This window comes from Halioglobus maricola, from assembly GCF_009388985.1.
GTDB classification, from domain to species: Bacteria; Pseudomonadota; Gammaproteobacteria; order Pseudomonadales; family Halieaceae; genus Halioglobus; species Halioglobus maricola.
Map to the genome: position 1 here is coordinate 57,672 of NZ_CP036422.1, position 57,671 is coordinate 115,342.

Here is a 57,671-nt window from a genome sequence, read left to right on the forward strand (position 1 = left end):
CGATGGTCGCTCTGAATAGCAAGCGGCGGATACGTGAGTAGCAGCGATGAACAGGGGAATAGATAACAGGGTTTTCATGGTTTACCTCCAGGGTAGTTGATGAAACGCGGTGTTACCGCGCTGTTACCTATATTCACATAAATTCACTGCAAAGCAATAGGAAGCTGTGAATTTTTTATTACAAGCCATTGATTTTAATGGATAAAGTTAGACGTGTTACGCACTGTTTGGGTGCGCTGCACATTTTTGGTAACAATTTTGTGCTGAAGTTGGGCGAGCGCACTGTTGCTGTGCGCTAAAGAGTGCGGGGTGCTACCAGTAGACTCGCAAGGCCGTGACCACAGTCCAGCCGGCGTAGCGCCCACCGTCTGCTCCTACGTCGTCGAGTTCGGCCCATTGCAAACCCGTTTGCCATTTCAGTTTGTGACCGTAGAAAAACCAGTTTATGCCTGCGTGGATTTCCTTGTAGAGGTCACCTCGGCCGGTCACGACCTGCTTCTCGTAGTTGCCCAGGCCAATACCGTTGGGGCCGTCACTGTCGAGATACGTCGCGCGGGAAACCAGCTGCAGATTTTCGCCAAGCTGGTAGAAAGGCATCAGGGTCATGCCCCAGATATCGGGTTGATCGAAGTAACCCTCGGCAAAAGCGAGATCGGTCCACAGGCCCCACCTGCCGCCTTCCCATTTGGAGGAGATCGAAACGACGTGCGAAAGATCAGCAGTATTGGCCGCTGGATCGCGATCGTTGTAAACGTAGTCCACCCGCACGCTGGCCTGATCCATCTGAAGTTGTTGTGCCCAGTTGTAACCCAGCGAAGTCAGGGTAAAGAAGCTGGCATTGAATTCGCTGAATTCATCGTTGCCGTCGCTGGAAAAAAAACCTACCCGATAATCCCACGCGTTTCCTGCCGTTCCTTTCGCGCTGACCCCGGTAAAGTATTCCGCATTGAACCAGAAATTATTGGAAAGATTACTGCGCTCTGTGGTCAGCAGTTTCTTGGATGACGTGGCGCCATCGAGAGTAAAGCCTGCGGAGTGTTTCAGGAGGCGTACATCAGGGCCGCCCTCGGGTTGCCAGCCGACATAAGCATCAGTGAGCCGTTTGTAAAATTGGTCGCCATCGAAGTTGAGGTCGAAATCGCCCTCCAGTTGAGCCACCCAGTCGCCCGCCAATGCCGCCTTAAAGCCAAAGCGGAAGCGGCGAAAATCGACATCATCGTAGTCGCCCTCGTCAGCATGGGTGTAGCTAGCGTCCAGTTGCAGTCGGCCACTGAGGTCGAGTTGTTGGAACCATCCGTCGTCTGAGGCGTAGAGAGTCGTCCGGTCCAGCCAGTGTTCGGCGCTTTCCTCGGCCGTGACGCAGAGAGGGGCCGCAAATAACAGCAGTGCGCTCAGCGAGCCTATATTTTGGTTTATGCACAACATCCTCGCTAACGGTTGCCTCGCTACAGGTCTTTGAAAAACACCTTGGAGTTTCGCTGCAGGTTGTACAGCGCTTGCCGCTGGCCTGGCAATTCGTCTCTGGAGTGTTCCGCGAAGCCCTGCTCGAGAAACCAGTGCGCGGTCTGGGTGCTGAGAACGAAGACGCTCGTCAGGCCCTGGCTGCGCGCTTCTTTTTCCAGTTCCAGCAGCAGGCGTTGCCCGCGCTGGCCTCCGCGGTAGTCCGGGTGGGTAACAACGCAGGCAATCTCACCGCAACTATCCTCGGGGAATGGATAGAGCGCTGCACAGGCGATAATGCGCCCATCCCTGACCAGTAGCCGGAAACGTTGGATCTCTTGCTCGAGCAATTCGCGGGAACGTTTTAGCAGGATGCCCTGTTGTTCCAGTGGTTCAATGAGCTCGAGGATACCGCCGACATCTTCGATATCGGCGCGACGCGACTGTTCGTAATCGAGATTGGCAACAAGGGTGCCACTACCATCGTGGGTGAACAGTTCCTCCAGCAGGGCGCAGTCATCCTGGTAGCTGATGATCTGGCAGCGCGGCACACCCTGCTTGCAGGCGTGTTGGGCTGTGTGGAGCAGGGTGCGCTGTTCCGGCTTGTCGACTTCCAGATCTTCAATCTGACTCACCGCCAGCTGCTGTAGTAGTTCTCCTGCGGCATTGGTGACGCCGGCTTCAGCGCCGAACAGGATCAGTTTGTCAGCGCCGATAGCAGCTGCGCAGTTTACCGCGATATCTTCCAGCGCCAGGCTGAAGATCTCTCCGGTCGGCGAGTATCCCAGGGGCGACAGCAGCACGATGGAGCCATCGCGCAACTGGCTGTGAATACCGTCGACATCGACGCGTCGCACGCGGCCTGTGTGCTGAAAATCCACGCCGTCGACGACCCCCATGGGCCGTGCAGTCACGAAGTTGCCCGAACAGACCCGGATGCGCGCTCCCTGCATGGGGGAATTGGGCAGCCCCATCGACAGCAGCGCCTCGAATTGTGCTCGCAACGAGCCGGCCGCATCCTTTACATGCTCCAGCGACTCAGTATCGGTGACGCGTATGTCCTTGTGAATCACACTTTCAATGCCGGCGGATTTGAGTCGCGAAGCAATTTGCGGCCGTGCGCCGTGGATCAGTACCAGGTTGACCCCAAGGCTTTTAAGCAGGGCGATGTCGTGGATGATATTGGGGAAATTGTCGTGCAGCGCGACTTCGCCCCCCAGCATCAGCACGAAGGTCTTGCCCCGGTGCGTATTGATATAGGGTGCGGTGTTCCTGAACCAGCGGATATGGGCCCGGCCCGACGTGGTCACGTTCTATCCCAACTCTTTGATTAATAGCGAATTATCTAGATTACCGGACTCCCGCCCTATTACCCAATGGCAATAATGCACATCTGCTTACAGGCAGTAGTGACGGATAAACTGTTCGAGCAGGGCGATGCAGGGCCGGATCTGGTCCAACGGCATGAACTCGTCTGGCTGGTGGGCCTGGTCGATAGAGCCGGGGCCCATGACGATGGTTTCCATCCCAAGCTGCTGCATGAAGGGCGCCTCGGTGGCGAAAGCCACGGCGATTGCATCGTTGCCGGTAAGCTTTTGCGCGAGCTGAACCAGCTCGGACTCTGCGTCTTGTTCAAAGGGCGAAACGTCCTGGATCAAAGAGCGCATCTCGATATCGATATTCCGGCGCGTCCCGATCTCCGTTAAGCGTTCGCGAATTTCCTCGCGGACTGTGCTGTTGCAGCCGGCGGGTGTCATGCGCAGGTCGAAGTGCAGCTCGCTCTGGCCGCAGATGCGGTTCGGGCTGTCACCGCCGTGGATGTGGCCGAGGTTAAGGGTGGGGAAGGCCACTTCGAAATGTGGGTTGCTATAGCGCTCGCCGAGAGTGCTGCGAAAGCTCATCAATTCCGCCATGACCTGATGCATGCTGTCCAGGGCGTTATTGCCCAGATTGGGGTTTGACGAGTGGCCTGCCTGGCCTTTCACATGCACCGCTTCCATCATGATGCCTTTGTGCATGCGCACGGGGACCAGTGATGTCGGTTCCCCGATGATGGCGGCGCGCGCCTTGGGCTTGCCGGCCGCAGCGAGGGCGCGGGCGCCGTTCATGGAGCTCTCTTCGTCTGCGGTGGCGAGCAGGATAAGCGGCTGCTGCAGGTCCACGTCTGCGAAGCTTGCCGCGGCTGCGATGGCCATGGGGAAGAAGCCCTTCATGTCGGTGCTGCCGAGACCATAGATACGCCCGTCACGTTCGTCGAGCGCCAGCGGGTTGCTTTTCCAGCGGCCCTCGTCAAAGGGAACGGTGTCGGTGTGGCCCGCCAGAACCAGACCGCCAGGGCCGGTGCCGCGGGTTGCAATCAGGTTGGCCTTGCTTCCGTCGGCGACGATCTCCTGGATCTCGGTGGCAAAGCCCATGCTCTCCAGCCAGGTGGCGAGCAGATCGATGACTTTGCGATTGCCCTGGTCCCAACTGGGGTCGGTAGAGCTGACGGAGGGGAGTTGGATCAGTTGCCCGAGTTGTTCGAGGATAAGTTTTTCGTTGGCGGGCATGAAGAGTCCTGGTGACAGAGTTATAGCGGCTGAAGCCGACTCATCAGAGTGTAGCCTCTGAGAGCCGCTTCAGCAGCGTTAATCTCGCCTCAGGGGCTAAAGATTCCCTTGAACAGGAAGAAGAACAGGATAGCCAGGCCGGCGCCGGCAGGCAGGGTGATGATCCATGACATGAAGATGGTGCCGATCACTCGCAGGTTCAGGGCGGCGATCCCACGGGCGAAGCCCACGCCTAGCACCGCACCTACCAGCGTGTGGGTCGTCGAAATGGGCAGGCCGGTTGCGGAGGCCAGGACCACGGTAGCAGCGGCACCCAATTCGGCAGCGAAGCCGCGGCTGGGTGTGAGCTCGGTGATCTTGCGGCCAACCGTGGTGATCACGCGCCAGCCGTAGGTTGCCAGGCCCACGACAATACCTGCGGCACCCACCAACAGGATCCACCAGGGCATGGCAGACTTGGCTGCGATTTCGCCGCCCGACTGAACGGTACTGGATATAGCTGCGAGAGGTCCGACGGCGTTGGCTACATCGTTGGAACCGTGAGCGAATGCCATGGAGCAGGCGGTGAAGACCATCAGGATGGCGAACACGCGCTCGACGTTCCCGAAACGGTTTTCCTCGTCATGATCGTCCTTGATGTTCTTGAGCAGCATCGCGCCGAAACCCGCGACCAGCAGGCCGACTACAACCGAGATGGGCAAGGCATTGGCGAATTTGCTGCCCAGGCCCAGGTCGAACTCCAGGCCCACATGTTTGAGGCCCTTGAGCAGCGTGACCATGGAGATCATAAAGCCCACCATCCACATGTAGATGGGGATGAACTTTTTGGCCCGGTTGAAGGGGTCGTCGGTGTCCAGGATGAGTTTTTTCACACTCATAAACAGGGCAAAGGACATTGTCCCTGCCAATACGGGCGAGACTACCCAGGAGGCAACGATGCTGCCTACCTTGCCCCAGTGAATAGCTTCCATGGAAATACCGACGGAGGCAAAGCCGACGATCGCACCGACGATAGAGTGGGTCGTGGATACCGGCCAGCCCTTGATGCTGGCGATCAACAGCCAGGTACCCGCTGCCAGCAGGGCCGACATCATGCCGTAGACCATTAGCTCAGGGTTGTCGGCCATGACCTCGGCATCGATGATGCCTTTGCGAATGGTAGAGGTTACCTCGCCACCGGCCAGATAGGCCCCCAGAAACTCGAAGACCATGGCGATCAGGATGGCCTGCTTGATGGTCAGGGCGCGGGAACCCACCGATGTGCCCATGGCGTTGGCCACGTCATTGGCACCGATGCCCCAGGCCATGAAGAAGCCGAACAGGCAGGCCATAATCAGAAAGACACTGCCGTACTGAGCGATAATTTCCATTGCGGTTTACCTAATCTATTATTTTGTGCGGATTATTTGGCGAGCAGGATCTGCAGGCGGTCGCCTACCTTTTCAGCGATGTCTGCCAGTTCGCCAAGCAGGCCCATGGCGCGGTAGTAAAACATGACATCTACCGGGGCTAATTCGCTCTCCATTTTGTAGAGCTTACGGCGCAGGGAGAACTGTTGCTTGTCGGTTTTACGTTCCAGCTTGTCCAGTTCTTTCAGCATGGCCTCGACGCGCTTGACCTCGCGCCCCGAAAAGCCAACCTCAAGCAGTTCATCCAGTTCCTGAATAGCTTTCAGCGCGTGCTGGCAGCAGCATACGCTGGTGCTGGCAAGCTCTAAAACGGCGGGGAACAGTTTGTCTGGGAAGCGCAGGTCGCGGCCCATCACTACGCTCGCGAAATCTTGAGCGGTATTGGCGACCTGGTCCTGAATGCTGACCAGCTGTAACAGGTCGGAGCGGGGTACTGGCAGGAACAGGCTCTTGGGCAAATGACGCCGGACGTCGCGTTTGAGCTTGTCGGCGGCGCTTTCGTCCGCGCTGATTGCCTTGTGGATCTCTTTGGCCCGGCCCCAGTCCTCATCGGCCGTAGCCTGGAGTAATTCGGGGAGATGCTCGGCGGCTTCGGTCGCCACCTTCATGTGCAGCTGAATAGGGCCGATCGGTGATCGGCCAAAGAGACTGCCCAAAGGGTTTCGGCTGGCCATATTTTGACTCCGTAGCGCGGGGGGTGTCTATTTTTTCGGCAGTATAGGAGGAACAAGAGAGCTTGTCATAAAAAGTTCATATTTCTCTGGCGAGGGCCCGCACAGCTGGATCCGGCGACCCCCAACAGGGGTCCCTGTGCTAGCATACCGGGCAGTCGATAATTGCTTCCGGAAGAGCGAATTGCTTCACTCCGGTTACGCCCAAGGGAACACGAAACTATGGCCATGGACAACGGAGGATTGTTTGCCGAGCAGCGCCTGAATCTCACCACGCTGGCCCAGGATTTATGCCGGGAAGGCCGCCTCGCCGATGCCGATCTCAAGCGCGTCGCGAGCAATGCCCTGGTTAAGGTGCATCCGCTTATCTACCTGGCCGACCAGAAGCTAACCGATGCGGCTAATCCGGAACGCTCACTTGATATGGATGCGCTCTTGGCCTTTCTTGCCACTCGCACCGGGCAGGCTGTTTACGATATCGATCCCCTGAAAATCAATGTTGGCGAAATAGCCGATGTCATGTCGCAGGCCTTTGCTGAGCGCCACCGCATATTGGCGGTAGAGGTCAATGACGACGAGGTGGTCATCGCCTCTGCCGAACCCTGGATCAAAGCCTGGGAAGGGAATCTGGAACATGTGTTGCGCAAGCCCATTCGTCGTGTCCTGGCTGACCCGAGGGCGATCGCTCGGCACACCGTAGAGTTCTACAACATGGCTGGCTCAGTGCGCAGTGCAAAGAAAACGGATCGCTCTGAAAATCGCGCCATCACTACCAATCTTGAACAAATGCTGGAACTGGGCTCGATGAAAGAGCCTGATGCTAACGATCAGCATATCGTCAACGTGGTTGACTGGCTGCTGCAGTATGCGTTCGAGCAGCGCGCCAGTGATATTCATATTGAGCCGCGTCGGGAGCAGGGTGACGTTCGCTTCCGCATCGATGGGGTGTTGCACAACGTCTACGATTTGCCGCATCAGGTCTGTGCCGCGGTGACCAGCCGGATCAAGATACTCGGTCGTATGGATGTTGCTGAAAAGCGTCGTCCCCAGGATGGCCGGCTCAAAACTCGCTCGCCTGAAGGCAATGAAGTGGAGCTGCGTCTGGCGACGCTTCCAACCGCATTCGGTGAAAAATTGGTGATGCGGATTTTTGATCCGGATGTGTTGCAGAAAAGTTTCGAGCAGCTCGGTCTGGCCGAGGATGACCTGGCGCGCTGGCACCATATGACTGATTCGGGCAACGGGATTGTATTGGTTACAGGGCCCACAGGGTCGGGCAAGACGACCACACTCTACTCAACGCTTCGTCAGCTCGCCACCAGCGAGGTGAATGTCTGCACGATTGAAGACCCTATCGAGATGGTTGAAGACGCCTTTAACCAGATGCAGGTAAACCACGGTATTGATCTGGATTTCTCCTCCGGTGTGCGCGCGCTGATGCGGCAGGACCCCGACATCATCATGGTCGGTGAGATCCGCGATCTGGAGACAGCAAATATGGCAGTGCAAGCTGCGCTTACAGGCCACCTGGTGCTCTCGACACTGCATACCAATGATTCACCCAGCTCGATTTCGCGGCTGCTGGAATTGGGCGTGCCCGCCTATCTGGTCAAGGCCACGGTCAGGGGCATCATGTCTCAACGGTTAGTGCGAATTTTATGCCCCACCTGCAAAACCATGGAACCGCTGGACCCGGATGCCTGGCGTGAGCTCACAAGCCCGTGGTCGGTTGAGCCACCGGAGCAGGTCGCACGTCCCGTTGGATGCAAAGCCTGTCGCGACACCGGTTATATTGGGCGCAAGGGCATTTACGAAGTACTGGTGAACACACCGAGGGTGCAGGAACAGATTCACTCGCAATTGGAGACGGTCAATATTCGCAAAAGCGCCATGGAAGAGGGTATGCGAACACTGCGCCTCTCGGGTGCTACCCGCGTTGCCCGTGGCGAGACGACAATTGAAGAAGTCATGCGGGTCGCCCCTGTATTGGACGCCTGATCTGAACGGGATCTTATGAAACTTAGCAATTTGCCCGAAGTACTGGCAAGACAAGCGGAAAAGGCCTGGGAGCTGATTCTGGACCGGGCGGATGAGACGACCGCCAGCGGTCTGCGTGAATATGCAATGATTGGCGAGCTGGCCGATCAGTTGCCGAGGGTCCTGGCATGCAGCCCCTTTGTTGCCGATCTCTCACGGCGCAAACCGGCCCTGCTACTCGCGCTGCTGGATTCTCAATTCCTTGCGCGAAGCTTGCCTGAAGACTCCTTTCGAGAGGAGCTCAGCGCGAACCTGACAGGAGAGGCGGAGCTGGGCCCGGCGCTGCGACTTTATCGTCAGCGCCATATGCTGCGCATCGTCTGGCGCGATTTCAGTAGAACTGCGGACACCCTGGAAACGGTGCGCGATACTTCGCTGCTTGCCGAGGCCTGTATTGCCGAGGCCCTGGTTCACACTCAGGCGGCGCTTGAGCAGCGTTTCGGCAAACCGATAGGCCGCACCAGTGGCGAACACCAGACCATGATTGTTCTGGCCATGGGCAAGCTCGGTGCGCGTGAACTAAATGTTTCTTCCGACATCGATCTCATATTTGCCTTTCCCGAAGCTGGCGTTACAGATGGAGAGACGCGAAACCTCAGTAACGAAGAGTTTTTCATAAAGGTGGGTCAGGCGGTGATTACTGCGCTGGATCAGACCACCCCGGAAGGCTTTGTATTCAGGGTAGACATGCGCCTGAGGCCTTATGGTGACAGCGGAGCCCTGGTTCATAACTTTAATGCCCTGGAGGAGTACTACCAGGATCAGGGGCGAGATTGGGAGCGTTACGCCTTGATTAAGGCCCGCCCGGTTACCGGCGATCCGGCGCGTGCAGATGAATTGATGAAGGCACTGCGGCCATTTGTTTTCAGACGCTACATCGACTTCGGTGTGATCGAGAGTTTGCGCAGCATGAAGCAGATGATCAGTGCCGAGGTGCGCCGACGGGGCTTGCAGGGCAATGTAAAACTCGGGCACGGCGGTATTCGTGAAGTAGAGTTTATCGCGCAGTGTTTTCAGTTGATTCGCGGCGGCCGCGATCTGGCACTGCAACAGCGGGAGTTGCTGATCGTATTGCAGGAGTGCGTGGAGTTGGGGTGCTTGCCCGCTGAAGCAGTGGAGGAGTTGCGCACCGCCTACCTGTTCCTCCGCGACAGCGAGCACGCGATACAGGGATATCAGGACAAGCAGACCCAGGAGCTTCCAGGCGACGAGATGGCACGCATTGCCATGGCAGAAATCATGGGTTTCGAGCGCTGGGAAACTTATCTTCAGGCACTGGACGAGCAGCGCGCGACCGTGTCGCGCCATTTTAACGCCCTGATTGCCGTTCCCGAGGATGAACAGCCTTCGACCGAATCCGATGATGGTCTCTGGGGAGAAGATCTCAACGAAGCCGCGCTGGCCGAGCTTGGCTACCGCCAGCTCGACGCTACGCTGGGTGCCCTGGGCGAATTCTGGTCGTCCAAGCGAGTCAGTGCCGCACAGGCGGAAGGGCGCGAGCGCCTCGATGTGTTCATGCCCCAGTTGATACGTTGCTGTGCGGATACCGACGATCCAGATCTGGCGCTTACGCGCGTGTTGCCGTTGGTGGTATCCGTGGTGCGGCGGTCGGCCTATCTGGCGCTGCTACTGGAAAACCCGCCGGCATTACGAGAGTTGGCGGTCCTCTGTGGAGCGAGCCCCTGGATCGCAGAGCAAATGGCGAAGCAGCCTGTGCTGCTGGATGAGTTCCTCGATCGCGCCAGTCTTTACAACGCACCCGATAAGGACGAACTGCAGAACCAGTTGCAGCAGCAGGTGGCGCGTCTGAACGCCGATGATCTTGAAGCGCAGATGAATGCACTGCGCTATTTCAAGGCCGCCCAGGTGTTGCGCGTTGCCGCGAGTGAGTTGTCTGGCAGGCTGCCGGTGATGAAGGTGAGCGACAACCTGACCTGGATAGCCGAGGTGATTCTCGAGCATGTGATTGCGGTTGCCTGGGCTGACTTGAGCCACAAGTACGGTGAGCCGAAGCGGGAGAGTGATGGCTACGGTTTCGCTATCTACGGCTACGGTAAGTTGGGTGGACTGGAGCTTGGTTACGGATCTGATCTCGACCTCGTATTCGTCTGTGACGCGGCTCGCCAGGGCAGTACCAGTGGTGAACGCAACATTGACAATGCGGTGTTCTACACACGTCTTGGCCAGCGAATTATTCATATTCTGGAGACGCGTATGTCGCTGGGACAGCTCTACGAGGTGGATATGCGCCTGCGCCCGGACGGCAATTCAGGCTCGCTGGTCCCGAGCGTGGATGCCTTTGCCAAATATCAGAAGAACAGTGCGTGGACCTGGGAGCACCAGGCCCTGGTGCGGGCGCGATTTGTTGCCGGTGACCCGGAGGCGGCAGCCAAAGTGGATATGGTCCGGCGGGAAATCCTGTGTTTGCCGCGCGATGCCGCGGAGCTGGGGGTGGAGGTGGTGAAGATGCGACGCAAAATGCGCGACCATTTGCTGCCCTCTGAACTCGAAGGTGAATTTCACCTTAAGCAGGGAAGCGGCGGGATAGTCGATATTGAGTTTATGGTTCAGTACGCGGTGTTGGCATGGGCTGCTCAGCATCCGGATCTCGCTACCTGGCCGGACAATGTGCGCATACTCGAGGTCCTGGGTCGGGAAGGCTTGTTTAGCAGTGAAGACAGCGCGGCGTTGACCGAAGCCTATCTGCAGTATCGCGGCCGTTCTCATCAGCTGGCCCTGCAGCAGCGCCCCGGCGTAACAGGGGCGGCCTATTTTCATGAGCAGCGGCAGCGGGTAGAGCGTCGTTGGCAAACGCTTTTTGGCGAGCTTCCTGACGCAGGAGGGGACGCGTGAGTCGTGGAGAAAAAATACTGGTTGTCGGTCCATCCTGGGTAGGTGACATGGTCATGTCTCAGGTGCTCTACCGAGTGCTTGTTGATAACCGCCCAGACGTGGTGATTGATGTCCTTGCGCCGGGCTGGAGTGAGCCCATCATCGCGCGTATGCCCGAAGTGCGCCGTGCAATAAACCTGCCGCTGGGCCACGGTGAGCTTGGGCTGGGTCGGCGCCGGGCACTTGGGCATGACTTGCGCAAAGAGCATTACGATCAGGCAATTCTGCTGCCGAATTCTCTCAAGTCAGCACTGGTACCATTCTTCGCAGGCATTGAGCGGCGCACCGGTTGGCGAGGGGAGTGGCGTTATGGATTGCTCAATGACCTCAGAATACTTGATCAGGAAGCGCTGCCGTTGATGGTGCAGCAATTCGCGGCCCTTGGCTTTGATGCCACAGCGCAGTTGCCGGTGCAGTTGCCGGCTCCCCGATTACAAGTCGATGGCGCACAGGCGGCCGCCTGCCGCAGCAAATTTGGCCTGGTGGACGACAGCCCGATTCTGGCGCTCTGCCCGGGTGCAGAATTCGGCGGAGCGAAACGCTGGCCGGCTCCCTACTATGCGGAACTTGCCCAGGACTATTTGCAGCGCGGGTGGCAGGTGGTGTTGTTTGGGTCGATCAAAGACCAGGATGTGACGGGTGAGATTGCAGCAGCCTGTGATGGTCAGGCGCGCGGTTCTGCTTGTATTGATTTAGCGGGGCGCACGGCGCTCGCTGAAGCGGTGGACATGTTGTCGCTGGCCGATGCGGTTGTGAGTAACGATTCCGGACTGATGCATATCGCAGCGGCGTTAGGCCGGCCGCTTGTCGTGGTCTACGGCGCGACTTCTCCCGGCTTTACTCCGCCGTTGAACGATAATAGTGCTACGTTGGTCAGCACGATTGATTGCGCTCCCTGCTTCCAGCGCGAGTGCCCGCTCGGGCATCACCGGTGTATGCGCGATACGCCTGCGTCTGATGTTGCTGGTAAACTTGACGCTCTTTTAGCAGAGCCTGTTACTGCCTGATGCGCGTTCTAATAGTCAAAATGTCTTCACTTGGCGATGTGATTCACACCTTGCCCGCCGTCACGGATGCCGCGCAGGCATTGCCAGGCATAACTTTTGACTGGGTAGTCGAGGAGGCTTTCGCCGAAATACCGGCGTGGCATCCGGCAGTGGACAGGGTGATTCCAATTGCCTTGCGCCGCTGGCGCAAACATCCGGTACGCAATTTTTCCGGCTCCGCGTGGCGCGAATTCCGCCAGGTGCTCAAGGGGAAACACTACGATCTAGTAATAGATGCACAGGGTTTGCTTAAAAGCGCCCTGGTGGCCCGTCTGCTCAAGACGCCCATCGCTGGTCTGGACAAACACAGCGCGCGGGAGGGGATTGCCGCTTCTGCCTACCAACATAAATTCGCCGTACCGCGCGAAATGCACGCGGTAGAGCGCACGCGCCAGCTCTTCGCCGATGCCCTGGGTTATACCCTCGATGGTGCTCGCGGGAACTATGGCGTGAGGGCCAATCTGGCGCGGCATAAGGAGAAGCGCTCACGCGGCGTGATGTTTTTCCACGGCACCGCGCGCGCGGAAAAGCTCTGGCCGGTAGAGCATTGGGCGGAGTTGCTGCGGTTGGCAGACCAGGCTGATTATCCGGTTTGGCTGCCCTGGGGTAGTGACGAGGAGAAGGCTCGAGCCGGGCAGATTGTCGGCATGGCAGGGGCGGGACGCGTGTTGCCGCGACTGGATCTACTGGGCCTGGCAAGTATGTTACTGGAAGTCGATGGTGCTGTAGCCGTCGATACCGGCCTTGGCCATCTGGCGGCAGCGCTCGATGTTCCCACGGTTTCACTCTATGGTCCCACAGATACCGCATTGATCGGAGCCTATGGCGAAAATCAGGTCCATATTCAATCGCCGATAGGCCCTGAAGATACCGATGACCCGAAAGCAATGATGCACGCGATTCCCGCGGCCGATGTCTGGGCCCGCTTGCAGGCGGTCCTGCCGCAGGAGGCTTAGCCGTGCAACTCGCTTTCCTGCTCTATAAGTACTTCCCCTACGGGGGTATGCAGCGCGACTTTCGCCGGTTTGTCGAGGAGAGCCAGGCGCGGGGGCATCACTGCAGAATCTACTACATCAGCTGGCAGGGCGACGCTATTTCCGGCGCAGAGTTGCGCCACGTGCCGGTAAAGGCACGTACCCACCATCGGCGCAATGAAAAATTTCTGGAGTGGGTCGAGAGCGATCTCGCGCGCGACCCGGTTGACGGTGTGGTGGGCTTCAACAAAATGCCGGGCCTGGATGTGTACTACGCTGCCGACTCCTGTTATCTCGACAAGGCTCTCAACGAGCGCGGCTCTCTGTATCGCAGGGGAGGGCGCTTCCGGCATTTTTCAGCTTTTGAAGAAGCAGTATTCGGGCCTGCCAGTAAAACTGAAATTCTGCTGATCTCCGAGACCGAAAAGGCGAAGTTTGTTGAGCACTACGCAACAGATGAGGCGCGTATGCACATGCTGCCGCCGGGAATTTCCCCGGATCGTCGCGCGGGGCCCGATGCCCAACAGCGGCGGCGAGAGGCGCGAGCAAAACTGGGCGTGGAAACCGGCGAACACGTGCTGCTTTTCGTCGGTTCTGGATTTATCAAGAAGGGATTGGACCGCGCACTGCGGGCACTGGCCTACGTGCGTGAAGAGCAGCCCCACCAGAAGATACGTCTGCTGGTGGTCGGCCAGGACAAGGTTCGTCGTTTTAAGTGGCTGGCCCGTAAACTCAAGGTAGATGAGCAGGTGGAGTTTCTCGGGGGTCGCGACGATATTCCTGAGTTGTTGTTGGGCGCAGATACACTGATTCATCCCGCTCTGGATGAGGCGGCGGGCATCGTATTGTTGGAGGCGTTGGTCGCCGGCCTGCCGGTGATTTGTACAGATGTGTGTGGCTACGCCCATCATATTGCGTCGGCCAAGGCTGGCATGGTCCTGCGTTCACCTTTTCGCCAGGAAGATCTCGATGCGGCAGTTCTGCGCTGCCTGGACGGCGTTTATCGTTCCCAGTGCCGCGAGACCGGCCTGGTCTACGCTGAGCTAACAGACCTGTATAGCATGCACAGTACGGGCGTCCGCCTGATCGAGGAAGCCATTGTGCGCAAGCGCGGTGAGGCCGATGCCTGAGTCCTATCTGCGACAAGATATCGCCGCGTCAGAGGGGCTGGCGAATACGTCCTCTGCGATTCTGTCCTGGGGCGAGCAGCTCGCAGCCAGTGCCGCGCAAGATGATATTTTTCGCAACAAGGAAGGGCGTAAAACCCTGCGTTTTTCGATAGGCAGCAAGTCGTTCTTTCTCAAGTTGCACAGCGGTGTGGGCTGGGGGGAGATTGTTAAGAACCTGCTGCAATTACGCTTACCGATTCTGGGTGCGAGCAATGAGTACCGGGCGGTGTTGGCCCTGTCTGAACTAGGGGTCGATACGATGTCCGTCGCGGCCTATGCCAGCAGCGGTGCTAATCCGGCGCAACAGCATTCCCTGATTGTTACCGATGATCTCGTCGGTACGGTTAGCCTCGAAGACTATTGCATGGATTGGGCCAGTGCCCCGCCGGAGTATTCCACGCGGCTGAAGATTCTGCTCAAACTGGCTGACAGCGCCGGCCGCATGCATCGGGCCGGTATCAATCATCGCGACTTTTATATCTGCCATTTTCATCTGGATGAGAGCACGCTGGACCAACCCCGGCCGACCTGTCACATCATTGACCTGCACCGCGCGCAGTTGCGCGCGCGGACACCCAGGCGCTGGCGAGTAAAAGATATTGCCGGGCTCTATTTCTCAGCCATGGATTGTGGCCTGAGCAGGCGAGACCTCTTCCGGTTTATCCATCACTACACACCCGGCGGGTTGCGTGCTGCAATGCGCGAAGACGCCAGCTTTTGGGGGGCGGTTGAGCGCACTGCGCAGAAGCTGTATCGCCGGGTACATGGTCGTGAGCCGCCAGCACTGATGGCACGGGGCCGGTCTTGATTCGCCTGCTGCGGGGCGAAGATATCGTCGGGCTGGGAAGTGCCGGGCTGGCGAATGCTGAAGGTACACAAGCCTGGCTTGAATCGGTCGGCGAAGTCGTCAAGCGGGACCGGCACTCAATGGTAGCCCTGGCGAATCTGGATGGACGGTTCAGTTACTGTAAATACTATCGCCCAAAAGGCATGTTGCAGCGCCTTCAGTTTCGTTTTGGCGGCGGCCGTGCTGTCGCAGCTTTCGACAGCGCCCAGGCGCTGGTGTCGGCAGGCATTGAGGTTCCATCGCCAAGGGCGTGCGCCCTGCTTGAAGACGGTATGCTGTTGGTTACCGAGGCATTTGAGGAAGCGAGCGATCTCAAGAGTTTGTGGCAAGCGGGCCAATCTGAAGATCGCCTCGCGCAGTTGATGGCCCATGCCGGCGCGGTGCTGGCCAGCCTGCATGAGGCAGGGTTCAGCCATGGAGATGCAAAGTGGAGTAATTTTCTGGTAGCGGGCACAGCGATGTATCTGGTTGATCTTGAGGCAGTGCTTACCAGTGCGCCGGCAGCCAGCAGCGGGGTTCGTGACATCGCTCGTTTTACCCTGAACGCGGAGGATATGGGCCTGGCACCAGAGCACTTCAGTGCCTTTCTGGATGTGTACGCGGAGGATCGTTCAATCCCGCGCTGCGATATCGAGGTTCGAATACAGCCACTACTGAGCAAGTTGCGTGCACGGCACATGACCAAGTACGGGGCCCGTGGGCATCCCCTGGTCTAGTCGTAGCGGTACCCGAAAGCGTCAATATCTTCTGCGTAAACTTGCGCCACTCGTTGGCGTGAATCCATTGAATAGGCAGTCTGGTAAGGTTCTGAGCGACTCTGGTTCAGATGCGGTAATGTTCGTTCGACTCCCAGTGCTTGCGCGATGCTGATGAAATCTTCCTGCAAGTTTTCGAAGCGGCCCACGTAGTCCATGTCTATCTGACCAAACATGTTTCTCAGGAATACGATCTGGGGGGTGAACAGGGCATTGCGCCTGATGTTCTCGGGGGTCATCCAGTCCAATACGAAAGCGTCGAAGGACTCAAAGCTGCGTACGAATTCCGACCAGTGGCTGTCTTCCTCACTCGCTGCTGAGCCGCCCTTGTGGAGATAGGTGTAAGCAGAAAGCGCGCGGTCCCAGGGATTGCGAACAAACGTGAACTTGAAGTAGCGCCGGTACTTGTCGGGATCGAGTTGCTGATACCAGTCGGCGGGGGCATGCTCCACGGACTTCACATCGAACATTCCCCTTACCACGCTGCGTCCAGCAGACTTGGGCACGTGGATAAACAGTGCTTTGTGATCGTCGAAGCACGGCTGATATATCGCCTTGCCCTTAATGATGCGCTCGATATGGCGTTGCTGATATTGCGGCGCGTAGGAGAGCAGCATTTTTCTTTCCTGCGCGGGCATGAGTCGCCACAGCAGATTAGTGAGAAGGTTCATTCGAGTTTCCCCTTCGCCCGGAGGCGGTCCATGGCCCAGTCGTAGGCGCGCAGGCCCAATACTCTTGCCTCGGTGTCGCTGAAGTCTGTCATGCGAGCACGCCACTGCAGGAAAAACCGCATTCGATCGCGGTCGGACAGGTCGCAGGGCAGCAGCATATTGAGCTGCATGATGTTGCGCAAAATGGCACGGCCCTCGGCGGGTGTCTTATAGATATTGCGTTCGTTGTCGATCAGAGCGAAAGCAAATTGGCCCTCGGAATAATCTGCCATCACATTGCTTGTGCGCAGGTCGCCGTGGACGAAGCCGGCGGCGTGCATGCGGCCGATAAAATCACCGAGTTCGCGCAGCAGCTGCCTGCGGCGAGTGAGTGCTTCGCCGGCCCGCTCGGTCAGCGTATGCCGCAGCCAGGTGGTTACGCCTTCCCCCGCGACTGTGGCGCTGAAAAGATACTCGCGTCCGCCCGAGAGCCGGCCCCACGCGAGGTTCTCAGGCGCGGTAAAGCCTGCCTGTCGCAATAGGTCGTTGTGATGTCGGGCGCGAGTGGCGCGCGAGCCCCGCACGATGGCTTTGAGGCGCTCTAGTGGGCCGCGCGGAAGAAATTCCTTGTAGTACACGTCGCCGTCACCATTCACCGCTACGCGAGCATGGACCGAGCTTCCCACCAGACGCCAGCCCTCGGGCATTCGTTCGTCCGCAATAGTGTCGGCAATGAGCTGGTAGTTCATTGATCGGCGACAGGTACTATCGCTACCCGCCCCTTCTTGGGGTTATCGCTGGCAAAAGTTTTGGTTTCGCGAAGCTGGTTGGCTGTGAGGAAGTTGGCCCATTGTTGTTCGTGGCGGTTGCGCACGTAAATGACGAGATAGTCTTTGCTCTGCCAGTTTCGCTTCTTCGCAACCAGTGCGTCCAACTTGAATTCCTGCCCCAGGGCAGTCGACCAGTCGAACGTCCGTTCGCTGAAGTAGGCGATGTATTTCTCGTTACTCGCAATGCTCACGTCAGTCGCAGTATTCTCTCGCACCCACTCGGTAGCATCGCGGACGAAGAGTTTGTCGCGATCGCCGGTGACCACAGTATCCAGGCTCATTCCGACCAACAGCACTAGGACTATTGCCTTGCGCCAGCCTCCTGCTCCCCACAGCGTATTCAGTAAAAACGGTAGGTAGAGCAACAGGAACAAGACCAGTTGCATGCTATACCGCTCGAGCATGAAGCGATTGATAAGCATGAACAGGGCCAGGTAGAGCAGGGCGATCAGCGCGTGGGCACGCAGCAGGGTAACGTCGTCCCGGCGCAGCCGGCCGAGCATTCCCGACAATCTCCCCCAGATCAGCACGATCATCCACGGCCATGTGATCGCGCGGCAGATGTTAATCGCCAGAATGGCCGACAGGCCTGCGATGACAGCTATGGACGCGTCTTCCAGGGCGGTGAACTCAAGCATTGCCTCGCCAGCGTTCCTGGACAGTGTGGTGAAATGGTCTGGGAATGCCTGAAGCCGGTCCAGGTACCTTTCTATGGCGGGAAAGAGGGTTGTGTTGTCGCCGATACTGCGGTGGTAGAGAAGTATACCGCCGCCAGCAGCGACGATGGCCACGAGCTGCGGCACCAGCAATTGGAGGCTATGGCGTAAGCGTTGGTCCAGGTTCCGGGTAAAAAGCAGCGCCAGTGGTGCCAGGGCGGCGAAGAACAGCCCTTCAAAGCGGAACAGGCTCGCGAGCACGATGTAACTAAACCAGCGGATCTGGTACTTGAGCGCGGGATTGCGCAGGTAGAGCAGCAATTCGCGAAAGGCTAGCAGAAGGAGAGCCCAGTAGATTGGATCTCGCATGATCGAACTTCGAAGGTGGTTCAGCATCGGGTGCGAAAGCACAACGACGGCTCCGATCAGCTGTACTCGACGGTCCCCCCCGAGCACGTGGATTACGGCGACGAAGCCGGTACAGAGCACGGCATAGAACAGTGTCGTTAGAATCTGACCCGCCCACAGTATGGGGAGCCCCGTCCACTTGTGTATGAGCGCGATGCAGATGGAGAGTAGAGGTCGTCCGAATTCCTGTTGGCTGGCCGCGAAACCGTGCTGCAAGTAGGCATCCGCCGCACGCAGGTATATGATAGCGTCCCGATTGATCAGCGGATCCATAGCGATCAGCCAGGCCGAGAGGATCAGGCTTGCACCGAATACCCAGCGGTAGTCGAGGTGGGGCAGGTAAGTTGAAGTGGCGTTTGGATGCACGTCGTTGACTGGCTCTGTTTGCGGTTAGTCTAACGCTCGCAACCTATGGAAACCAGCATCGCCGCAGCAGGAGTAATTTTGGCAGAGAAAATTTTGATAACCGGCGCCGGCGGCCAATTGGGCCGGGAGCTATTGCGAGCAGCGCCAGAGGATTTCCACTGCGTGGGCTTGACCCGCGCAGAACTCGATATTGGTGACGCAGCAGCGGTCACCGAACTGATCGGCCGGGAGCAACCGGCGGCGGTGATAAATGCCGCCGCTTATACGGCCGTCGATCGCGCCGAGGACGACTCCGAAGCCGCTCACCGAATCAATGCTGACGGCGCGGGCAACCTGGCTCGAGCGTGTCAGGCTAATGGCGCCCGGCTGCTACATGTGTCTACAGACTTTGTCTTTGACGGTACTGCCAGCACACCTTACAAACCTGAAGATCCCACCGCGCCTCTGGGCACCTATGGGCGCAGCAAACTGGCGGGCGAAGAACAGGTGCTCGCGGCGGCGCCACGCAGCCTGATTATGCGCACTGGCTGGGTGTACTCGGCCTACGGGGCCAATTTTGTGAAGACGATGCTGCGCCTGATGAGTGAGCGCGACAGTCTGGGTGTGGTGACCGACCAGGTGGGTACGCCCACCTGGGCCCAGGGCCTGGCCCAGTCGCTATGGCAGGCAACTCGCCAGCCTGCACTGGCGGGTATCTACCACTGGTCCGATGCGGGTGTGTGTAGTTGGTACGATTTCGCGCTGGCAATTGCAGAAGAGGGCGAAGCTTGCGGGCTGCTCGCCGGGCAGCCGGCTATTAATCCTATTCCCGCGTCTGATTACCCCACGCCCGCAGCCCGGCCTTCTTTCAGTGTGCTGGACAAAAGCGCGAGTTGGCGGGATCTTGAATTGAAAGGCATACATTGGCGCGTTCAACTGCGCGCGATGCTGCAGGATTTAAAGGAGTTGTAGATGGCCAGATCTCTATTGGTCACAGGCGCGGCCGGATTTATCGGCGCGAATTTTGTTCACCACTGGCGCGCCCAGCATCCGGAGGACCGGATCGTTGCGTACGACGCCCTGACTTACGCGGGTAACCGGGCCAACCTCGAAGCATTGGAAGGTACCGAGGGTTTCACGTTTGTCCACGCGGACATCTGCGATCAGGATGCAGTGTTTGCCTGCCTGCAGGCGCACGACGTCGACACGCTCGTCCATTTCGCAGCCGAAAGTCATGTGGACCGCTCCATCACCGGCCCCGATGCGTTCATCGAAACAAATGTGGTGGGAACGCACAGCCTGCTCAAGGCGGCGCGCGATCACTGGCTCGCGGGCGATGAGCCCAGGCCACACCGCTTTCATCATGTTTCAACGGATGAAGTGTATGGCTCGCTCGCAGCAGATGCGCCGGGATTTTATGAGGAGCAGAAGTACGAGCCGAACTCGCCTTATTCCGCCAGTAAGGCGGCCTCTGATCATCTGGTGCGAGCTTATCTGCACACTTATGGCCTGCAGGTGAGCACCAGCAACTGCTCCAATAACTATGGGCCTTACCATTTCCCGGAAAAGCTGATTCCCTTGTGTCTGACGAATATCCTGCGCGGCCTGCCCCTGCCAGTGTATGGCGATGGCAGTAATATTCGTGATTGGCTGTATGTTGCGGACCACTGTCGCGGTATTGAGAAAGTGATACTCGATGGTGTTGTAGGTGAGACCTACAACATCGGCGGCAACAATGAGTGGAACAACCTGGATATCGTTCAGCTGCTGTGTGATCAGCTTGATGCACGCTTTGCGGCTGACCCCTCCCTCTCCGTGCGCTTTCCGGATGCACCGCAGGCGAGTGGCAAAAGTGCCCGGGACCTGATTGCGTTTGTCGAAGATCGCGCCGGCCACGATTGGCGCTACGCGATCGATGCCTCGAAAATTAATGGGGAGCTCGGTTATTCGCCCGCCGAAACGTTTGAAACAGGCCTGGCCAAGACCCTGGATTGGTATCTATCCAATGAAAGCTGGTGGCGGCCGCTACTTAAGAACTAGCGCAGCTGAATAAGCTGCGCGTTGCTGTTACAGAAGCGGCGCTTCTGCAAAAACCAGCCCTGCAGCATCCTTACCGGATAGCTGTGGCTTTTCTCCCGCGGGAATGGGCCACTCAATTCCTACGCGTTGATCATCCCAGGCCAGTGAAATCTCACTGGCTGGATGGTAGATGTCCGTGCACTTGTATTGAAAGTCAGCGAAGTCTGACAAGACGTAGAAGCCGTGGGCAAAGCCAGGTGGGACCCACAGCATCTGGTGATTCTCTGCACTCAGCTCCACTCCGTACCACTGGCCCACCGTGGGTGAGTCGTGGCGCATATCGACCACGGCGTCATAGACCGCACCTACGGTCACTCGCACCAGCTTGCCCTGAGTGTGTTCTCGCTGGTAGTGCATGCCGCGCAGGATGCCGCGGGCGGAGCGGGAGTGATTGTCTTGTACAAATTTGAGGTCAAAGCCCTCGTCGCGGAATGTCGCCGCGCTCCAGCTCTCCAGAAAAAAGCCGCGCTCATCGCCAAACACCTGTGGCGTGACCAGGTATACGCCCTCGAGCGGGGTTGATTCAAACTTCATGGAACACCACCCCCTGTTCATTGAGCAGGCTTTTCAGGTACAGGCCATAACCGCTTTTTTCCAGCGGCGCCGCGAGGGCCAATAACTGCTCCTCGCTGATGAAACCCATACGAAACGCCACTTCTTCGGGGCAGGCGATCTTCAGGCCCTGGCGCTCTTCGACAACGCGCACAAAGTTGGCCGCGTCGAGCAGCGAATTGTGGGTTCCCGTGTCCAGCCAGGCGCTGCCGCGACTCATGACTTCCACTTTGAGGTCGCCCCGTGCCATATAGACCTTGTTAACGTCGGTGATCTCGAGCTCTCCGCGGTGTGAGGGCTCGATGCTCTTGGCAATTTCGATGACGTCATTGTCGTAAAAATACAAGCCGGTAACCGCATAGTGGGATTTGGGCTCAGCCGGTTTCTCTTCGATGTCCTGTGCCACCCCATCAGCATCGAAGCTGACGACGCCGTAGCGCTCTGGGTCCTGGACGTAATAGGCGAACACCGAGGCCCCGGAGTCGCGTTGCGCCGCGCTCTTCAGTTTCAGGGTGAAACCACCGCCGTAGAAGATGTTATCGCCGAGTACGAGGGCAACCCTGCTGTCGCCGATGAACTCCTCACCGAGGATAAATGCCTGTGCCAGGCCGTCCGGGCTTGGCTGCACCTGGTAGCTGATATTGATGCCCCATTTCGAGCCATCGCCCAGCAGGTCGGCGAAGGCCGCCTGGTCCCGTGGTGTGGTAATCACCAGAATGTCGCGGATGCCCGCCAGCATCAATGTTGCAAGCGGGTAGTAGATCATCGGTTTGTCGTAAACCGGCATCAACTGCTTGGAGACGGTGCTGGTGAGAGGATGGAGGCGGGTACCCGAACCGCCCGCGAGAATAATGCCCTTGTAGGGGGTAGTGCTCATAACGCTTGTCTTCAAACTGGCAAAGATGGCGATTATAGCGGCATTGCGGCCGCGCTGCTTAACTTGCCGGAAAGACTGTACGGCCGTACAGGGGGGTGGATTTTTGACCACTTGGTGCTTAAAATCTAGCCCCTTTGCCGGCGTATTCAGGTGCTGGAACCGCCGGTCGATGCACAGAGCTGCAAAGCGCCAGCCATGCCCGTCTGAATAAGCCCCCCGAAAGTCGTAAGAGGAACACCCCATCAGGCAAGTCGAAACACTACCCGCAGAGGCTCAACCACGTGTTGCAGCAGCACCTGCCGCCGTTCCGGGCAAGCCCTTGCGCATCGCCCTGCTCGGTTATCGTAGCCAGCCTCACGGCGGTGGTCAGGGCGTTTATTTGCGCTACCTGAGTAAAGGCCTGGTCGACGCAGGACATTCTGTGGACGTCATTTCCGGCCCGCCCTACCCGCACCTCGATCCGCGGGTACGCCTGATTGAACTGCCCAGCCTCGATTTGTTCGAAAATGGACTGTTATCGCTGCGGCCACACCACCTGAAGTCCATGACCAACATTATGGAGTGGACCAGCAAACTGACCGGTGGTTTTGCCGAGCCCTATACCTTTGGGCGGCGCGCAGTGAAGTACCTGAAAGAGCATGGCGGTGAGTACGACCTGATCCACGACAACCAGAGCCTCAGCTGGGGCATGCTGGAACTGCAGAAAATGGGCTTGCCATTGGTGACCACGGTGCACCATCCGATCACCAGTGATTTGCGAATTGCCCTCTCTGCGGCGCGCACTGCCTGGGAGCGCACCCTGATCCGCCGTTGGCACTCCTTTCTCAATATGCAGAAGAAGGTGGTCAAACAACTGCACAACGTGGTGACAGTGTCTGATTGTTCCCGCCAGGACATTGCCCGGGATTTCGGGCTGCAGCCTGCCGGCATCAGCCTCGTCTACAACGGCATCGACACCGATATGTTTCGGCCGATGCCAGACATAGAGCGCCGCCCACTGCGCCTTATGGCCACCTGTAGTGCCGATGCTCCCCTGAAAGGGACGCGTTACCTGATTCGCTCCTACGCGAAATTACTGGAGAAATACCCCGAGCTGGAGCTGTTGCTGGTGAGCAAGCCGCTACCTGGCGGCAAGACAGAGAAGTTGGTAAAGCGCCTGAATCTCGAAGACAAAATCCAGTTTGTCAGCGGTATCAGTACCGAGCAGATGGTCCGTTACTATGCCGAGGCTTCCGTGGCAGTTGTTCCCTCGGTTTACGAGGGTTTCGGACTGCCTGCCGGCGAAGCCATGGCCTGTGGCGTGCCGGTCGTCTCCACCGACGGTGGTGCATTGCCAGAAGTCGTGGGTGATGCTGGAGTTATTGTTCCGGTGAAGAATGTTGACGCGATGGTTCAGGCCATCGATGAGCTGCTGCAGGATCCAGATCGCCGGGCGCAGCTGGGTGAGCAGGGCAGAGCCCGCATTGACGAGAAATTTTGCTGGCAGGTTTGCGCGCGCGAGATGACAGCCTATTACCGAGAAGTACTGAATGCAGACCGTTGATTTCGAACATTTCCCCCTGACGCCAGGCGATAGGGTTCTGGACCTTGGCTGTGGCGAGGGCCGCCATGTGATTTCCGCTTATGTCGAAGCGGATGTTCACTCCGTGGGTGTCGACCTGAGTCTGGATGACTTGAAAACGACCCAGGAAAAATTTCATCCCTTTGCCGAGCCGGACAACGACGCGAAGTCTTTTGGCCTCTCTTCGGCAAACGCTCTGGAACTGCCATTCGCCGACAATACCTTCGACAAAGTGATCTGCAGCGAGGTGCTGGAGCATATTCCGGACTACCGTGGCGCACTGGCGGAAATACAACGGGTGCTGAAGCCGGGTGGCCTGTTTTGTGCCAGCGTCCCGCGCCGTTGGCCCGAGAAGATTTGTTGGGCCCTTAGTGAGGGTTACTACAACACACCGGGCGGACACATTCGAATATTCAGGGCCAGTGAATTGCGCGAAGACGTCGAGCAGCTCGGCTTTGCACGCTATCACCGCCATTGGGCCCACGCCCTGCACGCCCCCTTCTGGTGGCTGAAGTGTTTGTTCTGGAAGAACCAGGATGATAACTGGTTGGTGAAACAGTACCACCGCCTGCTGGTATGGGACCTGATGGAGCAGCCGGCGCTGACCCGAGGGGCGGAAAAACTGATGAATCCGCTGATGGGGAAAAGTGTGGTGATGTATTTCCGCAAGGAGCTCAGCTCGTGAGCGGCCTGTATCTGACCCGGGGGTTGTTCCCCTCGGAATTTCTGCGACCCACGGTTGAGTTCATTCTTGAGACCCAGCAGGCTGGCGGTGAAATCCCCTGGTTTGAAGGCGGTTACGCTGACCCCTGGGATCACGTTGAAGCAGCCATGGGGCTCTCTATAGGCGGTGAATACGCTGCGGCTCGTCGCGCCTACGAATGGCTGTACAGCATGCAGCTAGTGGACGGCAGCTGGTGGGCATCCTATCGCGGTGAAGAGGTGGACAATGCCGAGCGTCGCGAGACCAACTTTGTCGCCTATATCGCCGCTGGTATCTGGCACCACTACCTGATTGCCCAGGACCGCGATTTCCTGCGCGCCATGTGGCCCATGGTCGACAAGGCTATCGGTTTTGTTCTGGCGCTGCAGACGGAACACGGCGACATTCACTGGGCCGTGGATGCCGACGGCAAGCCCAAGAACGACGCGCTTGTCACCGGTTGCAGTTCGATTTACAAAAGCCTCGAGTGCGCGCACAACATTGCCTACACGCTGGGCGAAGACCGCCCGCACTGGCTCACTGCGCGCGAGAGCCTGGGGCACGCCCTGCGGCATAAGCCCGAGCGGTTTGACCGCACGTGGGAGAGCAAGGCCCGCTATTCCATGGACTGGTTCTATCCGGTACTGACTGGCGTGCTGCCGCGCAAAGACGCTAAAGCCCGCCTGGCTGCGCGCTGGGACGAGTTTGTCGAGAAGGGCCTGGGTTGCCGCTGTGTATCTGATGAGCCCTGGGTTACGGTCGCGGAATCCTGCGAACTGGTTATGGCCCTGCTCGCTGCCGGCGATCACGCTCGCGCAGTAGAGGTCTACAGCTGGTTGCACCAGTGGCGTCTGGAAGACGGTTCATACTGGACGGGTTATCAGATGGTCGAAGACTTGCTGTGGCCGGACGAGAAACCCACCTGGACGGCCGGCGCTATCTTGTTGGCCGCCGATGCCCTGACCGGGCACACTGCCGCTTCAGGTCTATTCTGCTCTATCCAACTTCTCGGTGTCGATTCCGAAACGGAAGAGCGTATCTCCAAGGCAGATTAGTTTTATCGCTACGTTCAGACCGCGTAGCGCTTAATCCGGCTGGTCAGAAACTTCTATGCTTCTACAGCCGGCGTAATAGCCCCAGCGTATTAACCTGCCCAAGATCCTCAAAGAGCCCCGATGCCTTGGCCATACGGTACACCGCGTAAGGTGCCTGGCCTCCCGCATGGGCGTCGTCGAACAGATCGTGGATCGCCAGAATGCCGCCGCGGATCAGGTGTGCCGTCCAGCAGCGGTAGTCGGTGAGGGCGGCTTCAAGGCTGTGGCCGCCGTCGATGAAGACCATCGCCAGCGGTGTCTGCCAGTGCCGTGCCGCGGCTTCTGAGCCTGCGACTACCGGCACAACCGTGTCGTTCAGGCCCGCCTTGCTGATGTTGCGCCGAAACTCTCGGAACGTATCCACCAGGCCTTCGCCGCCATCGTAGAGGTCCGGGTCGTGGAAGAATTCACCCAGTTGGTGCTCTTCCGAGCCTCGGTGATGGTCCAGCGCGAAAACGGTGCCGTCGTGCTGACGGCAGGCCAGGCCGAGGTAGATAGTGGACTTGCCGCAGTAACTGCCAATTTCCAACACCGGGCCTTTGGTGCTCTCGGCGAGGGCGTGTTGGTACAGTGCTTGGGCCTCGTCCTGGGCGAGGAAGCCCTTGATCTCGTCGATGTCGCTGGGCAGGTCTGGAATCATCTTCTCTGGTCCTTCTGGGGCAGGGCAAAGTAGCCCGTTTGTCCGGTCAAGGCAAGGCCGTGAGCGTGGTATCATGCGGCCAATACCAAGCAAGATGCCAAACCAAGGAATAGCCGATGAAACTCGAGATGCCCCGATTCGACCAGGCCCGCGTGCTGGTGCTGGGGGATATCATGCTCGACCGCTACTGGGAAGGCGGCACCTCCCGTATTTCACCAGAAGCGCCCGTGCCTGTGGTGAAGGTGGAGCAGATCAAGGATCGCCCGGGCGGCGCTGGAAACGTGGCACTGAACATTGCTGCGTTGGGCGCTGCTGCTCAGCTTAGCGGATATACCGGGGCCGACGAAGCTGCGGATTCGCTGCAGGATATGTTGACCGGTGCGGGTGTCGATTGCTCATTCACCAGGGTCGCCAGCGCTCCGACCATCACCAAATTGCGCGTTATCAGCCGCCATCAGCAGCTGATCCGGCTCGATTTTGAAGAAGCTGATCTCGCCGCCGGTGGCCATTCGTTGAGCGAGGGGCTGGAGATGCAGTTGCAACACTGCGGGGCCCTGGTGCTCTCTGACTACGCCAAGGGCGCGCTGTCTGAGCCCGCTCCCCTGATTGCTGCCGCGCGCAGTGCAGGGGTGCCGGTGCTGGTTGATCCGAAAGGGACCGACTTTGCCCGCTACCGGGGTGCGACTTTACTTACGCCCAACCTGCACGAGTTTGAAGCGGTGGTCGGGCACTGCCCCAGCGAGGCGGAATTGGTGATTCGAGGCGAGACCTTGATGAACGAACTGGAACTGTCGGCCCTGCTTGTGACCCGCGGAGAACATGGAATGACGTTGCTCCGCCCCGGGGAAGAGGAGCTGCATCTGCCGGCCCGTGCTCGGGAAGTGTTTGATGTAACAGGTGCCGGTGACACGGTGATCGCGACACTGGCCTCAGCGGTCGCCGCAGGGGCAGATTTGCCGCAGGCGGTGGGGCTCGCCAATGTGGCGGCGAGCATAGTCGTTGGCAAGTTGGGTACGGCAGCTGTCAGTGCGCCGGAGTTGCGCCGTGCGGTGCAGCAGGAGCAGGGCTCCGAGCGAGGGGCGGTGACGCTGGAGCAGCTCCAGATTGCGATGGCGGATGCACGCAGCCAGGGTGAGCGGGTCGTTTTCACCAACGGCTGTTTCGATATTATTCACGCCGGTCATGTGAGCTACCTGGAGCAGGCGCGCCAGCAGGGTGACCGACTCGTAGTGGCTGTGAACAGCGATGCTTCGGTTAAGCGTTTGAAGGGTTCAGGGCGACCTATTAATCCCGAGGACCGCCGCATGGCTGTTCTCGCTGGTCTGGAATCCGTGGACTGGGTGGTTTGCTTCGAGGACGACACTCCCCGGCAGCTGCTGGAAGCACTCAAGCCGGACATTCTGGTGAAAGGTGGCGACTATTCGGGTAAGGAAGAAGTCGTCGGTTGGGAAATCGTCGAGGGTTATGGCGGCGAGGTAAGAGTGTTGGGTGTGATAGAAAACCTGTCGACTACCGCCATCGTCAAACAGATTCAGCAAGATAGCTGAGCGCTATTCCAGTGCGCTGCGGGCGGCGGCGACGTTGGCGGCCAGGTGGGTCGGAGTGATCGTGCCGACGATCGCAGCGCTGGTGCCGGCGTGCCGGAATACCAGATCCATGGAAGCCTTGATTGGGTCCCGTACATCAGCCAGGTGCCCGCTGGCCAGCGCCTTTTTGATCAGCCCGCCTTTGCCCATCGCCGCGCAGGCCGTCAATACTTCGGCCTCCTCTTGTTGGGCGAGGTTGTAGGTCACCATCACCGCGTCGCATTTCTCGACCGCCGCTAGGCCCCCAGCCACGGTCTTGGTCGACATGCCAAATGCTCGAATCAGCCCACGCGACTTCAGCTCGGCCAGAGCTTCCAGCGTTCCCAATTCCTCAATAATCCGCATGTCGTTGCCATCGGAGTGAATCAAGACAATGTCGATAGCGTCAACGCCCAGGCGTGCCAGGCTGCGCTCGATGGAGATTAGCGTGTGTTCCGGGGTGAAGTCGAAGTGGGATTGACCGTCTGAGAAATCCTCGCCCACCTTGGAGCAGATAACCCAGTCCTGTTGCTGCCCTGCCAATAGCTGCCCCAGACGTTCTTCGCTGTTGCCATAGGCCGGTGCGGTGTCGATAAGGTTGATGCCGAGGTCGCGGGCCTGGGCCAGCAGTTCCGTGGCCTGACGGTCGTCTGGAATCGTAAATCCGCTGGGGTACTTTACGCCCTCGTCGCGTCCCAGCTTGACGGTGCCGAGGCCGAGTGCACTTATCTGGATACCTGTTGAACCCAATTCTCTAAGCCAGCTCATGCGAACAAGGTATCCCACAATGGTTGGGCTATCGGCGGGCGCCCCAGTGCTGACAATGCTGCCAGGTCGCATACAGGCCCCGGGCGCATGTCGCGGGACGCCAGAGCCTGCTCTACTTCATTGCCGAGGTCGGGGCTCAGAGTGAGCTTGGTCGGCCAGGCGACGAGCGCGTTTTCGGTAGTGTCCACAGGGCCGACATAGGCCGAGTCGGGCCGCAGCAGCGCGGACTGGCGCGGTTCACCGCGATCGAGGCGTATGCTGCGCCACTCGCAGTGGCCGAAGTCGATCCAGGGCAGGAGTTCGTCCAGTTCGCGCTTGGCGAGGTTGATCAATTTTTCGGGTTCCCAATCAGCGCCCTCGGTGGAGAGGTCTCCCCCCAGGTACCAGACGGGTTCTCCGGCGGCTGTACGATGGCTGGAGACGGTCAGGCGCGGGCTGGCGCTCGCGCCTGTGCAGTGGCCGTAGAACGGTTCCGGGTATTCGTGTTTGACGAGTATCTGTTGCAGGGGTCGGCGCTGCATCGCCGGCTCAGAACCGCCTAGCGCCTGTACCAGGGCTTCATTGCCAGCACCTGCGCTGAGGATCAGTTGCGCCGGGCGAACCTCTGCCACCGGCGTGCGAATAACAGCCATGCCATTGTCGTTCTCCAGGCTGCTCTCGTCCCAATCGATCTTGAAAATAGCGTCGCTGGCCTGGTTCGCCAGAGTCGTGATCAGGGATGGTACGTCCAGTACGAGGTCGATCAGTCGATACGCCTGGCCCTTGAAAGCGGGGTTGGCAAGCACGGGCGGGTACTCGCTGGGGGTAAGCCGGTCTACGCGGCCGCGCAATAGTTTACTCGCGAAAAAGGAGCCAACCCGGGAAGTGAGGCCCGTGTGTGACCAGAGGTAGAAGTCTTCGCTCAGTACTTCACAGCCTTGCAAGTCCACTTTTCCTCGACCCGCGAGGCACTCGCGCCAAACGGCGGGCATATTTGAGATCGTCTCGGAACTACCACTCAGGGCGCCGGACAGGGCGTACTTTATGCCCCCGTGGATCATCCCCTGAGAGCCGATGGTCTGGTAGCTGCCGAGTGCTTCCTGTTCGAACAACACCGCCTGATAGCCGGCATTGCGCAACTGGCACAGGGTCCAGAGGCCGGCGATGCCGCCGCCAATAATGGCGATGTCAGGTTGTAGTACCGGCGCGGTCATGCCCGCTCCTCGAAAAACGAAAACGCGATTATAACTTGAATCGCCCGTGCAGGCTGTCGAATCTGGCGGTGGTCAGCTGTGGGCTACAGGCGTTATCCTTGTCACATTGTGGACGTTGGAGTGTTCCATGCGCTACCTGTATAGCGCCGTGTTCTACCTGTTGTTACCGTTTATTCTGCTGCGCATGTTGTTGCGTTCGCGCCATGCGCCGGCCTATCGCCTGCGGCTGGCTGAACGTTTCGGCCTGATTCCGGCGCGTGCGGATTTGGCTCGTCCGGCAATCTGGGTGCATGCGGTATCCGTGGGAGAATCTCTTGCGGCGGCGCCATTGATAGAGCACCTGCTTCACGAGTACCCCGGGCATGATGTCGTTGTTACCACCACGACGCCCACCGGGTCTGAGCGAGTGCGATCTCTGTTTGGTGAACGGGTCTTCCACGTCTATTCGCCCTGGGATATGCCCGGCGCAGTGGCGCGATTTTATGCGCGCGTCCAGCCCGGTTTGTTGGTCATTATGGAGACCGAGCTCTGGCCTAATCTGCTGCACCATGCCCGGCGCAATAACTGCCCGGTCGTGCTGGCGAACGCGCGGCTCTCCGCCCGGTCCGCGCGTGGTTATGGGCGTGTTGCCGGTCTGACTCGCCAGATGTTGCTGCAACTTGATCTTGTTGCCTGCCAATCCCAGACAGACGGCGAGCGCTTCGTGGCGCTGGGCCTGCCTGCCCATGCGCTGCATCTCACCGGGAGTATCAAATTCGATATCGAGCTGGGGCGTGATTTGCGCGCCGAAGCCGGGGCATTGCGTGCGGCCTTGCAGCGGACGCCGATCATCCTCGGCTCCAGCACTCATCCTGGGGAGGATGAAATTTTGCTGGATGCCCTGCTAGCCGTGCGCGAAAGCCATCCAGGTGCGATGTTGCTGCTGGTGCCGCGCCATCCCGAGCGCTTCGACAGTGTCTATAACTTGTGCAACCAGCGCGGCTACAAGGCGGTGCGTCGTTCCTCCGGTCAATTGCCCGGCCCCGACAGTGATGTCTACCTCGGGGACACCATGGGCGAGCTGCGTTTGCTGTCCGGGACAGCGTCAATTGCAGTGATTGGCGGTAGTTTTATAGAACACGGTGGCCAGAATGTGCTTGAAGCGGCTGCCTGGGGAGTGCCCGTGGTGAGCGGCCCGCACATGTTTAATTTTAGTGAGATCACTGCGCTGCTAACGGCGGCCGGTGGTATGCGCCAGGTCCCCGACGGGGCGAGTCTGGCTGATTGTCTCTGTGACTTACTGGCTGCGCCGGAGGCTCTGGCAGCGATGGGCTCGGCCGGGGAGGCAGTGGTGGCCGGGAATCGAGGCGCTCTGGGCCGCCTTATCGAGATTGTAGATCGGAAAGTAACCGACGCCTGAATAGGCGCCGGGTCTGAAAGTTACTCGCTTTCGCTGGCGGTAGGTGCCGGTGGCACCTCCAGGTAGGCATCAAGACTGTAGATATCTTCAGGGCTTAACAGGCCTGCCTGCTCCTTCAGCAGCAGCATGCTGTAGATGTAGTCATAGCGGCTGTTGGCGTAATCGCGCACTGCGGAATAGAGCGTTTGTTGTGCGTTCAACACGTCGACAACGTTACGGGTGCCCACCTCGTAGCCCGCCTGGGTGGCATCAAGCGCACTTTTGGAGGACACGATGCTCTGCTTACGCGCTTTTACCCGGCTGATATTGCTGTTCACGGTCATATGCAATGAGCGCGTATTGGTGACTGTGTTGCGGCTCAGATTGATGCGCTGCTCCCGCGCAGCGTTGAATTCCTGAGCAGACTGGCGGCGATTGGCACTGACCGCTCCGCCGGTGTAGAGCGGCAGGCTAAGGTTGACCGACCAGGAGTCTCCATCAGTCGCGTTATAAGGGGGGCTCAGGAAGTCAGTGGCGGGGTCGATGGTGCGTGAGCCATCTGTCTCGCTGTCGGAATAGCTGTAATTGCCCGAGATTTTGAAAGCGTGGCCGGTAGCCGCGGATTTTGAATTCTGGCGCGCTGCTTCCTCGCCGTACTCGGCTGCTTTCAGGGAAAAATTGTTCTGCAAGGCGAAGTCTACCCAGGCAGAGCGATCGTTGGGCTCGGGGGGGTTGGGCTCGAAATCTTCCTGCAGGATGTTGAGGCTGGAGTGCGTCTGGCCGGTGAGGACTGAAAGTCTTTCCAGGGCCACGGCGACATCGTTTTCGTCGACGATCCGATTGACCTGGGAGAGGTCGTAAGCGGCCTGCGCCTCGTAGACATCGGTGATAGCGATGAGGCCGACTTCGAAGCGCTGCTGGGTCTGTTCCAGCTGGCGTTCAAAGGCTTTCTCCTCGGCGATTGACGCAGTCAGGTTGTCGTGGGCGCGCAAGACTTCGAGGTAGGCATTGACCGTACGCACAATCAGGTTGAGTTGATTGCCGGCGAATGTCGCCTCCGCCTGCTTGGATAGCTCTTTACCCGCTTTAAAGCTGAACCATGCCGGCAGGTCGAACAACGGCTGGTTGAGAGAGACCGTAAAGGCATCCGTATAGGTATTGGTGCTGGTGGTAGAGGCAATTGTGGCGATCCCGCCATTATCTACGGTGAGGCTTTCGGAGTCGGTGTCGGTGTCGGAACCGGAACGGGCGTAGCTGGCTCCAATTTGAGGCAGCAGGCCGGAGAGGCCGAGGGCTTCATTTTCCTTGTTGGCCAGATAAATGGCTTCCTCAGCCTTGAGTTGGGCGTCGTTTGCGAGGGCGAGTTCGTAGATGTCGCGCAGTGATTCCGCGCTTGCGCCCATCGATGCCGTGTAGAGTGTCAGCGCGATTAGCGCCACTCCAGTCCGTTTCATATTCCTTCCTCTATAAAGGTCATGCTGACAAAAGCTGTGAGAGAGTTTAGCAGTCGCAAGGGTTCCTTGCATTGTGTGAACTGCCGCCCAAAATGGCCGTAGTCACGGCTATCATAAGTGGTACACTGCCGGCAGGTCCATGACATAGATCGCACCCAACAGGGGATTCGTCGCAAGGTGAAAAAAGGTTAGCCCGTCGTGCATGCTGCCAAAAGCAAACAGTTCAGGTTAAATCTCGCAGAGCTTCACGCCATCTGTGAGGCGAACTATGCGCGGCTTCTACGCTTGTTTCCGGACTATGAGAGCAGTAATAACCGCGAATTCATGGTCGGACCCGCGACAGTGCGCCTCGAGGTCACCGAGCGTTGCCGTTACACCACGATTTTTTGCATTCACCAGCAGCATGCCCAGGCGCAGTGGCTGGGGCGCCTTAGAATTGAGGTGCGTGCCTATCACGATGCCGGCATGCTCGAGGTGGGCAGCTTCCAATCGCATCGTCGAATTCAGGGGCGCTACGAGTACCCCAACGAACAGATGTTCCAGCAAGACGAGAAGTCCCAGCAGAATCGGTTTCTCGCCGATTGGCTGGATCACTGCCTCGGCAACGGCCTCAGTGCCGCACCGCTGGCGGTCGGAAACTCCGGCGCCTAGTTAGCACAATGACCAATCCCGTCTCTATCGCCAACGTGCAACCTGCAACCGACGTGGTTCGCGTGGTTCAGCTCACCGATGTGCATCTCTGCCAGCAGCGCGGCGGCACACTCCTGGGCATGAATACCGATGAATCCCTGCAGACGGTGATCCGCAAGGTGTTGCGGGAGCGAGACCAGATTGATCTGGTTCTCGGCACCGGTGATCTTTCTGACAGGGGAGCTCTTGAAGCCTACGAGCGGCTGGAAACCTATTTCGAGGCGCTGCCCGCGCCTCATTTTTGGTTGCCGGGTAATCACGATGACCGTGGTCAGATGCTGGCCGCGGCGCGCAGCGATGATCGCCTCATCGGTGAGATTCGGGCAGGGAATTGGCAAATTCTGATGCTCGACTCTCAGATACCGCGGGAAGTGGGAGGGCGCCTCGGTGCGGCTGAGCTGGCGCGGTTGGAACAGGCGCTGGGACGGGCAGAATCCGCAGGCTTGCACAGCCTGCTCTGCCTGCATCATCAGCCTGTCTCCATTGGCAGTGCCTGGATCGATCAACAGATGGTCGAAGACGCTGCTGCATTCTGGGCTCTCATTGAGCGTTTCAATTGTGTGCGCGGTGTTTTGTGGGGTCATGTTCATCAGGAAATTGAGCAGGAGCGGGGCCCAGTGCGGCTGATGGCTTCGCCTTCGACCTGTGTCCAGTTTGCGCCTGAGAGTGTGGAATTTCAGGCTGACGGAATGCCGCCAGGCTATCGCTGGCTCGACTTGCACAGTGATGGCCGTATTGATTCGGCGGTGTCGCGTATCGAGGAGGAGCTGTACGTCGACCTCGAATCAGATGGCTATCTCGACTAAATCCCGCGACAGGGAACAATCCCCGAGGCAGCAAAAAATATCTCCTGAGTTCCCTCCGCTGACCTTTCCCTCATGTACAATGCGATGAACCCGGTCATTTCCTCAAGTAGTATCAAGCAACACCATAATGAGTTCATATAACGCCGAAGATATCGAAGTCCTCACCGGACTAGAACCCGTGCGCAAGCGCCCGGGTATGTACACTGACACCACCAGGCCCAATCACCTGGCTCAGGAAGTCATCGACAACAGTGTCGACGAGGCCCTCGCCGGCCATGCCGACCAGATCGAGGTCGTGTTGTTCAAGGACGGCTCTGTGTCCGTTTCGGACAATGGCCGCGGCATGCCGGTGGATATTCACCCGGAGCAAGGTAAGCCAGGGGTGGAAGTAATTCTCTCCACGCTGCATGCCGGCGGCAAATTCTCCAATAAGAACTACCAGTTCTCGGGCGGCCTGCACGGTGTTGGGGTTTCTGTAGTCAATGCCCTGTCCAATGAATTGATCGTGACCATCAAACGCGATGGCAATGTCCACCAGATAGCGTTCTCTGGTGGTGAGAAGACCTCCGACCTGGAAGTCATCGACAGCTGTGGCAAGCGAAATACCGGTACAACTGTAAAGTTCACTCCGGATCCCGAGTACTTTGATTCGGTAAATTTCTCTGTCTCCCGCCTGGTGCACGTGTTGCGTGCCAAAGCGGTGCTGTGTCCTGGCCTGCGGGTCAAGTTCAAGGACGAGAAGAAGGGTGAGACCGAGGAGTGGTACTACGAAGACGGCCTGACGGATTACCTGGCCGACTCCACGATAGATTTCCCGGCGATTCCGGAAGAGCCCTTTACCGGCAGTTTTGCCGGCTCCACCGAAGGGGTCGACTGGGCGGTTCAATGGTTGCCAGAGGGCGGTGAGGTAATTACCGAGTCCTATGTCAACCTGATCCCCACCGCACAGGGCGGCACCCACGTGAATGGTTTGCGCACGGGTCTGCTGGATGCGATGCGCGATTTCTGTGAGCTGCGCAGCTTGTTGCCCCGGGGAGTGAAGCTCACGCCGGACGATATCTGGGATCGCTGTTGTTACGTGCTCTCTTCCAAGCTGGAAGACCCCCAGTTCTCCGGCCAGACCAAAGAGCGACTGTCCTCTCGCGAGGCGGCCGCGTTCGTTTCAGGTGTAGCCAAGGACGCCTTCAGCCTGTGGCTGAATCAGCACACTGAAGAAGCGGAAAAACTCGCGGAGATGTGCATTAACAATGCCCAGAGCCGCATGCGCAGCGCGAAAAAGGTCGTGCGTAAGAAAGTGACAGCTGGCCCGGCACTGCCCGGTAAACTGGCGGACTGTTCTGGTGACGACCCGACTCGCGGTGAACTCTTCCTCGTTGAGGGTGATTCCGCGGGTGGCTCGGCGAAGCAGGCCCGCGATCGAGAGTTTCAGGCGATTCTGCCGCTGCGCGGCAAGATCCTGAATACCTGGGAAGTGGATTCACAGGAAATTCTGGCCTCCCAGGAGGTGCACAATATTTCTGTGGCGCTGGGCATCGACCCTGCCTCGGATGATCTGTCCGGCCTGCGTTACCACAAAGTGTGCATTCTCGCGGATGCGGATTCGGATGGTCTGCACATCGCTACCCTGATATGCGCGTTGTTCGTGCGTCACTTCCGCAGCCTGGTGGCAGCCGGCCACGTGTTCGTCGCCATGCCACCGCTGTATCGTATCGATGTGGGCAAGGAAGTCTATTATGCCCTCGACGAGGCAGAGAAGCAGGGTGTGCTCGATCGTATCGAGGCCGAGAAAAAGCGCGGCAAAGTTAATGTGCAACGCTTCAAGGGCCTGGGTGAGATGAACCCATTGCAGCTGCGCGAAACCACGATGGATCCTGATACCCGTCGCCTGGTGCGGCTGGTGTTGGACGCTGGCGACGATACCAACAGCATGCTGGACATGTTGTTGGCCAAAAAGCGCGCCTCTGACCGCAAAGCCTGGCTTGAGGCTAAAGGCGCCCTCGCCGAAGTTATCTAGCTCCGGCCAGGCTTACCCGTCGCGCTGCTCCTGGTGGATGCGAAAGAAGATAGCGTAGAGGGTAGGCACCACCACCAGGGTGAGCAGTGAAGCAAAGCCCAGGCCAGCCATAATCGTCACTGACATGTTCACAAAGAACACGTCGCTGAGCAGTGGAATCAGCCCCAGAATAGTGGTGGCCGCTGCGAGCATGACCGGTCGCATACGGCTGACGGCTGAATCCAGAATCGCCTCGTAGCCTTCTTTTCCTTCGTCTATCTGCTGGTCGATTTCTTCGATCAGCACAATGGCATTCTTGATCAACAAGCCCACCAGAGAGAGTGCTCCCAGCAGGGACATGAAGTCGAAGGCGCCACCTGTCGATAACAGCCCCGCAGTTATGCCGACGATTGCCAGCGGCACAGTCAGCCAGATGATCGTCGGTTGGCGCAGTTTGCCGAACAGGAAAATACTGGTGAGTATCATCAGCAGGAAGCCAACGGGGAGAGATTTTCCCAGGCCCTTCTGCGCATTCACCGAATCTTCATACTCACCACCCCAGGCAAGAGAATATCCGGCAGGAAGCTCTATTGCCTCGATCTGGGGCCGGAGGCGCTCAAACAAGACGGTGGCATTGCCGTCGTTCGGGTTGCATGAAGCAATAATGGTCTGGATACGGTCGCGACCGCGGATTACGCCGTTTTCCATACGTGTCTCGTAGCCCGAGACGATCTGGGACATAGGCACGGAGCGGCCCAGCACCGGGCTCCATACCTGCACATCGCGCACGTTATCGATGTCGACGCGCTCTTCCTCTGGCGCTCGCAGCTGAATCGGCAGCAGGCGTATGCCATCTCGATAGACACCTACCGGTGCTCCCTCAAAGGCATAGCGGAGAAAACCGCCGAGAGTTTCTCTGTTGACGCCCAGCTGGCGGCCTACCTGCTCGTTGAAAATGGGTGTCGCTACTTTGACCGGGGCGCGCCAGTCATCGCGCACATCTGAGGAATAGTTGTCGGCGCGCATGATCGCCTGGGCCTTGCTGGAAAGTTCACGCAGCACTTCAGGGTCCGGGCCGGAGAATCTAGCCTCGATCTTGGCATCGCGGCCGGGTCCTATCCGCATGGCTTTTATGATCGGGTCTGTCCAGGGCATTTGCTCGCGCATATACGTTTGCGTTGCTGCCCATATCTCGGGAATCTGTTCCAGTGACTCGGTCCGCACGATGATCTGCGAATACACCGGCGCCGGTTCGCGCGAATCATAGACCAGAGTAAATCGCTGGTGTGGGCCGCCAATCACAGACGTGGTCTGAGCGACGCCGGGTTGCTGGCGGATAAATTCACTGACTTTGAGGGTGTCATCGCGGGTAGTGCGAATATCAACGCCTTCTGGCTCCCATACGTCCACAAAGAATAGCGGTGTGCTGGAGTCGGGGAAGAAGCCACTCTTGACGTTGCCGAAACCCACCACCGCAGCAGCAAACAGGCCGGCGACCACGCTCAGGGTGATCCAGCGGAAGTTGACGGCAGTGCCGACCAGGCCGCGATAGGCGCGGAACAGGCCTCCACCATAGGGGTCTTTGTTTGCTGCGGCGGGGTCGGGTTTGAGCAGTAGCGCACAGAGCAGGGGGGTGGTGCTGACCGCTGTAATCCAGCTGAGTGCCAGCGATATCAGGATTACGTAAAAGAGCGAGCTGGCGAACTCTCCGGTATTGTCGGGGGACAGGCCGATGGCCGAAAAGGCGAGAATGCCGATCGCCGTGCCGCCCAACAGGGCCCAAATAGTCTTGCCGACGGCTTCGCGGGCGGCCTGCTCAGGACTCTGGCCCGCATTCATCCTGATCAGCATGCCCTCGGCGACCACGATCGCATTGTCGACCAGCATACCCAGCGCAATTACTAGTGCACCGAGCGAGATACGCTGTAGCTCTATGCCGTACATATCCATGATGAACAGGGTGCCAGCCACTGTGATCAGCAGTACAGCGCCGATCACTATCCCGGTGCGTAGCCCCATGAACAACAGGAGAACAACGATTACGATGGCGACCGCCTGGCCAACACTGAGAATAAAGCCGCCTACTGATTTGTCGACCTCCGCTGGTTGGTTATAGACCGGGGTGATATCCATGCCCGCCGGGATGATGGTTTGCAATTCGTGCAGTCTGCGCCCCACCTCTGTGCCCACATCCACCACGTTCTGGCCTGCGGCCATGGAGATGCCCAGGCTTAATCCAGGCATACCGTTGACGTAATAGATTTTGTTGGGCACCTCTTCGTAGGCGCGGGTGATAGTGGCGATGTCTTTAAGGCGAATCAGGCGGCGCTCGCTGGAGGAGATCAGCAGGTCGCCCATTTCCTGGACCGATTGGAACGCACCTGTAGGGCTGAAGCGAAGATAGTCGTTGCCTACCGCTACGTTGCCGGCGTCCACGACGACATTCTGGGAGCCCAGCACATCTGCAATTGTGGCCAGGTCAATGCCCAGCTCGGCTATGCGGCTGCGCGAAATATCGAGATAGACCACCTCACGCTGCTCGCCGTCGATAACAACCTTGCGCACGCCATCGACGAGTACCAGCTGCTTTTTAATTTTATCGGCCGTGTCGTAGAGATCACGCCAGCTATAGCCTTCACCGTGCAGCATCAGGTAGATGCCGTACACATCGCCGAAATCGTCGAGAACGATCGGTGCCTGTGCCCCTGGTGGCAGGCTAGGTGTGACATCGACAATTTTGCGGCGCAACTCGTCAAAGATATTGGGCAGGTCTTCGGCTTTGTATTCATCCTTGAAGTCGATGAGGATATCGGAGAGGCCGGGTCGCGAAACCGACATCTTGATCCATTTCACCTGCGGCATTTTCTGGATGGCATCTTCCAGGTGGTAGGTCAGCTCATCCTGTACTTCCTGCGCGGTGGCGCCAGGGTAAGGTGTGAGGATCTTTGCTGACTTGATGGTAAACGGGGGATCTTCAAGCTTGCCCATATTGTTGAAGGCGAAGAGACCGCCGCCAAGCATGATAACGACCAGCAACCAGGAGGTAACCTTGTTGCGAACCGAGTATTCACCGATATTCATTGGAGAGCGTCCTCGTATCCGGCGCGGTTCACTGGGGGTCGTCGGCGCGTGGGATCGCCTGCTCGGTCTCGGCCAGACGGGTAACCCGCATGCCCTCTGCCAGGTAGGCGGCGCCGACAGCGACGATTTGTTCACCGCCGTTCAGGCCACTGGTGACCTCGATAGAACTGCCGGACATACGACCGACTTCAACTGGATTGCTGGACACGGTCATAGTCTCCGGATCGAGAACCCATACCCTCGGGGCGAGTCCTTCGTCCGCTTGAACGGCTCGGACTGGAACCCATTTAACCGCTGTTGCGTTGACCGCATGGCTGAGGTCCATGACCACGTCGCCGGTCATCCCGGGAAGCAGGGGAAACTCATCCGGGGCATCCATGGTGAACGTGGCGCGGAAGGTCTGGGTTTGTTCGTCGGCCTTGGTGGCGATTTCCTTTGGCCGCAGTGGATAGGGGGTGTCGCGGTGACCTTCGAACACGGCGTGGGCGCGGACAGTGGTGGCTGTTTCGGCATCGCCGACAGACGCCTTGCTTCGACCTGGCCCGCGAATATTGCGAACTACGGATTCCGGCAAGTCAATGATGATGTCGAGCTCGTCGATATTTTGTAGCCAAATCACCGTCTGGCGGGCAACGACCTCTTCAAAATTCTCTACTGCGCGACTGGCAATGCGCCCTGTAAAAGGCGCCATCAGCACGGTGTAATCTACATCCTGTCTGGCGGCTGAGAGCGCGGCTGTGGCCGTGCGGAATTCAGCTTCCATGCGATCGTAATCGACCCGCGAGATATTGCCGTCGGCGATGAGTTCCTTGCCCCGCTCGAAGTTGCGTACCGCATTGTCGTAGCTGGCCTGACGATCTTCGAGGACAATGTTGAAGTCGGTGGGGTCGAGGCGGGCCAGCACCTGTCCCTCCTGCACCAGGTCGCCTTCCTTGATCAGCAGCTCCTGTAGCTGGCCGCCCACCCTGAACGCAAGTTCGGCTCGCTGGGTCGCATCGACCCGGCCTGGGAAAGAACGAATGGCTTCTGTTGAGCCGCCTTCAACGGTGAATAGCCTTACCGGGCGCGATGAAGGAGGCGGTGGTTCGGGTTCCGGACCGCCGCAGCCAGTGACAAAGATCAGGCCAGCCAAGCTAATGGCGAGCGGTAACTTTCGGTGCAACATGTGTCCAGACTCCTTCACGGCTTATCAGGGCAAGCATAGCACTGCCTGCAGCCTAGTGAACCCGTTAGATGGAGCTTTGATTGACCCTCGCCATCAGTTCCTCGGCGGTTTCCTTGCGTTCGGAGTATCGGTCGACCAGATGATCTGCGATATCCCGGGTGAGTAGTGTGAACTTCACCAGTTCCTCGCAGACGTCGACGATGCGATCGTAAAAACCCGAAGGCTTCATCCGATCATTCTCGTCAAACTCTCCCCAGGCCTTGGCTACAGACGATTGATTGGGGATAGTGATCATCCGCATCCATCGGCCCAGCACGCGTAGTTGGTTAACGACGTTGAAAGACTGGGAGCCGCCCTCTACCTGCATCACCGCCAGGGTTTTACCTTGAGTGGGGCGCACAGCACCAATGCTCAGGGGCACCCAGTCGATTTGGGCCTTCATGATGGCGGTCATGGAGCCGTGACGCTCGGGTGAGCACCACAACTGCCCTTCGGACCAGGTCATAAGGTCTCGTAGTTCCTGAACCTTGGGGTGAGTCTCATCACCATCGTCCGGCAGTGGCAGGCCGGTGGGGTTGAAGATGCGGGTTTCGCAGCCCATTGCCTGCAGCAGGCGCGCGCTCTCTTCGACCACCAGGCGACTAAAAGAGCGCTCTCGCAGAGATCCGTAGAGCAGCAGGATACGCGGCGCGTGGGTGGCGCGCTCGGTGGGTATCAGTTGTTCCTGACTCGGGACTTCGAGGCAATCAGGCGCGATATTCGGCAGTGTATTTGAATCAGTCATGTTTTTCGTTCGCAATTCAGGAGGCGTTATTGGCGGGAAACCAGTCGCGAGTGTTGTTGGCAAATTTCACCAGTGAGAGCATGACCGGTACTTCCACCAGTACGCCAACCACGGTGGCAAGGGCAGCACCTGAGTGCAGCCCGAACAGGGAGATGGCCACGGCCACCGCCAGTTCGAAAAAGTTGCTGGTGCCGATCATTGCCGCCGGTGCCGCCACGTTGTGGGGCAGTGCCATTTTTTTTGCGGCCAGATAAGCGATGAAGAAAATGCCATAGGTCTGGATCAGCAAGGGAATCGCGATGAGCACAATTTGCTCGGGCTTGGCCAGGATGGTCTCTGCCTGAAAGCCAAACAGCAGCACGACGGTCGCAAGCAGGCCGATCACGGAGAGAGGCTTCAGCTTGTGCACGAAGTCAGAAACCTGATCGTGCAGGAACCGGCGGGTGAGATACCCCGCCACCAGTGGCAGCACGACATATAGCACCACTGACAGTACCAGTGTTTCCCAGGGCACGGTGATATCGCTAACCCCGAGTAGAAAGGCGGTGATGGGAGCAAAAGCAAAAATCATGATGATGTCGTTTACTGAAACCTGCACCAGGGTGTAGTTGGGATCACCCTGAGTGAGCTGGCTCCAGACGAATACCATGGCGGTGCACGGGGCCACACCCAGCAGTATCATGCCGGCAATGTATTCGCTGGCGGTCTGAGGGTCGACCCAGTTGGCAAAGAACACCTTGAAAAACAGCCAACCGATGGCGGCCATGGTGAAGGGCTTGATCAGCCAGTTGATGACCAGCGTGAGGGCCAGCCCCTTGGGTTTCTTGCCAACGTCCTTGATTGCCGAGAAATCGACCTGAATCATCATCGGGTAAATCATCAGCCAAATCAGCACGGCTACCAACAGATTGACGTGAGCGTACTCCCAGCTCGCCACGGTGGCGAAGGCTGCGGGGAACAGGTTGCCCAGCAGCACGCCGGCGCCGATACAAAGGGCTACCCATACGCTCAGATAGCGCTCAAACATACCCATCAGCTTGCTCCCAGTTGGGCGAACAGCGCCTGTAGTGATTCGGTGTCCAGCGAGTCGGGGTCGGCAGCGGCAAGTTTTTCTACCCGCGACCTCAACGTGGCAATCGTGGCGCGGAAGGCGTCGGCTATCTCATCTTCGCTACCCTCCAGGCGAGAGGGGTCGCTCAGGCCCCAGTGAACCTTGATGGCATTGCCGAACCAGACGGGGCAGGATTCTGCGGCAGCCTGGTCACAGACGGTAATGACGATGTCAGGCGCCCAAACGCTGTGCTCATCCCAGGACTGGCTGGTCAGGCTGTCGATGCTGGCGCCGGCTTCGGCAAGGTATTTCAGCGACAGGGGGTGAACAACGCCGGATGGCTGGCTGCCGGCGGAGCGAGCTTCGAGCTGCGGGCCACCCCACTGGCGGGTGACTGCTTCTGCGATAATGCTGCGGCAGCGATTGTGAGTGCAGATATATAACAGCTTCATACAGTTGCTCCACAGTATTTCTGGTCGCGTTCCGGGCGGTCGCCCATTTTCTCCAGGCGCTTGCAGCATCTGTTTGTGAGAGTGGCATTGTGGTTGGCGGTGGTCTCGATTACCGCCGCGGCCCACGCCGGCAGCTCGGTATTGATCGAGTAATAGATCCACTGCCCTGCGCGGCGAGTAGCCAGCAGGCCGCTATCCCGGAGTTGTGCGAGGTGCCTCGACACCTTGGGCTGGCTTACTTCCAGTGCTTCAGTCAATTCGCACACGCACAGCTCGTCTTCCGACCTGATGAGCAGCACGGTCTTCAGGCGGGTTTCGTCCGCCAGGCACTTGAACAGCGTCTGTGGGTCCATGGGCATTCTCCGATTTCTCGGGCATCATATATGGACGTCCATATATATGCAATTACGAATATATGACAATTCTGCGACAGCCGTGGCTCCTTTAACGGCGGCCGGTTAGGATGGGGCAGAAGTACAATTGAGACGAGGTGTGTGCGATGAAGGGAATCGGCAAGTTTTTCGGTGCTGTTGCTGTGGTGGTGGGTATGAGTACCCCTGCTCTGGCCCAGTGGGAGCTGGACGATAGTCAGTCCAGCATCAATTTTATTTCGGTTAAAAATGCCGCGGTGGCAGAGACGCATGGCTTCGACAGCCTGATGGGTTATATCGGCCCGGATGGGAACGCGAGTGTGACCATCAATCTCGATAGCGTAAATACGCTGATACCGATCCGCGACGAACGTCTGCGAGAGCTCTTGTTTGAGACCGCGGAATTCCCTACCGCGCAGATCACTGCCCTGGTGGACCCGGCAGTTCTTGAGGCCGTGGCCGATGGGGGTAGCGTTAGCACCGAGATCCCGCTGTCTGTCAGCCTGCATGGGGTGGAAAAGAAACTGACCGCGCCAGTCGTCGTATCCGGCGCCAAGCGTTCGCTGCGTGTTGTTAGCGCCCGCCCGGTGATCGTGAGTGCGGCTGACTTCGCCCTTGACGGCGGGGTGGAAGCCCTGCGCGCGGTAGCGAGCCTGGCCATCATTAGCACCGCGGTCCCGGTCACAGTAAATTTGAAGTTTGTCTATCCCGAGTAAGAGGGCTCAGAACCGGCTAGTTCTGGAGGTGTAGAAAGCCCTCTACACCTTCAAAGAACATTTGCACCGCAATCATCACCAGCACCATTCCCATCAGCCGCTCTACGGCGATAAGGCCCCGGTTACCCAGAACCTTGAGCAATAAGGGTGCGGACATCAGCATAACCGCCGCGGCAGCCCACGCGCCGACCAACGCTACGGTCCAGTCCAGCATGCGCCCGGGATCGCTGGTGACCAACAGCATGGCAATGGCAAGCGCCGACGGCCCCGCCACCATGGGTATGGCCAGCGGGACGATGAAGGGTTCGCCGTCAGGTGTGTCGCCCATCAGCCCGTACGGCGATGGGAAGATCATGCGAATGGCGATCAGGAACAGAATAATGGCCCCTGCGATACTCACCGATTCCTGCCGCAGCCCCAGCAAGTCGAGCAGCGCCGAGCCCCCCCACAGGAACAACAGCAACACCACGAGTGCAATCAGGAGTTCACGTGCCAGCACTTTCTGGCGCCGAGCAGGGTCTACGTTTTTCAGGACCGACAGGAAAATCGGCACATTGCCGAGAGGGTCCATCACGAACAGTAGGGTTACAAAGGCGGAGATAATGTCCACGAGTTAGTCCTGTATTATTGGTTTAGCGAGTCAAGCGGATTGACCAGCCCGCCAGTGTGCCTGTCTCTTCGAGAAAAGGCTCGACTACCGCCTCACTGTAGCCGATTTCGCTGGCGCGTGATTTTATGCGCTCTATCGCTGCCGTATTCAAGGCTGCTGCGAAAAGATCAGCGAGCCTGGCCTGTGTTCCCATGAAGTGCTCCCGCTCACTGGCAACGGCCGCACTGCGCGCTGACGGGCTGAGGGTATAGGCATCATTGCGCAGATCGTCAATGGCGCAGAATACCCTTGCAGCGGTTTCATCATTGGGAAATGCGCTGGCGAACTGGCGCAGCGCGCTTTCTAATGCAGAGTAGCTTTTCTGGAATTTCGGTTTGCCGGCGAGCCGCTCTACGGCCTGTTTGTTGCGGGCTTTTCCCCAACTGTCGAGGTGCCGCTCCAGTAGCCGGAACAGTTTCAGCTGTTCCAGCGCAGCGTGGTACACCCGGGCACTCTGTTGCTGCCGTTTGACGACCCCTGAGCCGGCGTGGTGTGAAATCGCCAGAAACCGGCCCCCGGGGCGCAGCAGGCGGTATACCTCGGCGAGGGTGGCGTCGATATCGCTGTATTCGAAACCGTATTGGGACAAAACAGCGTCGAAGCTGGCGCTATCAAAAGGCTGATGCTCACAGGGAGTGGCACCAACAAAGGTGATTTTCTCGCGCCAGGCGGCGATGCGGGGGTCGGTGCTGGTCGTGTGCGCACCGATGTCAGCGAGGTCAGTGGCGCTGACTTTGAAGGATCTGCCGCGCTCTTCGCCAAATTCCACTGCCAGGGTCGCGAGGGCGCCATTGCCGGTGGCGATGTCGAGAACGTTGTCGCCGTCCAGCTCAGCGAAAATTGCCCGCCAGTGATCTCGCGTGGCACCCTCGTAGTTATTGACAAGCGACGTGCCGAAGCTGGTGATATGCCCCTCGGACCACCACTGGCTCCAGTGAGAATTCGCTGATGGATTGCTGCCAGGCACCTGTGCCCCTCCGCTGTTGAAGGGCCTATAATACCCTCCTGATCAGCACAGGTAATCCCATGGCCAAACCAGGCAACAAAAACAAACAGGCAGCGCCACCTCCAGCAGAAGTTCTGCGCCTCGCGAATATCATTTACTTCCGCAGCCAGGTGTTCGAACACACCGAGTGGATGGGCTACAAGGCCGCCAAGTGCCCGATGGATATGTGGGTCTACCAGGAGTTGATGCACAAACTCCAGACAGACCTCCTGGTAGAAACCGGGACCCTGCTCGGTGGCTCCGCTCTGTTCTTCGCCCAGATGTTCGAGCTGATGGGGCGAGGCAAGGTGCTCTCTATCGATATTGAGATGCAGGAGGGGTTGCCCGAGCATCCGCGTCTTGAATATATCAAGGGTTCGTCGATCTCAACTGACGTGCTTGAGCGAGTCCAGAAGGAAGCTGATCAGGCGAGTTCAGTAATGGTGTTACTGGACGCTGATCACAAGGCGCCGTTCAAGCACGAGGAAATGCGCTGCTACAGCCGTTTTGTAACGCCTGGTTCGTATATGATCGCGGAAGATACCTGCTTCGATGCCTTTCCTGCATTCCCTGAATATGGCCCGGGTCCGGCAGCCGCCGTGAAGAAGTTCATGCAGGGGAATAAGGAGTTCGAGATAGACCGCAGCCCTGAGCGGCACCTCATTACCTTTGTGCCCGGTGGCTTTCTGAAGAAGAAATAGGCTTCAGCCCAGGATCTCCCCCACCATTACAGCGTTCCATTTTTTCAGCTGCTCGCGGCGGTTTTTAATGAAGTAGCGCTTGGTGGGAATCTTCTTGGCGTTAAAGGCGTCCGCGATCTGTTTGTTATTCATACCCTGGCGGCGCAATTGAATGACAGCGTTGGCCATGAACTCATCCCCGGGATAGGAGGCCTTGTCCTTTTTGCCGGCTTCGATTTTTTGCACAAGATCCTCGCGCTGCTCGCCCCTGACGAACTCGGCCGCGTCGATCTGATGTTTGAGCTGCGGGTTGAACTGCACGTCCATGATCAGGTGGATACGCTCGGTAGAGCCGTTGACCACACCGTGCCACGAGCCGTTGTCGAAGCTCCAGGCGTGGCCAGGCGTCAGATGCTGGGCATAGCCGTCTGAGATCAGGCGAGCCCTACTGTTGCTCTCAATAGGAAAATGGATACGGAACATATCGGTCCACTTGGCCATCATGTCGCGGTGTGCCTGGGTGAGGCCATTCGGCTCCATCCGGAACAGAAAACCGTAGTGGGCGCGGCCGAAGGGTCCGGTATCATCCATCAGGCTCTTGATGTAAGGGAGCTTTTCCAGCAGTGGGCTGTCGGCCACATCATCGGCAAAGAAATCTCTCTCGGTACCGCTCTGGCCTCCACGCAGTAGCAACATGCCGACGGAGCAATGGATGGTGCCCCAGTAGGAGGCCATCCAGGCATCCGCAGGAATAGATACATATTCCCGGCGCAAGCGCTCCAGATCTACCGGCACAGCAAAGCGCAGGAACGATCGTTTGCCGTAGCCTTCGGGGAGTTGCGGGTGGTCCGCCGCGTCTGAGCCATCTGCGTTGTACATGCGCGAGATGATAGGGCGAGTTTGCCCTCGATGCAATTTGACCTAGCGTGTCGCGATCAGGGAAAAGCCCGCTAGTTGACCTGGCGCATGAAAGACCTGGCCCAGATCTACACCGGTGAAGCCGGCGTTGCGGCAGAGCACTACCAGGCCTTGCATGTCCTCCGCATTCAGCGCCGCCGAAACCAGATCCTGAAGGCGCTGATAGGCACCTGTAAATTCGTCGTTCATAGAGACTAATTCGGCAATAGTCTCCTGTTGCACACGGGTGCCTGCACTGCGAATGGCGTGGCTGATTGCTCCCACCATTTGGTCGCAGCAAGGGTTGCCTGCATTGCCCTGCCGCAGGCGGTTCACAGCGTAGTTAACGCCCTTCTGTTTCTCCGCGGTGTCTGCAGCTCCCTCCGCTTCAGCCTGGTAGTAGGCAATCGCTGCGCGGAAAATATTGTTCTTCTCCAGGCCCTGTTGGTAGATGGCCATTTCCTTGCGGCTCTCTTGCAGGGTGTAGGAATCTCGATGGTGGCAGATCGCGGCGAACCGGCCGCCTGGTTTCAGGGTGCGATATATCTCTGCCAGGCTCACTGCCTTGTCGCTGTACTCAAATCCGAATTGCGAGCTGACGAAGTCGAAGCGGCTATTTTTGAAAGGCAGGGATTCACAGGGTACACCCGAGTGGAGCTCAATACGGGGATGTTCATCCCCCGTGCGATTGATCTCGGCCAGATCACATGCGTTTATACGCCAGTCGCGTTGGTGGTCGTCGGCATAGTGCGCTGCAAGCAGGGCCAGTGCGCCATTGCCCGTGGCTACATCCAAAAGTTCTGTGGTGGGGGGTAGGGTCTGGAACTGCTCCAGCCAGAAGTTTTTGATCGCACCTTCGTAGTTGTCTTTGAGGGCGGCGCCAAAGGTAGTGATGTGTCCCTGTTGCCAGAATTGGGACCAATGTTTGGGCGGAGCGATATCCATCAGCGCATTATAGGGTGAAAGCGACCCCCTAATCCCGCGACTGCGAAAATTCAGGCAAAAAAAAGCCAGCCCGAAGGCTGGCTCTTTATTTCGAGTTCCCCGGCCGAGACCGGGGAGGTCAGATCAACTTAGAAAGTGATCTTGTACTCGGCGTAGTACACACGACCTGTGTTGTCGTAGATACCGTAGTGATCGCGAGGGAACTTGCCTTCGCTATCAAATACGGGATCTTCGTCAGTCAGGTTGCGTACACCCAGCTTGATACGACCCCAGCTCTGGGCGTCGTAAGAGTAAGCTGCATCCCAGGTGTCCCAGTCGTCCAGGTCATCCTTGGAAGTGGTCAGCTTGGCGCTGCCGCTGTCGCTGATTTCAACAGAGTCACCTTCAGAGTGCTCGCCGATGTAGTTCCAAACAACGTCAACCTGGTGGTTGCCGAGGGTCCAGATCATCATCGCCTGCGCACGGTCTTCCGGCTGCAGGTTGAAGCCTGCTACGTCCTGCTCGGGGCCGAGGTAGTAAGCAGTTTCAGAGTACTCGAGCTGGTGAGACCAAAGAGCCGCCAGATCAAACATACCGAAGCCAGTTTCTACGATACCGTTCAGCTTCAGGTCAACACCGTTGACGTCCAGGGTGCCCGCGTTGGTGTACGAAGAGTACACAACAGGACGGCCGCCGGTGCGGTCGACGTAAGTGTCGGCGCTGACACAGGAAGTACAGATGCCTGCTGCTTCAGCGTACATGACGGACTGAGTGGTTTCCTGACGGATAGTGTCTTCTACTTCAACTTCCCAGTAGCCAATATCCAGCGCCCAGTTGTCTACAAACTGCCAGTTCAAGCCGGCAGACAGTGACTCGGAAGTCTCTGCATCGAGGCTGTCGTTAGCTGAGAAGTAGGTGTCGTACTGAGTCTCTGGGCAGTCGTCGTTGGCGATACCGTTTTGCTGACAGCTCAGGTAGTCGGTTGCGTCTGACGCGGAGAAAGTAGTCGCTCCGTACAACTGGTCCATGCCAGGTGCGCGGAAGCCTTGGCCCCAGCGAGCACGCAGGGTCAGGGAATCGAGAGCGCCCCAGGTCCATGCGATAGTTGGGGAAGTTTCAGAACCGAAGTCGCTGTAGTCATCGTAGCGAACCGCCACGTTGAACTCCATTTCTTCGAATACGGGGATAATACCTTCAGCGAAGAACGCAGTTACGTCGCGCTCACCAAAAGCAGAGTTACCGGCAGAGCCGCCAACGTAGCCGCCTTCAGAGTGTGCGTCGTACTTGTTCTTGTAGTCCATCTCGAAGTACTCGGCGCCTGCCAGTACGATGAGAGGGCCACTGCCGAATACGTCGCCGAAGTCATACTGGCCGTGGCCGTAGACTTTCTGCAATACGGTTTCGTTGTCCTGAGTAGGAACTGAACGCAGTGCAGTCAGACCTTCCTGAGACTGAGGATCGATACCGTTCTCGAATACGTAGTCGCGGCCGAGGTTGGACAGGTAGTAGTAACCGAATTCCTTGGACTCGTAACGATCGTACTGGGCGTATGCGTCATAGCTCAGACGGTCGTTGATGTCGCCACGCAGTCCAGCGGTGAAGTCGTACTGATAGTCAGTCACTTCGTTAGCGCGGAAACCTACGTCAGTCCAACGGTAGTAGCCGGTGAGGGACGCATCTTCAGTGATGGTGCCATCAGCCAACAGGCCAGCCATGTCGAACGGTACATCGGGGTGATCCTTGGGCATGTCGCTCCATGGAGCAGCCGGAGGCGCGTAGCGGCCGAAGGACTTAACACGAGAGAACAGGCCGCGAGAGTAGAATTCAACGTTGTCGTTGATCTCGTAGTTGGCGCTCATGTAGGTGTTGTAACGGTTCAATTCCGCTTTGTTGGCAGATACACCGCCGTAAGCGTAGGAACAGAAGCTGTTAGGGGGTCCGAAGCCAAATACTTCAGCGCCCATCTCGCCTACAAAACCTTCGGTTGATGCAGTCAGTTCGTCACAGTTAGTGGCGGCCTGAATAACATTGTAACCAGTGTTGGGATCGAACAGCTCGATGGTGCGGCCGTAGTAAGAAATGCCGTCAGTTTCGAGGTAGGCGCTGATGCGGCCGTCGCCGTCAGTGTCTTCGGCGCGCGGTGCGGTGTATTCGCGGTCGGCGTCAAAGATTGGGTCACGACGGTTGTACTCAGCAGCGATCATGATGTTGCCGCGGTCGTTGGACAGACCGGCAACCATGCTCAGGCCTTCTTCGATGCCGTCGTCGCGGTCGCGATCACCGTAGACTGCCTGGAATTCAACGCCTTCAAAGTTTTCTTTCATGACCAGGTTTACAACACCGGCTACGGCGTCAGAACCGTAAACAGCGGATGCGCCGTCAGCCAGGATGTCGATACGCTCAACAGCGGCCATAGGCAGCATGTTGATGTTGATCGCGGAGGCGCCAAGGTTGGGCGAGCCAGCCAGACGACGGCCATCGATCATTACCAGAGTACGGTCGGAACCGAGGCCACGCAGGTCAACAGTAGCGTTGGACTGTGCAGAAGAACCGGAACGCTCGTTGAAAGAACCCAGAGAGTTCAGCGGAGAAGAACGCAGAACGTCAGCGATGGTCAGTGAACCCATGGCTTCAATCTGGACTTCGTCCATGGTGACAACTTGTGAACCTTCGGCGAAGGATGAGCGCTTGATGCGGGAACCGGTTACTACAACCTCTTCCACCATCTGCTCTTCCTGGGCATTCGCGAGCTGCGGCATTGCAACAGCTGCGCTGATGCCCGCGGCGGCGGATACCGCCAGTGCGAGACGATTTTTTCTCAACATAGGATTACCCCTGTTTTTTTTAAGTTAAAGCATGCTTGTTATCGGTGGCTGCGGAGTAGCCACTGAACACCGACCTTAAACGAATAAAAAAGGGCTTTCCTCAACGTAGATGGCAAATTTGTGACATATTCACAGATTTGCCGGGGAACTTGTCAAATTACCGATATTTTCGCCGCTTACATCCCTGCTAAGCGGCTGAATTTAATGGACAAAAAACTATTTTACGCGCTTTACATCGACCGACTTTCCGGGGGCGAGAAGCTCCATTTCATAAAATCCAAGGGAATTCTTGGTGATCCGAACGGATGTGTCCTCTCCCGTGTAGTAATAACGTCCCGCGGTACGTTGTTGCCACACCTGGCCATTCTCCAGGTAGAAGTAGGTTTTGGTAGACCAGCCCTTGAACGGAGGTTTGATGCTGGATTCGATAGAGAGCTGCTTTTCAACCTCTTTTACTTCCTCGACCGTCTTCAGGATTTCCGGTGCATCCCAGGCGGTATAGCGCAGCAGCCAGGCGTCGAGCGCCTTGCGCTCTTCGGGGTTTAGTTTTTGCAGGCCGGCATCTTCGTACTCCTGGGCACTCATCAGGCCTTTCACACCGGGGAAATCACCTTCCTCCTGAGCGGCGAGGGGCAGAATAATGGCGAGTGCAGTGGCTGCAGCGAGAAATTGTTTGAGCATGGTGTAATCCTTGTTAGAAGCGCTGGCTGAGGCGGGTGTACCAAAAACGGCCCTTCAGCTCATGGGTTCGGCCGTCGATATTATCGTTAAAGGCGGAGGCTGCCAAAGGCGCTGCCTCATCCATCAGGTTATCTATGCCCAGCGTCAGGCGCAGACCGTCGAGAACATCGAAGGTGTAATTGAGCTGGAGATCGTGCACTAGCCACTCGTCGATCTCGCGGGTCTGGTCGGTGCCGGGCAGTATTTCTTTCATGCTGTCGACATAGTGCATCTGCCAGCTGCTCTGCCAGCGCTCGTATTTCCAGCGCAGGCCGAGTTGCGCCTTCCACTCCGGGATGCCGCCCAGGCCCTCGGAAGCCTCGTCACGGAAGGTGCCGGCCAGGTCCAGACGTGGTGCGGTGGAATCCAGTCGGGCCAGGTAGTCTTGAATCCAGGTGGCGCTGCCAATCACGCTGAACTGGCCAAAACTGCGTTTCGGGTAATGATAGGTGAGGGCGAGGTCTGCTCCCTTCACCCGGCGTTCACCGATATTGAGATTGGTGGCCTGAATCAGTGCCAGATTGCCCATATCGTCACGGGTCACCAGTTGCTCGAACGCGCCATAGCGCGCGTTCTGGTTGACGATGAACTGGGCGCTTGAGGAGACCACATTTTCCTGGTCGATATGGAAATAGTCCGCCGAGAACGCGAGCCCGGGGATGCCACCCGGCGTCCAGACCAAGCCTGCACTGTAGCTATCGGAGGTTTCTGGCTCGAGATCCCCGTTGCCGCCCTTGACGGTCAGGAATTGGTTGCGAGTGGGGTCGGCCTGCTGCTGACAGCCGGGCAGTACCCCGACATTTGCGGCCTGGGTACAGGGGTCATCCAGAAAGTCCTGGCTCTCGGTGGCGCCCTCGTAGAGTTCATTGAGGCTCGGCGCCCGAAAGCCCTCCGCGTAATTCGCGCGCAGCAATAGTTCGGGGCCGGCCTGCCAGCGCAGGGCGATCTTCGGGTTGGTGGTGTCACCAAAATCGTCGTAGTCAGAGAATCGCACAGCGGCTTCCAGCGCCACGTGGGAGAGCCCGCTGGCGCTCTTCCACAGGGGCACGACCGACTCGGCGTACAACTCGGTAGCTCGGCGATCACCATTGGTGGCTTCAAAATTTGCAGCGCCGATGGTGCTGATGCCTGCCAGCAGAGCCGATGGGCGCTTGCTGGTGGCCTCGTCTCGAATCTCCATGCCTACGGCGATGTCGGTGCGGCCAGCGGGTAGCCCCTCCAGGCCACCATTGATGTTAAAGCTCAATGACGAGAGCTTGGAGTAACCACTCACTTCCCCTGTGGCCCAGATATAGGAGAGTTGCTCGTTCGAAATCGAACCTTGCGGGCCAGTGAGGTTGACGGCCACGCAATCGTCTACAGGCCCGCCCTGGCAATCAGCAGCGGGGCCGATCGCGCGTCGGAGGTTGTCGGCATTGACGATGTTATAGGTGGTTTCCTCTGCCTCGCTGCGGCTCCAGGCATAGCCCGCGTCCCAGTTCCAGTCGGAGAACAGGCCTTCCAGAACCGCGCTAAACCGATTCACTTGCGACTCGTTGCGTTGGCGCCTGGGTGGGAGTTCTATGAGCCGGCGCCGCACATCTTCGAGCTCGACGCCAAAGCTGTTGTAGATATTGTCCGCTGCGACGGGCAGGGGTGTCTGCTCGAAAGCGGTAAACACCGGAGTCGGCGCCAGTGTGGCCTTTGCGTCGGTGTCCAGATAACTGAATTCAGCGTAGCCGGTGATACGTTCGCTGAAATCGTAGCTGACGTTGCTGTACAGGCTTTTGCGCTTCATGGGTACAACGGCGCTGGTTTCGATTCTGTAGTTGTAAAGGTCTTCCTCGGTCGCCGGGCGATAGCTGTCGTCAGTGGCGATCACGGTGGTGCCATCAGGCAACATGATGCGGGCGTTGGGGGTGGCGCTGGAGCGTTGATCGGTGCCTCCTAGGGGCCGGGTGTCTGCGCTAGCGGATACTTTGCGGTTTCTGCTGAAAAGAGCGCCCTGGTCGTAGTAGGTGGCACTAATAAAGAAGGACCCTTCGGGCAGACCTGTTCCGTATTGGAGTGTGTGACTGGTGGTGTCCAAATCCCCGTCTGACGCCTCGCCGTAGAAGGACTCGGCCAGAAAACCATGAAAATCGCGTTTCATGATCACATTGACCACGCCGGCGATGGCATCGGAACCATAGATCGCGGAGGCACCATCCTTGAGAATCTCTATGCGCTCCACAGCGGCGGGCGGGATGCTGTTGAGGTCAACCGATTCCCCCGCCAGGCCATCGTTGGCTACCCGTCGGCCATTGATCAATACCAGGGTATTGCTGGCCGGCAAGCCGCGCAGGGTCACGGTGGCGGTGCCATCGCCGCCATTGGAAATCGCTGTGCTAGTGGCGTTGCCGGCTACCGCAGGGATAAATTTGAGTAATTCGCCCAGAGTCTGGGCACCACTGAGTTCGATGTCCGGCGATGACAGGATGTCTACCGGGGCGCCCCCGGTATAGCTAGTGCGGCGAATACGCGAGCCGGTGATAGTCGTGCCATACACCCAGGTTTCCTCTAGTCCTGGCGCGTAGATAGGGTAGTCCGCCACCAGTTCGGCGGCCCCGGCGCAATTGCCGGCTGCTGGCTCGCACTCTATCGGATAGACAGCAATGATGCGCTCATCAACGACTTCCCAGGTGAGATTGCTCCCCGCAAGTAGTGTGTTCAGAGCTTCGGTGGTGGTGTTGGTTCCCACCACGGGCGTGGCTGGGAGGTCCCTGATCTGGCGATCAGAAAAGACGATGGCTAGCCCGCTTTGCTGGCTGAGCTGGATCAGTGCAGATGAAAGGCGAGGCGCATCGAGGGTGAACTGTACTTGCTGATCGAGGTTCGCCGAGGCCGGGCCGCTAAGGGCGAGCGCGAGGCAGGAGCTGAGGAGCGCCCGGCGCCACGCAAAGCGTGCGCCCGGTGGGGGAATAACTCCTCGTCCAGGTATATTGGTCACTGTAGCCCCGGCTGCGGCACATTGGCCGCAAGCCTTTGAAAAATCGGATATATTTTGGGGTCTACGCCTGGATGTTGTGCTGAGGCGGGAGTCCCACGCTGGGGACTTTATAGCTTACTGCTCTGCTTTGAGCAACCGCACGGTACCGCTCTCAAGAGTATCGGCCTGGACACCGAGACTGACTTCGAGAGCTTTTAGAATGGCCTCGGGTTCGTCGAGTTGCAGTACTCCGGAAATGGAGAGCCCGGCGATGCTTGGATCGGCGATCAGATAGTTGGTGTTGTGGTAACGCTCCAGCTCGGCAACAAGGTCCACCAGCAGCATTTCGTCGGCCACCAGTTCACCCTGGCGCCAGGCCAGTCGCGCGCTGAAATCCGTTGGCGGGGAGAGAGCCCAACCGTCGCTGCTGGTGCGCAGCTGTTGGTTTACGCTGAGAATTTTGCTGGCGGGCTTATGCGAGCCGGTCTCGACAATCTCGCTGACGCGAACGACGCCTTCAGTCACGGTGATAGCAGTAGCGTCCTGCTGGAGATAGACATTAAACGCGGTGCCAACTGCAGTGACCCGGGTTTCGCCTGCGTCCACGTGGAATGGGCGCTCTTTGTTGGGATTAACCTGAAACCAGGCTTCACCGCGGCGCAGGTCAATATGGCGTTGTTCGTCGGTGTAAGTGACGCTGATGGACGAATCTGTATTCAGCACGACTGTGGAGTTGTCGGGGAGCTCGATGCTGAGGCGTTCACCCACGGCAGTGCGGTATTCTGTGCTGACCGGGTCGGTGCCCAGCTGAGGGTAGAGGAAGAGCGCCAGCATAATACTGGCAGCGATCGCGGCTGCTCCTGTGTACCAGCGAGAGGCATTGGCGGCTTCACGAGGTAATTCAGCGGGTGCTTGTTCAGGCAGCACCTGTAGCACACCGAGGTCGTCCCACATGTCGAGCATCTGGTCCATGGCAGTGCGGTGGCTGGCGTTTTCGCCTAACCACAGGGCAAAGGACTGTCGGTCCGTTGCAGACACGTCGTCCGAGCGCAGCCGTGCTATCCAGCCCAGGGCTGCATCGCATGCTTGCTCGTATTGTCTGTTGCCTTGTGCTTCCACGATTTTTCCTACGCTCGCTGCCTGTCTGGCCCTGTTGCCAGCAGCGATACCGTTGTTAGTAATATAGTCGGTGTCTTGGTGTGACGAATGGGAAGTAAGTTCCCTCAATATATTTATATGAAATAAAGATAATGCCTCCTTATTTCGAATCTTCAGGTGGATAGAGATTCGATAATCGGTTTCGGCAGTGCTTGAGCGCCTGCAATATATACTTTTCTACGCTGGAAACTGAAACTTGGAGCTGTTCTGCAATAGCACTGTAGGGCATACCGCTCTGGCGATGCAGTAAGAACGCCTGTTTTACCTTGAAAGGCAGCTCATCCACGGCCGCGTGGATGGTGGCTAGCTTCTCGCGCGCGCCGATGATTTGTTCCGGGGAAGCGCCTGCGGCGTTCGGGTCGTGCAGTTCGCCGCTCTCGGCCATGCCCTTTTCCGTATTCAGGTATTTATAGTGCAGCTGGCGGCGCCGCAGCTGGTCTACCGCGAGGTTCGTTGCTACCTGGTACAGGAAGGCTCTGGCATTATCCAGATTTTCCGGTTGTTCGAGCCTGTGCAGCCGGATGAAGGCTTCCTGCGCGAGTTCGGCCGCGTCTTCCGGGTTGCCCAGCTTGCGCGCCAGATACTTCTCCAGCGGCACGCCGTGCTCTGTCACCAGATCGGCAATGAACTGGTCCCGGTCCAAGTCTGTTGGTTTGTCGCTAGCCACAATCAGATGATGCCATCGGGGGCCCGGCCGTGACCAGCCCCGGGGCAGCTTAGAACAATACGCGAGATCGGAGAGTACCTTCGATCGCCAATAGGCGTTCCAGGGCGATATCGCTGTAATCCGCGTCCACGTCAATCACCACGTAGCCTACGTCCTCGTTGGTTTGCAGATACTGGGCCGACACGTTCACGCCAGTTTCTGAGAACACATTGTTGATGGCGCTCATGATGCCCGGCACATTGCGGTGTATGTGGAGTAGGCGATGGCTGCCGGCGTGTTCTGGCAGGGCGACTTCGGGGAAGTTGACGGACGAGGTACTGGTCCCGTTGTCGGAGTACTTGGCGAGTTTCTCGGCCACTTCCATGCCGATATTTTCCTGTGCTTCAACGGTGCTGCCGCCAATGTGGGGAGTCAGGAAGGTATTGTCGTACTGACGTAGAGGCGAGACGAATTCGTCGTCGTTGGAGCGTGGCTCCACGGGGAACACGTCGATGGCGGCGCCGCCCAGCTGACCTGAGCCCAGTGCCGCTGAAAGGCCGTCAATATCGACGACGGTGCCGCGGGAGGCGTTGATCAATATGCCTCCCTGTTTCATTTGAGCCAGTTCGGCCGAGCCGATCATATTCTGGGTGGCACCGGTTTCGGGTACGTGCAGGCTCACCACATCGGAACTGGCCAGCAGCTGGTTCAGGCTGGGAACCTGCCGCGCATTACCCAGGGGTAGTTTGTTTACAACGTCATAGAACTGGACCTGCATCCCCATACTCTCAGCGATTACGCCGAGCTGCATGCCGATGTTGCCGTAGCCGATGATACCCAGCTTTTTGCCACGGATTTCATAGGAGTTCACCGCGGTTTTCATCCACTCACCACGGTGGGCAGCAGCATTCTTTTCAGCGACGCCCCGCAGCAACAGGATTGCCTCGGCGATAACGAGCTCTGCTACGCTGCGCGTGTTGGAGAAGGGCGCGTTGAAGACCGCGATGCCGCGTTTGGTGGCCGCCTTCAGATCAACCTGATTGGTGCCGATACAGAAGCAGCCCACAGCTACCAGCTTTTTGGCCGATTCGAAGATTTCCTCGGTCAGCTGGGTGCGCGAACGGATGCCGACAAAGTGCGCTCCCGCAATCGCCTGCTTGAGCTCTTCCGGGGGCAGCGCTTTCTTGTGAAAGTCGATATTGGTATAGCCATCGCGTTTCAGTGTTTCGACGGCGGAGGGGTGTACTCCCTCGAGAAGCAAAAACTTGATCTTGTCCTTGGGCAGGGACTGCTGTGCCATGACCGCTAAATCCTGTGTAGTGGGCCCCTGGAGTGGGCCTGAGTTGGGTGGACCAGAAAAAAGGGCGCGTATGGTACCATACGCGCCCCCTGATTCAGCGCCCTTTGATAAATTCCGGAGGAAACCCCTTGGCCCAGCTCGACCCAGAAATTATGGCGGCATTTGTAACGATTGTCGGCGAAGCTCGCGTCCTCACAGACGAGAGCGCCTGCGAGCAGTACGGCCTGGACTGGACCCGTTTTTATGCGCCGGACCCCTCGGCAGTGCTGTTGCCTGGCTCGATTGAGGA

The 57,671-nt window shown here is 58.2% G+C and carries 51 protein-coding genes (2 of these 51 cut by a window edge); 20 read left to right on the top strand and 31 right to left on the bottom strand.

Translation table 11 applies throughout. The features are described 5' to 3' along the window. From EY643_RS00260 to EY643_RS00285, 6 genes are all read right to left on the bottom strand, one after another. Positions 1-78 carry the start of a hypothetical protein gene (locus EY643_RS00260; RefSeq protein ID WP_152660316.1) on the bottom strand. It extends 231 nt beyond the left edge of the window, so the window shows 78 of its 309 coding nt (coding positions 1-78); the start codon lies at positions 76-78; its stop codon lies beyond the left edge, outside the window. Positions 79-312: 234 nt separating this feature from the next. After that, complete coding sequence (locus EY643_RS00265; protein WP_152660317.1) at positions 313-1,425, bottom strand: porin; 1,113 nt, start codon at positions 1,423-1,425, stop codon at positions 313-315. A 20-nt stretch (positions 1,426-1,445) separates the two neighbouring features. Further along, positions 1,446-2,750, bottom strand: coding sequence for an amino-acid N-acetyltransferase (gene argA / locus EY643_RS00270; protein WP_152660318.1), 1,305 nt, complete (start codon positions 2,748-2,750; stop codon positions 1,446-1,448). Between the two features lie 87 nt (positions 2,751-2,837). Continuing rightward, on the bottom strand, positions 2,838-3,989 hold the full coding sequence (gene argE, locus EY643_RS00275; RefSeq protein ID WP_152660319.1) for an acetylornithine deacetylase: 1,152 nt from the start codon (positions 3,987-3,989) through the stop codon (positions 2,838-2,840). Positions 3,990-4,078: 89 nt separating this feature from the next. After that, the gene (locus tag EY643_RS00280) at positions 4,079-5,359 is read right to left on the bottom strand and encodes an inorganic phosphate transporter (protein WP_152660320.1); all 1,281 of its coding nucleotides are present in this window, start codon (positions 5,357-5,359) and stop codon (positions 4,079-4,081) included. Positions 5,360-5,391: 32 nt separating this feature from the next. Further along, on the bottom strand, positions 5,392-6,072 hold the full coding sequence (locus tag EY643_RS00285) for a TIGR00153 family protein (protein WP_152660321.1): 681 nt from the start codon (positions 6,070-6,072) through the stop codon (positions 5,392-5,394). 219 nt (positions 6,073-6,291) lie between these two features. Between EY643_RS00285 and tfpB the strand changes: the two genes are divergently transcribed. From tfpB to EY643_RS00320, 7 genes are read left to right on the top strand one after another with little or no spacing between them, the layout of a single operon-like run. Further along, on the top strand, positions 6,292-8,067 hold the full coding sequence (gene tfpB, locus EY643_RS00290) for a type IV pilus assembly ATPase TfpB (protein ID WP_152660322.1): 1,776 nt from the start codon (positions 6,292-6,294) through the stop codon (positions 8,065-8,067). Positions 8,068-8,082: 15 nt separating this feature from the next. Further along, positions 8,083-10,959 (top strand): bifunctional [glutamate--ammonia ligase]-adenylyl-L-tyrosine phosphorylase/[glutamate--ammonia-ligase] adenylyltransferase, encoded by a 2,877-nt coding sequence (gene glnE / locus EY643_RS00295; RefSeq protein ID WP_152660323.1) that lies wholly within the window; start codon positions 8,083-8,085, stop codon positions 10,957-10,959. After that, positions 10,956-12,005 (top strand): lipopolysaccharide heptosyltransferase II, encoded by a 1,050-nt coding sequence (gene waaF, locus EY643_RS00300; protein WP_240732777.1) that lies wholly within the window; start codon positions 10,956-10,958, stop codon positions 12,003-12,005. Before glnE ends, waaF begins: the two co-directional genes overlap by 4 nt. Further along, a complete protein-coding gene (gene waaC, locus EY643_RS00305) occupies positions 12,005-13,000 on the top strand; it encodes a lipopolysaccharide heptosyltransferase I (RefSeq protein WP_152660324.1) in 996 nt (331 codons plus the stop codon). Before waaF ends, waaC begins: the two co-directional genes overlap by 1 nt. 2 nt (positions 13,001-13,002) lie before the next feature. Continuing rightward, positions 13,003-14,148: a glycosyltransferase family 4 protein gene (locus tag EY643_RS00310; RefSeq protein WP_152660325.1), complete on the top strand. Its 1,146-nt coding sequence runs from the start codon at positions 13,003-13,005 to the stop codon at positions 14,146-14,148. After that, on the top strand, positions 14,141-14,995 hold the full coding sequence (gene rfaP / locus EY643_RS00315; RefSeq protein ID WP_152660326.1) for a lipopolysaccharide core heptose(I) kinase RfaP: 855 nt from the start codon (positions 14,141-14,143) through the stop codon (positions 14,993-14,995). Before EY643_RS00310 ends, rfaP begins: the two co-directional genes overlap by 8 nt. Next, positions 14,992-15,750, top strand: coding sequence for a lipopolysaccharide kinase InaA family protein (locus EY643_RS00320; RefSeq protein ID WP_152660327.1), 759 nt, complete (start codon positions 14,992-14,994; stop codon positions 15,748-15,750). The genes rfaP and EY643_RS00320 overlap by 4 nt, the downstream gene beginning before the upstream one ends. On the opposite strand, the gene EY643_RS00325 is transcribed toward EY643_RS00320, so the two are convergent. From EY643_RS00325 to EY643_RS00335, 3 genes are read right to left on the bottom strand one after another with little or no spacing between them, the layout of a single operon-like run. Then, on the bottom strand, positions 15,747-16,460 hold the full coding sequence (locus EY643_RS00325; protein WP_240732778.1) for a sulfotransferase family 2 domain-containing protein: 714 nt from the start codon (positions 16,458-16,460) through the stop codon (positions 15,747-15,749). The two genes, EY643_RS00320 and EY643_RS00325, sit on opposite strands and share 4 nt — an antisense overlap. Next, the gene (locus tag EY643_RS00330; protein WP_205743110.1) at positions 16,457-17,188 is read right to left on the bottom strand and encodes a lipopolysaccharide kinase InaA family protein; all 732 of its coding nucleotides are present in this window, start codon (positions 17,186-17,188) and stop codon (positions 16,457-16,459) included. The genes EY643_RS00325 and EY643_RS00330 overlap by 4 nt, the downstream gene beginning before the upstream one ends. Beyond that, positions 17,185-18,699: a hypothetical protein gene (locus EY643_RS00335; protein WP_152660328.1), complete on the bottom strand. Its 1,515-nt coding sequence runs from the start codon at positions 18,697-18,699 to the stop codon at positions 17,185-17,187. The genes EY643_RS00330 and EY643_RS00335 overlap by 4 nt, the downstream gene beginning before the upstream one ends. A 78-nt stretch (positions 18,700-18,777) precedes the next feature. Here EY643_RS00335 and rfbD point away from each other — a divergent pair, with 78 nt between their 5' ends. Together rfbD and rfbB are read left to right on the top strand one after the other, a co-directional pair. Continuing rightward, positions 18,778-19,650: a dTDP-4-dehydrorhamnose reductase gene (rfbD, locus tag EY643_RS00340; protein ID WP_240732779.1), complete on the top strand. Its 873-nt coding sequence runs from the start codon at positions 18,778-18,780 to the stop codon at positions 19,648-19,650. Further along, on the top strand, positions 19,651-20,718 hold the full coding sequence (gene rfbB / locus EY643_RS00345; RefSeq protein WP_152660330.1) for a dTDP-glucose 4,6-dehydratase: 1,068 nt from the start codon (positions 19,651-19,653) through the stop codon (positions 20,716-20,718). 27 nt (positions 20,719-20,745) lie between these two features. On the opposite strand, the gene rfbC is transcribed toward rfbB, so the two are convergent. Further along, positions 20,746-21,291 carry a dTDP-4-dehydrorhamnose 3,5-epimerase gene (gene rfbC / locus EY643_RS00350; protein WP_152660331.1) on the bottom strand — a complete coding sequence of 182 codons (546 nt, stop codon included), beginning with the start codon at positions 21,289-21,291 and terminating at the stop codon, positions 20,746-20,748. Then, positions 21,281-22,186 (bottom strand): glucose-1-phosphate thymidylyltransferase RfbA, encoded by a 906-nt coding sequence (gene rfbA, locus EY643_RS00355; RefSeq protein WP_152660332.1) that lies wholly within the window; start codon positions 22,184-22,186, stop codon positions 21,281-21,283. The genes rfbC and rfbA overlap by 11 nt, the downstream gene beginning before the upstream one ends. A 319-nt stretch (positions 22,187-22,505) precedes the next feature. On the opposite strand from rfbA, the gene EY643_RS00360 reads away from it, so the two are divergent. From EY643_RS00360 to EY643_RS00370, 3 genes are read left to right on the top strand one after another with little or no spacing between them, the layout of a single operon-like run. Next, positions 22,506-23,729 (top strand): glycosyltransferase family 4 protein, encoded by a 1,224-nt coding sequence (locus EY643_RS00360; protein ID WP_240732780.1) that lies wholly within the window; start codon positions 22,506-22,508, stop codon positions 23,727-23,729. Beyond that, on the top strand, positions 23,716-24,432 hold the full coding sequence (locus EY643_RS00365; protein ID WP_152660334.1) for a class I SAM-dependent methyltransferase: 717 nt from the start codon (positions 23,716-23,718) through the stop codon (positions 24,430-24,432). The genes EY643_RS00360 and EY643_RS00365 overlap by 14 nt, the downstream gene beginning before the upstream one ends. Further along, a complete protein-coding gene (locus EY643_RS00370; protein WP_152660335.1) occupies positions 24,429-25,505 on the top strand; it encodes a prenyltransferase/squalene oxidase repeat-containing protein in 1,077 nt (358 codons plus the stop codon). Before EY643_RS00365 ends, EY643_RS00370 begins: the two co-directional genes overlap by 4 nt. Positions 25,506-25,566: 61 nt before the next feature. Here EY643_RS00370 and EY643_RS00375 read toward each other — a convergent pair whose 3' ends face one another. Beyond that, positions 25,567-26,184, bottom strand: a complete 618-nt coding sequence (locus EY643_RS00375) for a class I SAM-dependent methyltransferase (protein WP_152660336.1) — start codon at positions 26,182-26,184, stop codon at positions 25,567-25,569. 116 nt (positions 26,185-26,300) lie between these two features. Between EY643_RS00375 and hldE the strand changes: the two genes are divergently transcribed. Further along, positions 26,301-27,731 carry a bifunctional D-glycero-beta-D-manno-heptose-7-phosphate kinase/D-glycero-beta-D-manno-heptose 1-phosphate adenylyltransferase HldE gene (gene hldE, locus EY643_RS00380; RefSeq protein WP_152660337.1) on the top strand — a complete coding sequence of 477 codons (1,431 nt, stop codon included), beginning with the start codon at positions 26,301-26,303 and terminating at the stop codon, positions 27,729-27,731. 3 nt (positions 27,732-27,734) lie between these two features. Here the strand turns inward: hldE and EY643_RS00385 are convergent, their stop codons facing one another. Both EY643_RS00385 and EY643_RS00390 read right to left on the bottom strand, forming a co-directional pair. Further along, positions 27,735-28,517, bottom strand: coding sequence for an aldo/keto reductase (locus tag EY643_RS00385; protein ID WP_152660338.1), 783 nt, complete (start codon positions 28,515-28,517; stop codon positions 27,735-27,737). Then, positions 28,514-29,710 carry an FAD-dependent oxidoreductase gene (locus tag EY643_RS00390; RefSeq protein ID WP_152660339.1) on the bottom strand — a complete coding sequence of 399 codons (1,197 nt, stop codon included), beginning with the start codon at positions 29,708-29,710 and terminating at the stop codon, positions 28,514-28,516. Before EY643_RS00390 ends, EY643_RS00385 begins: the two co-directional genes overlap by 4 nt. Before the next feature lie 127 nt (positions 29,711-29,837). Here EY643_RS00390 and waaA point away from each other — a divergent pair, with 127 nt between their 5' ends. Further along, positions 29,838-31,109 (top strand): lipid IV(A) 3-deoxy-D-manno-octulosonic acid transferase, encoded by a 1,272-nt coding sequence (gene waaA, locus EY643_RS00395; protein ID WP_152660340.1) that lies wholly within the window; start codon positions 29,838-29,840, stop codon positions 31,107-31,109. Positions 31,110-31,129: 20 nt separating this feature from the next. On the opposite strand, the gene EY643_RS00400 is transcribed toward waaA, so the two are convergent. After that, complete coding sequence (locus tag EY643_RS00400) at positions 31,130-32,542, bottom strand: TolC family outer membrane protein (RefSeq protein WP_152660341.1); 1,413 nt, start codon at positions 32,540-32,542, stop codon at positions 31,130-31,132. 198 nt (positions 32,543-32,740) lie between these two features. On the opposite strand from EY643_RS00400, the gene EY643_RS00405 reads away from it, so the two are divergent. The 3 genes from EY643_RS00405 (at position 32,741) to parE (ending at position 36,052) form a co-directional block, all read left to right on the top strand. Beyond that, the gene (locus EY643_RS00405) at positions 32,741-33,193 is read left to right on the top strand and encodes a DUF1249 domain-containing protein (protein WP_152660342.1); all 453 of its coding nucleotides are present in this window, start codon (positions 32,741-32,743) and stop codon (positions 33,191-33,193) included. Between the two features lie 8 nt (positions 33,194-33,201). Continuing rightward, complete coding sequence (gene cpdA / locus EY643_RS00410) at positions 33,202-34,038, top strand: 3',5'-cyclic-AMP phosphodiesterase (protein ID WP_152660343.1); 837 nt, start codon at positions 33,202-33,204, stop codon at positions 34,036-34,038. Between the two features lie 124 nt (positions 34,039-34,162). Continuing rightward, positions 34,163-36,052 (top strand): DNA topoisomerase IV subunit B, encoded by a 1,890-nt coding sequence (gene parE / locus EY643_RS00415; RefSeq protein WP_152660344.1) that lies wholly within the window; start codon positions 34,163-34,165, stop codon positions 36,050-36,052. A gap of 12 nt (positions 36,053-36,064) precedes the next feature. Here parE and EY643_RS00420 read toward each other — a convergent pair whose 3' ends face one another. From EY643_RS00420 to EY643_RS00445, 6 genes are all read right to left on the bottom strand, one after another. Then, the gene (locus EY643_RS00420; protein WP_152660345.1) at positions 36,065-39,112 is read right to left on the bottom strand and encodes an efflux RND transporter permease subunit; all 3,048 of its coding nucleotides are present in this window, start codon (positions 39,110-39,112) and stop codon (positions 36,065-36,067) included. Positions 39,113-39,140: 28 nt separating this feature from the next. Then, positions 39,141-40,277, bottom strand: coding sequence for an efflux RND transporter periplasmic adaptor subunit (locus tag EY643_RS00425; RefSeq protein ID WP_240732781.1), 1,137 nt, complete (start codon positions 40,275-40,277; stop codon positions 39,141-39,143). 64 nt (positions 40,278-40,341) lie between these two features. Beyond that, entirely contained in the window at positions 40,342-41,061 is a 720-nt protein-coding gene (gene arsH, locus EY643_RS00430; RefSeq protein WP_152660346.1) for an arsenical resistance protein ArsH, read from the bottom strand. Between the two features lie 16 nt (positions 41,062-41,077). Beyond that, positions 41,078-42,094 (bottom strand): ACR3 family arsenite efflux transporter, encoded by a 1,017-nt coding sequence (gene arsB / locus EY643_RS00435; protein WP_152660347.1) that lies wholly within the window; start codon positions 42,092-42,094, stop codon positions 41,078-41,080. Beyond that, a complete protein-coding gene (locus EY643_RS00440) occupies positions 42,094-42,564 on the bottom strand; it encodes an arsenate reductase ArsC (protein ID WP_152660348.1) in 471 nt (156 codons plus the stop codon). The genes arsB and EY643_RS00440 overlap by 1 nt, the downstream gene beginning before the upstream one ends. After that, positions 42,561-42,917 (bottom strand): metalloregulator ArsR/SmtB family transcription factor, encoded by a 357-nt coding sequence (locus EY643_RS00445; protein WP_152660349.1) that lies wholly within the window; start codon positions 42,915-42,917, stop codon positions 42,561-42,563. Before EY643_RS00445 ends, EY643_RS00440 begins: the two co-directional genes overlap by 4 nt. Before the next feature lie 146 nt (positions 42,918-43,063). Between EY643_RS00445 and EY643_RS00450 the strand changes: the two genes are divergently transcribed. Continuing rightward, complete coding sequence (locus tag EY643_RS00450; RefSeq protein ID WP_152660350.1) at positions 43,064-43,651, top strand: YceI family protein; 588 nt, start codon at positions 43,064-43,066, stop codon at positions 43,649-43,651. A 16-nt stretch (positions 43,652-43,667) separates the two neighbouring features. On the opposite strand, the gene EY643_RS00455 is transcribed toward EY643_RS00450, so the two are convergent. Further along, on the bottom strand, positions 43,668-44,261 hold the full coding sequence (locus EY643_RS00455) for a YhgN family NAAT transporter (RefSeq protein WP_152660351.1): 594 nt from the start codon (positions 44,259-44,261) through the stop codon (positions 43,668-43,670). Between the two features lie 22 nt (positions 44,262-44,283). Continuing rightward, entirely contained in the window at positions 44,284-45,267 is a 984-nt protein-coding gene (locus tag EY643_RS00460; RefSeq protein ID WP_152660352.1) for a class I SAM-dependent methyltransferase, read from the bottom strand. 59 nt (positions 45,268-45,326) lie between these two features. On the opposite strand from EY643_RS00460, the gene EY643_RS00465 reads away from it, so the two are divergent. Continuing rightward, entirely contained in the window at positions 45,327-45,986 is a 660-nt protein-coding gene (locus EY643_RS00465) for a CmcI family methyltransferase (RefSeq protein WP_152660353.1), read from the top strand. Positions 45,987-45,989: 3 nt separating this feature from the next. On the opposite strand, the gene EY643_RS00470 is transcribed toward EY643_RS00465, so the two are convergent. From EY643_RS00470 to serA, 8 genes are all read right to left on the bottom strand, one after another. Next, the gene (locus EY643_RS00470; RefSeq protein WP_152660354.1) at positions 45,990-46,844 is read right to left on the bottom strand and encodes an aspartyl/asparaginyl beta-hydroxylase domain-containing protein; all 855 of its coding nucleotides are present in this window, start codon (positions 46,842-46,844) and stop codon (positions 45,990-45,992) included. Between the two features lie 42 nt (positions 46,845-46,886). Further along, positions 46,887-47,807 carry a class I SAM-dependent methyltransferase gene (locus tag EY643_RS00475; RefSeq protein ID WP_152660355.1) on the bottom strand — a complete coding sequence of 307 codons (921 nt, stop codon included), beginning with the start codon at positions 47,805-47,807 and terminating at the stop codon, positions 46,887-46,889. Between the two features lie 128 nt (positions 47,808-47,935). Beyond that, positions 47,936-50,611, bottom strand: a complete 2,676-nt coding sequence (locus tag EY643_RS00480; RefSeq protein ID WP_152660356.1) for a TonB-dependent receptor plug domain-containing protein — start codon at positions 50,609-50,611, stop codon at positions 47,936-47,938. Between the two features lie 216 nt (positions 50,612-50,827). Next, positions 50,828-51,292 (bottom strand): hypothetical protein, encoded by a 465-nt coding sequence (locus EY643_RS00485; RefSeq protein WP_152660357.1) that lies wholly within the window; start codon positions 51,290-51,292, stop codon positions 50,828-50,830. A 13-nt stretch (positions 51,293-51,305) separates the two neighbouring features. Next, entirely contained in the window at positions 51,306-54,299 is a 2,994-nt protein-coding gene (locus tag EY643_RS00490) for a TonB-dependent receptor (protein ID WP_152660358.1), read from the bottom strand. A 114-nt stretch (positions 54,300-54,413) separates the two neighbouring features. Continuing rightward, a complete protein-coding gene (locus EY643_RS00495) occupies positions 54,414-55,397 on the bottom strand; it encodes a FecR family protein (RefSeq protein ID WP_152660359.1) in 984 nt (327 codons plus the stop codon). A gap of 139 nt (positions 55,398-55,536) precedes the next feature. Then, positions 55,537-56,079: an RNA polymerase sigma factor gene (locus EY643_RS00500; RefSeq protein WP_153240844.1), complete on the bottom strand. Its 543-nt coding sequence runs from the start codon at positions 56,077-56,079 to the stop codon at positions 55,537-55,539. A gap of 73 nt (positions 56,080-56,152) precedes the next feature. Continuing rightward, positions 56,153-57,382: a phosphoglycerate dehydrogenase gene (serA, locus tag EY643_RS00505; protein ID WP_152660360.1), complete on the bottom strand. Its 1,230-nt coding sequence runs from the start codon at positions 57,380-57,382 to the stop codon at positions 56,153-56,155. A gap of 152 nt (positions 57,383-57,534) precedes the next feature. On the opposite strand from serA, the gene EY643_RS00510 reads away from it, so the two are divergent. After that, positions 57,535-57,671, top strand: the start of a protein-coding gene (locus EY643_RS00510; protein ID WP_153240845.1) for an FAD-binding oxidoreductase. The gene runs 1,240 nt beyond the window's last position; 137 of the gene's 1,377 nt are visible here — the first part of the coding sequence; it begins with the start codon at positions 57,535-57,537; the stop codon falls past the right edge of the window.

Coding starts and splice junctions, on each gene's coding strand:
- hldE (WP_152660337.1), top strand. CDS start 26,301: ATGAAACTCGAGATGCCCCGATTCGACCAGGCCCGCGTGCTGGTGCTG.
- EY643_RS00280 (WP_152660320.1), bottom strand. CDS start 5,359: ATGGAAATTATCGCTCAGTACGGCAGTGTCTTTCTGATTATGGCCTGC.
- EY643_RS00265 (WP_152660317.1), bottom strand. CDS start 1,425: ATGTTGTGCATAAACCAAAATATAGGCTCGCTGAGCGCACTGCTGTTA.
- EY643_RS00365 (WP_152660334.1), top strand. CDS start 23,716: ATGCAGACCGTTGATTTCGAACATTTCCCCCTGACGCCAGGCGATAGG.
- arsH (WP_152660346.1), bottom strand. CDS start 41,061: ATGACTGATTCAAATACACTGCCGAATATCGCGCCTGATTGCCTCGAA.
- EY643_RS00330 (WP_205743110.1), bottom strand. CDS start 17,188: ATGAACTACCAGCTCATTGCCGACACTATTGCGGACGAACGAATGCCC.
- EY643_RS00440 (WP_152660348.1), bottom strand. CDS start 42,564: ATGAAGCTGTTATATATCTGCACTCACAATCGCTGCCGCAGCATTATC.
- rfbA (WP_152660332.1), bottom strand. CDS start 22,186: ATGAGCACTACCCCCTACAAGGGCATTATTCTCGCGGGCGGTTCGGGT.
- EY643_RS00470 (WP_152660354.1), bottom strand. CDS start 46,844: ATGTACAACGCAGATGGCTCAGACGCGGCGGACCACCCGCAACTCCCC.
- EY643_RS00445 (WP_152660349.1), bottom strand. CDS start 42,917: ATGGACCCACAGACGCTGTTCAAGTGCCTGGCGGACGAAACCCGCCTG.
- EY643_RS00400 (WP_152660341.1), bottom strand. CDS start 32,542: ATGAAACGGACTGGAGTGGCGCTAATCGCGCTGACACTCTACACGGCA.
- EY643_RS00450 (WP_152660350.1), top strand. CDS start 43,064: ATGAAGGGAATCGGCAAGTTTTTCGGTGCTGTTGCTGTGGTGGTGGGT.
- EY643_RS00285 (WP_152660321.1), bottom strand. CDS start 6,072: ATGGCCAGCCGAAACCCTTTGGGCAGTCTCTTTGGCCGATCACCGATC.
- EY643_RS00390 (WP_152660339.1), bottom strand. CDS start 29,710: ATGACCGCGCCGGTACTACAACCTGACATCGCCATTATTGGCGGCGGC.
- glnE (WP_152660323.1), top strand. CDS start 8,083: ATGAAACTTAGCAATTTGCCCGAAGTACTGGCAAGACAAGCGGAAAAG.
- waaA (WP_152660340.1), top strand. CDS start 29,838: ATGCGCTACCTGTATAGCGCCGTGTTCTACCTGTTGTTACCGTTTATT.
- EY643_RS00485 (WP_152660357.1), bottom strand. CDS start 51,292: ATGCTCAAACAATTTCTCGCTGCAGCCACTGCACTCGCCATTATTCTG.
- rfbC (WP_152660331.1), bottom strand. CDS start 21,291: ATGAAGTTTGAATCAACCCCGCTCGAGGGCGTATACCTGGTCACGCCA.
- cpdA (WP_152660343.1), top strand. CDS start 33,202: ATGACCAATCCCGTCTCTATCGCCAACGTGCAACCTGCAACCGACGTG.
- EY643_RS00465 (WP_152660353.1), top strand. CDS start 45,327: ATGGCCAAACCAGGCAACAAAAACAAACAGGCAGCGCCACCTCCAGCA.
- serA (WP_152660360.1), bottom strand. CDS start 57,382: ATGGCACAGCAGTCCCTGCCCAAGGACAAGATCAAGTTTTTGCTTCTC.
- EY643_RS00385 (WP_152660338.1), bottom strand. CDS start 28,517: ATGAGCTGGCTTAGAGAATTGGGTTCAACAGGTATCCAGATAAGTGCA.
- tfpB (WP_152660322.1), top strand. CDS start 6,292: ATGGCCATGGACAACGGAGGATTGTTTGCCGAGCAGCGCCTGAATCTC.
- rfaP (WP_152660326.1), top strand. CDS start 14,141: ATGCCTGAGTCCTATCTGCGACAAGATATCGCCGCGTCAGAGGGGCTG.
- waaC (WP_152660324.1), top strand. CDS start 12,005: ATGCGCGTTCTAATAGTCAAAATGTCTTCACTTGGCGATGTGATTCAC.
- EY643_RS00375 (WP_152660336.1), bottom strand. CDS start 26,184: ATGATTCCAGACCTGCCCAGCGACATCGACGAGATCAAGGGCTTCCTC.
- EY643_RS00480 (WP_152660356.1), bottom strand. CDS start 50,611: ATGTTGAGAAAAAATCGTCTCGCACTGGCGGTATCCGCCGCCGCGGGC.
- rfbB (WP_152660330.1), top strand. CDS start 19,651: ATGGCCAGATCTCTATTGGTCACAGGCGCGGCCGGATTTATCGGCGCG.
- EY643_RS00325 (WP_240732778.1), bottom strand. CDS start 16,460: ATGAACCTTCTCACTAATCTGCTGTGGCGACTCATGCCCGCGCAGGAA.
- EY643_RS00420 (WP_152660345.1), bottom strand. CDS start 39,112: ATGAATATCGGTGAATACTCGGTTCGCAACAAGGTTACCTCCTGGTTG.
- arsB (WP_152660347.1), bottom strand. CDS start 42,094: ATGGGTATGTTTGAGCGCTATCTGAGCGTATGGGTAGCCCTTTGTATC.
- EY643_RS00425 (WP_240732781.1), bottom strand. CDS start 40,277: ATGTTGCACCGAAAGTTACCGCTCGCCATTAGCTTGGCTGGCCTGATC.
- EY643_RS00475 (WP_152660355.1), bottom strand. CDS start 47,807: ATGGATATCGCTCCGCCCAAACATTGGTCCCAATTCTGGCAACAGGGA.
- argE (WP_152660319.1), bottom strand. CDS start 3,989: ATGCCCGCCAACGAAAAACTTATCCTCGAACAACTCGGGCAACTGATC.